Below are 47512 nucleotides of genomic sequence, written 5' to 3' on the forward strand. Positions count from 1 at the left end.
ACGGCACGGCGGCGCGCGGCAGCGGCAAGCTGTCGGACGGCGAGAACGCCTTCGCGTTCGACACCGGCACGGTGCGCCTGAACGTCGAGCAGAAGACGATCATGCAGGCCGCCTCGGCGAGCTGTGCGGCCAACCTGACGACGGTCCAGGTGACCGACGCCAACTCGTCGAACGACCTGACCGTCCAGCTGAACGAGCGCAACACCAACTCGATCACGGTGCTCAGCCAGAACCTGACCACCAACGGCCAGGGCCTGCGCCTCGACTACGCCCTGAACGACTGGTCGGACCGCGAGGACATCGACAAGGCGGTGGCGAGCATCGACTACGCCAAGGCGCACCTGCGCTCGGCGTCGCAGACGCTGTCCACCAACCTGAACATCGTCACCACCCGCGAGAGCTTCACCAAGGAGTTCAGCGACGTGCTGGTGGAAGGCGCCAACAAGCTGACCCTGGCCGACCAGAACGAGGAAGGCGCCAGCCTGCTGATGCTGCAGACCCGCCAGCAGCTCGGCACCATCGCCCTGTCGCTGGCCAACCAGTCGCAGCAGTCGATCCTGCGGCTGTTCTAAGCCGGCGCCGGGCGGCCACGCACCGACCGAAGGACCGGGCGCTCCCTCCGCGGAGCGCCCGTTTCCGTTCGCGCGGCCGGGCGGCCGGCGGCCGGTCAGCGCAGCGCCGCCTCGATCAGCGCCCGCGCGTCGTCGGCGAGGCGGGTGCGGCTCTCGGCGATGGTGTACATCATGTGGCCCCCGGGGTAGACGGGAACCGTCACCCGGTCGCGGGCCTCCTCCGGCAGTTCCAGGTGCGCCGCCACCCAGCGCGACGCCATGTAGGGGGTCACCAGGTCGGTGAGCCCGTGCGCCATCATCACCCGCAGGCCCGGCGTCAGGGCAAGCACGCTCTGCAGCGCGTCCGCCGCGCTCGGCGCGTCGTTGCGCGGCCATTCCCAGCCGCGCGACACCTCCCGGCTCAGCAGGCGGAACGGGGTGTCGGTGCGGAAATCCAGCTCGTCCTGCACGTAGCCGGCGAAGGCGGTGGCGTAGACCGGCAGCGTCCCCGTCAGGAACGGGTCCTCGTCGACCCGCGGCGAGGCGGGATCGGGATCCGGGCCGAGGAAGGTGCCGTCGTAGATGCTGGCGACCTGGCCGCGGTCGCGGGCGATCTCGCGGGCGAAGACGCCGATCGGCACCATGCCGCGCCGCCGCTCCACCAGCTCCGGCGGCAGGCCGATCAGGCCGGCGGTCGTCCGGAACAGCGCCGCCGCCCGGTCGAGCCGCGCGAAGTCCAGCCCGGCCAGCCCGGCGACGTAGTCGGTGAGCGCGAAGGTCTCGGCGCGGGCCGCCGCCTCGGCCGGCGTGCCCGGCGCCTTGCCCAGCGCGGCGGCGCTGGCCGCGAAGGACGGCAGATGCAGCGCCCAGCCCAGGAGGTCGGTCTCGTCGTCGTCGATGGTGCCGAAATCGACCACCGGCGAGATCATGATCAGCCCGTTGACGGCGATCCCCGGGCCGTCGAACAGGGCGCCGGCCATGCGGGCGATGCGGAAGCCGCCGTAGCTCTCGCCCACCAGGACCTTGGGCGATCCCCAGCGGCCGTTGCGGGCGAGCCAGAGCCGCACCACCTCGGCCAGGCTCTCGGCGTCGGCGTCGATGTTCCAGTAGCGCTTGGCCGCCCCCTCGTCGTCGCCGTGAGGGCGGCTGAAGCCGGTGCCGACGGGGTCGATGAAGACCAGGTCGGTGAAGCGCAGCCAGGTGTCGGGGTTGTCGACCACCGGGGCCGGCGGCCGCGTCAGGCGGCCGTCGGCGGAGAACCGCACCATGCGGGGGCCGAGCGCCCCCATGTGCAGGTAGGCCGAGGCCGCCCCCGGCCCGCCGTTGAAGACGAAGGCCACCGGCCGCCCGGCGGCTCCGGCCGACGCGGCCCCGGCGGGGCCGTCCAGCGTGTAGGTCGTGGTGAAGATGCGCGCCGCGGGGGCGTCCTTGCCCTCGTCGCCGAGGGGCAGGTATTCGGCGACCGCCGTGTAGGCCAGCTCGCCGTCCGGCAGCGACAGGGTGTGGCGGGTGAGCGTGCGCTGCGGATCGAAGGCGGGGCGCGGCGCCGGCTCCCGGGCGGTCTGCTCGCCGCGGTGGGCGTCGGCCGGGGGCGCCTCCTCGGCGCGCGGCCCGTACGGCGCCGCCGTCGCCAGGGCGAGGGCGAGCGCCGCCACCGGAAGGGCGGACGGTCGGCGGCGGATCGGCTGATGCGGCATGGGGCCTCCGGCGGGATGGCTGGGTCGGGCGGGCATTGTGGCCAATCCCCGCCCGCGGGGAAACCCGCCTCCGGAAAACCCAACGCGGCGGTGCCGGAAACGTCGCGCCTCAGGCGACGACGAAGCTGGCGGCCGTCAGGTCCTCCGGCCGGACGCCGACCAGCTCGACCGTGTTCTTCATCACGTAGCCGATCGCCGGCTCGCCGGTGTCGCCGAGGTCGATCAGCGCGTTGCCGGCCTCGCTGAGGGTCACCCGGCCCAGCAGGGCCGCCGCGTCGGTCAGCCCGGTGCCGTTGACGCCGGCGGCGATCTGCAGCCGGTCGGCGGCGGCGTCGAACTCGCAGACCCGGTCGGCGCCGCTCCCGCTGGCGAAGGCGAAGAGGTCGGCGCCGCCGCTGCCGCCATACAGGAGGTCGTTGCCGAAGCCGCCGCTCAGCGTGTCGTCGCCGAGGCCGCCGTAGAGCGTGTCGTCGCCGAGGCCGCCGTCCAGAAGGTCGGCGCCGCCGCCGCCCGCCAGCACGTCCCATCCGGTGCCGCCCAGCAGCGTGTCGGCCCCGGCCTCGCCGTACAGGTCATCGTCGTTGAAGCTGCCGTCCAGAAGGTCGGCGCCGGTCCCGCCGTGCAGCGTGTCGACCCCCATGCCGCCGTCCAGCGTGTCGGCGCCGGCCCCGCCGTCGAGCCGGTCGTCTCCCCAGTTGCCGAACAGCGAATCGTCGCCGAGTCCGCCGAACAGCGCGTCGTCGTTCTGGCCGCCGAACAGCGTGTCGGCGTCCTGCCCGCCGAACAGCGTGTCGGCGTCGGCGTTGCCGTAGAGCTGGTCGGCGCCGGTGTTGCCGTACAGCACGTCGCTTCCCTGCCAGCCCGACAGGCGGTCGTCGCCGGCGTTGCCGGTCAGCCCGTCGGCGCCGCGGCCGGCGTTGAAGGTCTCGCCGCGCTCCGCGCCGATCAGCGTGTCGGCGCCGTCGCCGGTGTGGACCGTGCCGACGGTCGTGCCGGCGCCCACCGCGAAGGCGCCGCCGCCGATCGAGCCGACGGCGCCGGCCGTCAGGTCGATCACGCTGTCGCCGGTGACGGCCGCGGCGTTCACGGTGCTGACGCCGTCGGTGTCGACCAGCGTGGCGCGCGCCGGATCGGCCGCCGCCAGGCGGGCGTAGTCGTCGGTGAAGACGTAGGTGCCGTCGGCGCCGGCCGAACCGCCCATGGCGTTGATCGACCAGCCGGCCAGGGACGCGCCCGTGGCCCCGTCGGCGCTGGCGATGCGCAGGGTCCAGGTGCCGGCGACGTCCTCGCCCCAGTGGCGGGTGCTGTTGAAGGTCCAGTCGAGGCTGGAGAGGGCGCCGGCCTGCAGCGGGTCGCCGGCGATGTTGACCTCCGGCGCCCGGTCGGCCAGCACGCTCTGCGTCCCGTCGGGCGACACCAGGGTGATCGTCAGGTCGTGCAGGTCGGTGTCGGTCAGCGCCACGTGCACCTGCACCTGCTCCACCCGCAGCGGCTGGGCGAAGGTGGCCGTCACCTCCAGGGTGCCGCCGGGAGCGAGCACGGCGGTGCCGGACTGGACCGTGCCCTGGACCTGCTCCAGGTTGGCGACCGTGCTCTGCCGCGTCCAGGTCTCGGCGAGACGGACGGCGGCGTGCGCGTCGATGCCGCCGAAGCCGTAGTCGTGGCTCACCAGGTGGCCGCCGCCGTTCCAGTCGACGGCGCCGTTGGTCGCCCAGCTCGCCGTGTCGGCGCTGTCGATCTGGCGGGCCGAGTAGGCGAGGATCTCCTGGACGTCCCGGTAGCCGAGTCCGGGGTTGGCCTCCAGCATGAGCGCCACCACGCCGGCCGAGATCGGCGCCGCCGCCGAGGTGCCGCCGAAATCGTCGGCGTAGTCGCCGTCGCTGTAGCCGGCCTTCCCCACGAGGTCGGTGGTCACCACCGAGCCGCGCGCCGCCGCGCTCGGTCCCGCCACCAGCAGGCTGGCCCCCGGCGTGCTGTACACCGCGTGGTGCCCGGTGTCGTCGGCGGCGGCGATCTGGATCGCCCAGGGCGACCCGTTGGCCCCGTCGTAGTTGGTGTTGAAGGTGGTGTCGGGGCCGGCGCCGCGGTCGTTGCCGCCGGCGAACAGGGTGATGGTGCCGAGCCCGTCGCGGCCGTCCGCCGCCAGGGTCCGCCCGATGTCCCACCAGCGCTGCTGCGTCGCCTGCTGGTCGAAGGCGGCGTACATCGGGCCCCAACTGTTGTTGTAGACGTCGGCACCGCCCTCCAGGACCTTGGCGGCGGCGGCGGCGTACCGGTCCACGGCGACGAACGCCACGGGCGAGCGCGCCGTCTCGTCGGACAGCATGAAGAAGGTCGAATCGTAGGCGACGCCGACGCCGCCCGTCCCGTTCTCCGCCGCGGCGATCAGCCCGGCCACGCTGGTGCCGTGCGCGCCGTCCGCCGCCGCCGCGTCGTGGCTGCCGGCGAGCACGTTCCACGACAGCTCCGGCCGGTAGTTGGCGACGAGGTCGGGGTGGGTCGGGTCGATCCCGCTGTCCTGGATCGCGACGACGATTCCCGCGCCCGTGTACTCCGGCCACACCGAGGTGACGCCGATGTCGTAGGCGTCCGTCGCATCGCCGCCGGTGAGCTGGCCGGTGTTGTGCAAGTGCCACTGCGTGGCGAACAGGGGGTCCGTCGGGAGATACGCCATGTCCGATCCTCATGCAATCTGCAGGCGACAGGACACGATCGCTAACGGCCGGCTGTCAATCGAAAGTGGCACCAGCCAACATGCCCCTTGATATTGCGAATGATTTGCATTATCGGTGTGAGGACCAGGACCGCAAACGTGAACGGGAGTGGGCCGACCATGTGCGAACGCTGCGCGAAACCCGCCAAGAAGACCCTGATCGCCCGGCGCGACCGGCTGCAACTCTGGCTCATCCCCCAGTGCTTCCACTGCACCATCGTCGGCACCTGCTTCAACCACGACGACATGACGAAGCTGAGCCGGCGCCTGGACCTGCGCGTCGCCCCCGACGCCCGCGCCTACGACGTGCACCGCCATTTCGTGCAGGCGGCGGGCGAGGCCGGGCCGGCGGCGAAGCTGATGCAGAAGCTGCTGGACGAGAAGCACGGCGGCACGGTGCGCCGCTTCGCCCGCGAGACCACCGAGGCCGGCCTGCTGGCCCGCTGGGAGGAGGCGGTGGCGGCGGGCAACGTCGCCGGCGCCCTGTGGGCGGTGATGACCCTGGCGGCGGTGCCCGAGGAGGTGCGCCAGCGCGCCTACGGCGACGTCCACATGATGTCGCACCTGATGGGCGGCGAGACCCGCCAGCGCCTGCGCACGGTCCAGGAGGCGGAGCGCCGCTGCGCCGAGCTGGAGGCCCGCCTGCTGCGCAGCGAACGGGCGGCGGCGGACAAGCTGGCGGAGAAGGACGAGCGCATCCGTCAGCTGGAGGTGGCGCTGGCGGAGCGGCGCCGCGCCACCACGGCGCGCAGCGCGACGGCGACGGCGACGGTGGGGCGCCGGACCGCGCGCACGGAGCGCGAGGTCGAGACGCTGCGCCGGCGGGTGGCCTCGGAACGGGCCCGCGCCCGCCATGCCGAGGCCGAGGCCGACCGGCTCCGCCGGCTGTTCGACGCGGTGCCGGGGCCGGCGCTCCGCCCGGCGCTGGCGGCCGCCGACCCGGACACCGGGTCCCGCGAGGAGGCGCCGTCCAACCTGGACGGCCGCGCCATCCTGTACGTCGGCGGCCGGCCGGGCCTGATGCCGCATCTGCGCGCCGCCGTCGAATCGCGCAACGGCTGCCTGCTGCACCACGACGGCGGCATCGAGCAGGCGTCGCGGTGCCTGGAAGGGCTGGTGGAACGGGCCGACGTGGTGGTCTGTCCGATCGACTGCGTCAGCCACGACGCCTGCCTGCGGGTCAAGGGCATCTGCCGCCGCCTGCGCAAGCCGTTCCTGCCGCTGCGCAGCGCCGGCGCCTCGACCTTTGCGCGGGCCCTCGGCGCCCTAGGTTCTCTGGACGAGCCGCGCCCCCTCTCCTGACGGAACCGCCGGACGACCCCATGGCCAAGCACGACACCAGCAATCCCTGCACCGGCGTCTGCACGTTCGACGCCGTCGGCCTGTGCCGCGGCTGCCGCCGCAGCCGCGCCGAGGTGCGCAGCTGGAAACGCATGGACGACGGAACCAAGGCGGCGATCAACCGCCGCTGCACGCTGGACCGCAAGATCGCCAAGCTGGAGGCGAAGCTGCTGAAGCTGCGCGGCAAGCGGGCCGGCCTCGCCGAGCCCGGGCCGCACCTCACCCGCCGGGAGGGCTGACGCGCTCCGCCGCCCGCTCGCGCCGCCCGACGGTGGCCGGCGCCCGCGGCGCCGCCGCCGGACGGGCGACGGCCTCCTCCCCGCCGGGGAACAGCGGCGAGACGCCGGCATCCTCGATCTCGTAGCCGCCGCTGCGCGGAAAGCGCAGCCCGGCACGGTCGATCGCCTCCTTGCGGCTGTCGGCGACCACCAGCCAGACCCGCACCCCCGCCCAGGGGATGCGGCGCCGATCCTCCCGGCCGGCCGGGGCCCGCGCCGCCTGGGCGATGCGCACCGCCCAGATCCGGCCGGGACGCGGCTCCTGCCGGTCGAAGACGAAGCAGCGTTCGACGGGACGGCGGCGGGCGTCGGCGAGCCGCCGCTCGGCCGCCTCGACGGCGCGCTCCGCCTCGGACAGCCGCGCCTCGGCGTCGCGCAGGTCCTGGTCGACGGCGGCGGCGCGGCGGCGGCGCTCGGAAAGCCGGCGGTCGAGGTCGCGCAGAGCCCATTCGTCGTTCTCGATGTCGCGCCGCACCGCCGCCATCCGCCGCTCGCCGCGCCGGTTGACCACCACCGCGACGCCCAGCAGCAGGACGGCGGCGTACATGAGCAGCGCCGTCACCGGCCGTCCCCGGTGGACGGCGGCGCGGCGGCGGCCCCGGCGGGCTCCGCGTGCAGGCTGCCCGGCAGGACGCCGCAGCCCTCCGGAAAGGCCCGGCGGACCGCGTCCATCGCCGCCTCCGGACCGGGAGCCCAGACCAGCGCGGCGTTCCGGCGCTCCCAGATCGCGCGGGAGAAGACGATGCGCCGGAGGTCGACCCGGGCGAGGTCCGGCACGGCGCGCAGTTCGCAACGGAACAGCCCGTCGCCGGGGCCCGGCGCGCCCAGCTCGTGCACCAGCTCGACGTTCTCGGCGATGGCGGCGCCGGTCGCGGCGTCGATCCGCACGCGCCGGGTCTCGAGCGCACCGCATTCGGCCTGCCGGCCCTGGACGACGCGCTCGGCGGCGGCGATGCGGCGGTCGACGGCGTCCAGCTCGTCGCGGCGCGCCTCGACGATCTGACGGAGCGCGCGGCGGCGGCGGGCCAGCGCCGCGCCGCGCGCCGTCGTCTGGATCAGCGACAGCCCGAGGACCGCCGCGCTGGTCACCAGCAGTCCGGTGGCGAAGATCTCCAGCGGCACCATCGCGGCCGCCTCAGGTCGGGCCGCCGCGACACCGCCGCGCGGCATCCCGCAGCAGGGCGATGAGACGGTCGAGGTCGTCGCGGCCGAGGGCGCCGCGGCCGACCGGCCGGCCGGCCGCGAGGCGCAGGCGCACCGCGCTCGCCTCCGCCAGCGCGGCGCGGCACGCCGCCGGATCCTCGCGCACCGCCAGCAACTCGTCCAGCGAGCGCCGGAGCAGCCGGCGCGCCCAGCGGGCGGCGTCGGCCGACTCCAGGACCCGGTCGAGCGGCTCGACGCGCGCCCGCGCGGCGACGAACTCCTGGGCCGGGTGCGCCTCGTCCGGCATGCGCGCCGCCAGGACCGCCCACCAGGCCCGGGCGTCGACGACGTGGATGGCGTCCGGCGGCGGCCCGTCCGTCGCGAGCGTCGCGTCGTCGCGCCGCAGCGCCGGCTCCAGCCAGCCGGTCCACAGGCGTTGGGCGTGCGACCGCCGCCGGCCGTTGAGCACCTCGAGCAGGATGTCGCCGAGATGGGTGGTCGCCGTCCGGTCGGCGCCGGGGCGGTCGGCGTAATGGTCGAACAGCTGCAGCGTGACGTGGCGGTCGAGGCGGCCGAGCAGGAAGCGCACCGCGCCGTAGCGTGCGTCGATCGTGCCGTGGTGCGCGTCCATGGGAACCCTCGCCGGTGGCCGCGGATTGAGACGGAAAGGTGCACGGCCCCGGCAGCGGACTTTACGGCAGTGCAGCGCGGGCGGGCAGCCACCATTGGCAAGGAGTGGCGACAGTTCGAAGCAGGCCGTGCCAAGTTGTGACAAAGTCCGAGCGGATTCGACAACGGACGGCCGGCGGCCGGTGGCGGCTCCCGCCGGATACGGTTTGTCGCAAATCGACGTTTGACGGGACGAACGCGGCGATGATTTTCTCGCCTCGCGGTGATGCATGAAGGGCTGCGGTGCATGGTGCTCGACGATCCCCTGTTCGGACCGGAGGACGAGGCCGACGAGGTCGTGTCGGTGGAGCCGTGGACCGTGCTGGTGGTCGACGACGACCCGCAGGTCCACGCCATGACCAGCGTCCTGCTGCGCGACTTCGCGTTCGACGGCCGCCCCTTCGCGGTGGTGAGCGCCCTGTCCGCCGCCGAGGCGGGACGGATCCTGGCGGCGCGCCCCGACATCCCGGTCGTCCTCCTCGACGTGGTCATGGAGACCAACGACGCCGGCCTGCGGCTCGTCCGCCACATCCGCGAGGAGCTGAACAACCACCGGCTGCGCATCATCCTGCGCACCGGCCAGCCCGGCCAGGCCCCCGAGCGCGACGTGGTCGTCACCTACGACATCAACGACTACAAGGCCAAGAGCGAGCTGACGGCGCAGAAGCTGTTCACCTCGCTGGTCAGCGCGCTGCGGGCGTGGCGCGACATCGTCGCCATCGAGCGCAACCGGCAGGGACTGCAGCGCATCCTCGACGCCTCGGCGCCGCTGCTGGCCACCCGCTCGATGCGCCTCATCGTCGAGGGCATGGTGGACCAGCTGCCGCGCGTCGTCGCCCACGACGGCGGTTCGGTGCTGGCCTGCCGCGAGGGGGCCGGCCCGCAAGGCCGGCAGCCGGTGGCGGTCGCCGGCTCCGGCCGCTTCGCGGCCCTGGTCGGCCAGCCGGCCGACGCCGGGCTCGGTGGCGACGGCGCGGCCGCGGTGGCCGCGGCCTTCGCCAGCGGCGCCAGCCTCTACGGCAGCGACCGCTGCGTGCTGGTGTTCCGCACCCTGGAGCACGGCGCCACCGTGTTCGTGATGGAACGGCCCGAGCCCTATTCCGAGGACGAGCACCGGCTGCTGCAGGTGTTCTGCGAGCGCATCGCCGTCGGCTTCGACCAGGCCTGCCTGCACGAGGACCTGCTGGCGCTCAACCGCACCCTGGAACAGCGGGTGGAGGAGCGCACCGCCGAGCTCGCCGCCAGCCGGGCGGCGCTGGCCGCCGCCAAGGAGCGCGCCGAGACGGCGCTGGCCCGCGAGATGGAGGCGCGCCAGCAACAGCGCCAGTTCGTCGCCATGGTGTCGCACGAGTTCCGCACGCCGCTGGCCGTCATCGACAGCGCCGCCCAGATGCTGGCGCTGCGGGCCCGCGAGGCCGCCCCCGACATGCTGGACCGTCTGTGCGTGGTGCGCACCAGCGTGCACCGCCTCACCGGCATCATCGAGACCTACCTGACCGACGAGCGCCTGCTGTCCGGCTCGCTCACCCTCGACCGCCGGGCGGTCGACCTCGGCGCCCTGCTGCGGGCGACGATCGAGCACCAGCGGGTGGCCCACCCGGACCACGCCTTCGCGCTGGACCTCGCCGAGCCGCCGCCGACCGTGGTCGCCGACGCCCATCTGCTGGACCTCGCGTTCGCCAACCTGATCGGCAACGCGGTCAAATACTCCGACCGCGATCCGCGGGTCGCGGTCCGCGGCCACCGCGACGGCGACGGCGTCGTCGTCGAGGTGCGCGACCACGGCTGCGGCATTCCCGCGAGCGAGTTGCCCCACGTCTTCACCCGCTTCTTCCGCGGCAGCAACACCGCCGGCATCGCCGGCACCGGCATCGGGCTGCACACCGTGAAGCAGATCGTCGAGCTGCACGGCGGCAGCGTCGAGGTGACCAGCACCGTGGACGTCGGCACGACCTTCCGCGTCCTGCTGCCGGCCTGCGCCGGGGAGGCGTGACCATGTCCGGGACGGCGCCGGAGTCCGGGACTTCACCGTGGAACGCGCCGGTGAACGGTGAGATAGTCCCGATGGGAACGGACCCGTTCCCGCCGCCGTCGCGCAGCGGCGCGGCACCACACGGCTCGAATGGACGGTCGACCATGCTTGCCCAGGAGTATGCCGCCTTCAAACGGGAGCTCGACAGCAAGGGGATCATCTTCTCCTTCAGCGGCTACCTCTCCGAAGGGATCCTCTTTTCCCTGGGTGAGGCGCTGCGCGAGAAGATGACCCTGGAGGACGCCGACGGCCCGACCGTGCGCCGCGTCTTCTCGGTGTTCGTCGAGCAGATGCAGAACATCATCCGCTACTCCGCGGAGAAGATCGTCGGCGGTGGCGGCGGCGTCGAGCTGAGCGCCGGCATGGCCACCATCGGCATGGAGAAAAAGACGTTCTTCATCGTCTGCGGCAACACGCTGCGCAACGCCGACGTGCCGGCGCTGAGGAAGCGGCTGGACTTCCTCAGGGACCTGGACAAGGACGCGATCAAGGCCCACTACCGCGAGCAGCTGCGCGAGGCCCCCGACGAGGGCAGCCGCGGCGCCACCATCGGCCTGATCGAGATCGTCCGCCGCGCCAGCGAGCCGATCGAATACGACTTCACCGAGCTGGACGACGAGAAGAGCTTTTTCTGTCTGAAAGTCCGGATTTGAGAGCGCAATGGAATCCTTACGCATCGAGGCCACGCGCCGGACGCCGCGGGTCGACTTCGACTTTTCCACCGGCGTGCTGCGCCTGTCCGGGGAATCCTACCCCGACGATTCGGCCTCGTTCTTCGGGCCGGTGCTGACGGCGCTGCGCGACTGGCTCGGCGCGTCCGACACGCCGGTCCGCTTCGAGGTCGAGCTGCTCTACTTCAACAGCTCCAGCGCCAAGGCGCTGATGAACATCTTCCAGTCCTTGGAGGAGGCGGCCGCCGCCGGCCGGCCGGTCGCCGTGCTGTGGCGCTGCGACGAGGACGACGACGCGATGCGGGAGTTCGCCGAGGACTTCTCCGAGGATCTCGAGCACGTCGCCTTCACCGTCGCCGAGCGCGGCACGGGCGGCGGCGAAGACGGCGGTCAAGACGGCGGTCAAGACGGCGGGGCGGCATGAACTTCAACCTGTTCGACGCCGAGGAACAGGTGATCGACCGGGCCGACCAGCTCAAGGACCGGCTGGCGGCGGCGGCTCCGGAGTGCTTGGACGATCTCGGCGCGCTGATCGACGCCTTCAAGCGCTCCTACCGCGACCAGCGCCGGCTGGTGCGGGTGAGCGACCGCCTGCAGGCCCAGCTCGCCGCCGCCAACGAGGAGCTGGAGCGCCGCCGCATCGAGGCGGAGACGGCGCTGATCCATCTGCGCGAGGCGCAGGACATCATCGTTCGCTCCGAACGCCTGGCCTCGCTGGGCGCCCTGGTCGCCGGCGTGGCGCACGAGATCAACACGCCGGTCGGCATCGCCGTCTCCTGCGCGTCCCATCTGTCCGACGCCACCGAACGGCTGAAGGACAGGGTGGCGCAAGGCCAGCTCGGGCGCGCCGACTTCGGCCGCTATCTCGCGACCGCCGGCGACACGACGGCGCTGATCCTCGCCAACTGCGAGCGCGCGGCGGCGCTGATCAACAGCTTCAAGCAGGTGGCCGTCGACCGCGCCAGCTCCGAGCGCCGCCGCTTCAAGCTCGGCGCCTACGTCCAGGAGGTGCTGACGAGCCTGCAGCCGGAACTCCGGCAGACCCACCACGCGGTGGCGGTGGAGTGCCCGCCCGGGCTGGAGGTCGACAGCTATCCCGGCGCCATCTCGCAGATCCTCACCAACTTGGTGATCAACGCCCTGCAGCACGCCTTCCGCGACGGCCGGCCCGGCACCATGACGGTCCGTGTCGCCGCCGACGACGCCGGCGTGGTCGAGCTGGTGTTCGCCGACGACGGCGGCGGCATCGCGCCGGAGGTGCTGCCGCACGTCTTCGAGCCCTTCTTCACCACCCGGCGTGGCGAGGGCGGCAGCGGCCTCGGCCTGCACATCGTCCACAACCTGGTGTCCGGGCCGCTGGGCGGCACCATCACGGTGGCCAGCGATCCCGGCCACGGCGCCACGTTCGCCCTGCGCTTCCCCGCCCGGGCCCCCCTGCCGCCCGACGAGAGCCCCTGACGCCGCTCGGAACGCCGCTTACGCCACGCGGACGGACGCCGAGAACACGTAGCCGACACCGTGCACCGACTTCAGCGGCGTGGTGTCGCCCAGCGCCGTCTCCATCTTGTGCCGCAGGCGGCCGACCACGGTGTCGATGGAACGGTCGTCGGGATTCCAGCGGCGGTTGTGGACGGCCATGGAGATCTGGTCGCGGGTGGCCGGCTGGCGGGCCTGTTCGGCCAGCAGGCTCATCAGCTTCATCTCGGTGCTGGTGAGCTGGATGGCGACCCCGCCGGGGCTGGTCAGGGTCCAGTCCGTGGCGTCGAGCAACCAGCGCGCCTCGTCGCCCGGCGCCGCCTCGGCCGGCGAGGCCGCCGGCGCCGCCGCGCTGTCGAGGCGGCGCAGCAGCGACTTGATCTGCGCCTCCACCTCGCGCATCTCCAGGGGCTTCACGAGATAGGCGTCGGCCCCGATCTCCAGCCCCACCACCCGGTCGATGGTCGAGCCGCGCGCGGTCACCATGACGATCCCGACGGTGCGCTCCTCGCGCAGGCGCGCGGCGATCTTGAACCCATCCTCGCCGGGCAGGTTGACGTCGAGCAGAATGATGCGGACCGGGCGGGACGCCAGGACGTCGTTCAGCTCACGACCGTTCTTCGCGCCGACGGCCTCGAACCCGCAGCCACGCAGGTACTCGACAAGGTCGCGCCGGAGCGACGCCTCATCCTCGACGACGGCAATCATCGGTGCTGACATCGGTCCACAAGCATCGATTGTTGTAGTGGAGATGACCCATTCGTCTGAGGCATTCATATATCCGTATGTCGGGCAACGCAAGGCAGTAACCGTTCGAACACGGGCCGATCGCCGCGCCGCGGGCGGGCCGCGCCGCCGCTTCGCTTGCGGTGTGAAGCAGGATGCAACCCGCGGACGGCGTCATGCCGGCGCCGCGAGCGCGTCCGCGCCCTGCCGCCGGGCGCCCGGCGCCTGCGGCACGAAGCCGATGAAGGTGAGGTCGTCGCGGCGCCGCTCGGCGCCGCGGTAGGCGTCGAGCGCCGCCAGCACCTCGGCCGCCACCGCCTCCATGGGGAGCCCGGCCGCCGACCGCAGCACCTCCTGGAGCCGGCGGCGGCCGAACAGCAGGCGTTTGGGGCCGCCGATGTGGTCGGTGACGCCGTCGGTGAACAGATAGACCCGCAGGTCGGGGCGCAGCGCCAGATCGTGGCGCCGGAACCGCACGCCGGCCCGCCGGTCGCGGCGGTAGCCGAGGCTGGCCCGCGTCCCGGCGACCAGATGGACCTCGCCGTCGGCGTGGTAGAGCAGCGGCAGGTTGGCGCCGGCGAAGGACAGCCGCCCGGCGGCCGGGTCGATGACGCAGACGGCCGCGTCGAGCCCGTCGTTGGAGGAGTCGGCGTCGTCCGCGCCGTCCTGGCGCAGGGCGGCCCGCACCATGGCGTCCATCCGCTCGAGGATCGCCGCGGGATCGCGGGTCCGATGGTCCTGGAGGACGCGGGTGAAGGAGGAGGAGGCGATGGCGGTCATGACGGCGCCCGGCACCCCGTGCCCGGTGCAGTCCATCAGCGCCACCACGCACAGGCCGTCGACCTCGCCGATCCAGTAGCAGTCGCCGCCGACCACGTCGAGGGGCTGCCAGACCACCGCCACGTCGTCGAGCAGGCCGCCGTGGGCGTCCGCCGGCGGCAGCAGCGAGCGCTGGATGCGGCGGGCGTAGCGGGTGCCCTCGGCGACCGAGGCGAGCGCCGCCTCCAGCGCCTCGGACTTGGCGGCCAGCGCCGCCTCGCGCAGGGCGACGGCGTCGACGAAGTGGCGGAAGGCGCGCCCCATGTCGGAGATCTCGTCGTCGCCCTCCACCGGCACCGGCACCGCGTCGCCGCGGGCGTTGGCCGTCATGCACTGCTGCAGACCGAGCAGCCGGGCGACGAGATGGCCGCGCACGTACAGCGCGAACAGCATCGCCGCCAGGATCGCCAGACCGCCGATGGCGAGCAGCCCGTGGAAGGCGGTCCGCACGAAGGCCCCGAAATCCTGCCGCTCGGCGGCGATGTCGGCCTGCAGGGCGGCGAACCGGCCGGCCACCGTGGCGACGAAGCGTCCGGCCAGGACGTTGTTGTGGGCCACCAGCCCCTGGGTGCGGGTGGCGATGTCGAGCTGGCGGCGGCGCAGGTCGAACACGTTGTCCGGCCCCTCCCCCAGCGCCGCGGCCGCGTCGGCGACGCCGCGCAGCCCGTGCGCGTAGACCGGCGGCAGCTCGTCGAGCGCCGCCCGGGCGTCGCCCAGCTGGATGCGCGTCTCCTCCTCGATCCGCGTCACCGCCGACGCGACCGGCACGACCCCGACGGGCAGCATGCCGTCGATGGCCTGGTTCAGAATGTTGGTGAAGGCGCGCAGGGCGTCGAGCCGGGCCACCGCGCGGTCGATGTCGTCGGCGTCGGCGGGGCTGGTCAGCACCTCGCTGATGCGCTCCTGCACCCGCCGCAGGTCCTTGGCGGTCCGTCCCAACGTGGCGATGGCGTCGTTCAGGGCGCGATCGGCGGCGTGCCGCTCGGCGACCAGCCCGGCCAGGCCGGTCAGGGCCTCCTCCATGGCCGGCCGGAAGCGGGCCAGCGGCTCGATCGCCTCGGGCGGCGCGCCGGAGGCCTGCAGGTCGGCGAAGTCGGCGTCGAGCTGGCTGAACAGGTCGCGGGTGTGCTGGACCTCGCGGTCCAGCTCCAGCGAATCGGTCGAGGCCACCAGCCGCGGCGCGCTGGCGGCGACGGTCTGGCTCTGCTGCGCCAGCCGGGCGAAGGCGACGAGGTGGCCGAGACGGGTGAGGGCGATGTGGTCGAAGCCGCGGCGGAATTCCACCGCGCCGTACACCGCGACGCTCACCGCGAGCACCGTCAGCACGACCAGCAGGCCGAAGCCGACGAACAGCCGGTGGGCCACGCCCAGGCGAAACCGCGCCACCTTCCCCTCCCCCGGTGCCGAACCGACGGGTCCGTCTTACACCGTCGGTGCACGGGCGGTCACGGCCAATTGGCGGCGCCGGCGGTCCGCCGCCGAATTGCCACACGCCGCGGCGGCCCGGCGGACCGGGCCTACACCGCCCGCCGCGCCAACGCCAGGGAGGCCCGCAGCGCCGCCGCCAGCACCTCCTTGGGCGAGCCGGGGAAACGGTGCTCCTCCACCCGCGGCTCGCCGCCGCGCCGCAGGACGGCGAGATAGACCAGGCCCGGAGGCTTGCCGCACTGGGCGTCCGGCCCGCCGACGCCGGTCACCGCCAGGGCGACGGAGGCGTCCGGCGCCCGCTCCAGCGCGCCCTGCGCCATGCGGCGGGCGACCTCGGCGTGGTAGGGGGTCAGCGCGCGCAGCAGCTCCGCCGGGACGCCGAGGGCGTCGGTCTTCATGGCGCTGCGGTAGGTGACGAAGGCGCCCGACACCACCTCCGAACTGCCGGGCGCGGCGGCGAGCGCCTGGCCGAGCAGGCCGGCGGTGCAGGATTCCGCCGTCACCAGCCGGTCGCCGGAGCGCTTGCTGGCCTCCACCAGCCCGGTGGCGAGGGCGTGGACGTCGGCCGGCAGCTGGAAGTACGCCTCGTCCGGCCGCAGGACGGCGGGCTGGAACAGGCGGGCGTCCAGGGCCTCCAGCGGGCCGAAGCGGTCGGCGGCGGGGTGGTCGAGGCGGATCGGGTTGACCCGCTTGAACCAGGTCCGCCCCAGCCGGCTCATCACGTTCTCGAAGACCAGCCGCGCCCGCTCGTCGCCGAGCAGGTCGAGGCGCCCCGCCAGGTCGCCGGCGGTCGCCGCGGGATCGGCGAACACGGCGTCGATGACGGCGAAGACCATGACGTCCCATTCCAGGTAGGTGGCGCCGAGCTGCGCCTCGTCGCCGGCGCTGATGCCCAGCCCGTCGGTGGGCGTCGCCCGCCAGGTGCGTTCCGGGACGCCGTAGGCGCGGGCCATCCACGGCACCTCCCACGATTTCAGCAGCGACTGCACCGGGGCGAGGTCGCCGACGTCGCCGTGCAGGGTCCAGAAGCCCGCCCCCAGCTCGGAGAAGTTGTCCGTGCTCGCGACCACGCCGCCGTAGCGGTGGGCCTGGTCGTAGAGGGTGACCATGCGCAGGCGCGCCCGCAGGTTGCCGCGGCGGATGCGCAGGGAGGTCGCGTCCTTGGCGGCGAGGTCGGGGTCGAGGCCGCCGATGGTGCCGACGAGGCCGCGGTACTGCTCGGAAAGGTCGAGGTGGTGGTGCTCGATCTCCAGCGCCCGGCAGGCCTCGACGCCGCGCTCGGTCTCCTCGGGCGCCTGCTCGATGGGCAGGGTGAAGCCGATCACCCGCCATCCCGCCCGCTTCAGGAGGGCCGCCGTCAGGGCGCTGTCGACCCCGCCCGACATGCCGAGCACCGCCGTCCCCACCCCGGCCTGCTGCCGGTAGTCGGTCAGGTCGCCGACCAGCCGCTCGCCGACCGTGGCGAGGTCGGCCTCCGCCAGGAACAGTCCGCGCGCGATCTGGTCGGCGAACCGCTGCTCCAGCCACGGCGACAGGGGGCCGAGCCGGCCCTGCCGGCTGAGGTCGAGGATGCTCTCCCGAAGGGTCATGGCCGTCCGCCTCCTGTTGTTCGTCCCACCGATCAACGGCGTGGCGGGAAAAACGGCACGCCCCTGCACCCCGGCGCGGCGCCCGAGGACGCTTGCCACCCGGCCCGCTCCGCACCACCCTGAGGGATGCCACAGGTTCCGGCGCCGTATGCCGAGGGATCCCTGAACGATGAGTCTGCGCCACGCCACCGTCCGTCAGCTCCAGATCTTCGTGGAAGCGGCGCGCACCCTGTCCTTCGCCCGCGTCGCCGACCGCCTCGGCCTGACGCCGGCGGCGATCTCCTTCCAGATCCGGCAGATCGAGGGGCTGAGCGGCTTCGCCCTGTTCGAACGGGTCGGCCGGCGGGTGGTGCTGACCGACGCCGGGCGCGAGCTGCTGGCCTGCGCGGAGGTGGTGCTGGAATCGCTGGAGGCGGCGGACCAGCGCATGGCGGCGCTGAAGGGCCTGAGCCACGGCCACGTGACGATCGGCCTGGTGACCACCGCCACCTATCTGGCGCCGCACCTGCTGAGCCGCTTCCAGGCGGAGCATCCCGCCGTCACCGTCACCCTGAAGGACGGCAACCGGCGCCGCATCCTCGAGGCGCTGACCGGCGGCGAGATCGACCTCGCCATCATGGGCCGCCCGCCCGAGGACGCCGAGCTCGCCGCCCACCCCTTCGCCCCGCACCCCTCGGTGATCATCGCCGCCCCGTCCAACCCGCTGGCGCGGCAGCGCGCCCTGCCGCTGGCGGCGCTCGCCGGCGAACGCTTCATCGTGCGCGAGGAGGGGTCGGGCACACGGGCGCTGATGGAGCGCCTGTTCCAGGGCGGCGACGTCGCCCCCGCCATCGCCATGACGTCGAGCAGCAACGAGACGATCAAGCAGGCGGTGATGGCCGGCCTGGGCGTCGCCCTGATCTCGCGCCACACCATCGGCCTGGAGCTGGCCTGCGGCCTGGTGGCCGAGCTGGCCGTCGAGGGGCTGCCGCTGATGCGCTCCTGGTACGTCGCCCACCGCCGCACCCTGCCGCTGCTGCCGGTCCAGGCGAACCTGCGCGATTTCCTGGTGGAGAAGGGGCGCGCCATCATCGAGGACCGGCTGGCGGCCGCCCCCCTTGCGGATCGGGCGGCCGCTCCTACATAGTCAACCAGTCCGTCAACAACAGAAAGGAGGTGATCCTGTGTCTCATTGCACCGAGCTGCGGTCGTCCGCCACCGCCACCAGGATCCCCGCCACCGCCGGGACCGGTGCCGTCTGACGAGGACGCGCGGCGGTCCGGACGGACCGCAGCAGGCAATGGAAGGGCCGCCCCCCGGGGCGGCCCTTCGTCGTTCCCGGGTCGGTGATGTTCGGTCGGGTCCGATGTCCGGCCGGGAGGCCGGGCGGGCGTCAGCGCGCCAGGCCGCGGGCGTCGTGCCGTTCGGTGGCCGGCGATCCGGCGCCGCCCGAGGAGCGGACGGCGGCGAGCACGTCGTTGAGCCGGCAGGCCATGTCCATCGCCGCGTCGAAGGCCGGATAGAGCTTCTCGGAATCGATGTCGTAGCAGAGGGCGCGGGCGTTGCTGAAAGCCGTCGCGCGATCGGCGGGGCGCTGCAGGTCTGTCATCGGAACCGTTCCTCCTTGCGGATCTCCCAGCGGCCCGGGGCGGCGCGGGATGTTCGTCAGTTCCGCAAAATGTAACGGCCCTCTATGGCAAGCGATAGCAAAATGCATTCTCCGATATGGCAAGGAAAACCTTGTCTATCGGGTCGCGCCCTGTGGCCCGCCGCCGTTACGGCAGGCGCCGGCCGGTGAACGGGTTCCAGCCCAGCCCCGCCAGGGCGGCCCACGCCGTCGCCCCCAGGTGCGGGCTGCGGTAATAGTGGAAGTCGTCGGTCGCGCTGTCCGGCCCGATCGCCAGGCCGGTGGTGATGCGCGGCTCACGGGTCGCCCAGAGATAGCCGCCGGGGCTGACCTCGCCGGCCAGCCCGTCGAGCAGCCGCGCCGCCGCGGCGGGACGGCCGAGCGCGCGATACACCAGCGCCGCCTGGGCGGTGCCTTCGACCCACAGCCCGTCGCGGTCGTCGTTGAAGTCGAACCCGCCGGCCACGCCGTGGGCGCGCTCGGCGTGGTCCAGCGCCGCCCGCCAGCGGCCGGGCGCGTCGCGCAGCAGCAGCGGCCAGAGCTGGGCGTCGAGCCCCGACAGGTCGCGGTTGACGGTCACGCCGTCCGGCGTCGTGCCGATCGGGAAATGCCCATCGCCGGCGCTCCACATGGCGTCCAGGAAGGCGCGCGCCTCGCGCTCCGGGCCGTCCCACGGCGCGGCACTCCCGGTGCGGCCCAGCCAGTCGAACAGGGCGGCGAGGTCGGTGTTGTGCTCGGTCGACTTCCAGGCGAGCGGCCGGGGCGCGTCGTCGAAGCCCTGGACGCCGCCGGCGAAGCCGCCCGGCCCCCGCGGATCGCGCGTGCGCTCGACCGCCCAGCCGGCCAGCCATGCCGCGCCGTCGCGCCAGCGTGCCTCGCCGGTCGCCTCGTGCAGGGTCAGCAGGGCCAGGCCGGCCCAGGCGACGTTGCCGGTGGCGCTGCCGACCTGGTAGGGGTCCTCCAGCCAGCGGTTCGCCGCCGCGTCCCACCAGCCCATGGGCGGAACCGGCCGCTCCGTCAGCGGCCCCGCCCGGTAGGCGTTGCGCAGGCGCCCGGCCGCGCCGCTGCGGTCGTCCGTGGCGGCGGCCAGCAGCGCCTCGCCGATGCGCCGGGCGCGGGCGGTGTCGCCGCAGGCGACCAGGGCGATGGCGGCGAGCGCGTTGTCGTAGGCGAAGGCGGCGTTGGCCAGCGCCGGCTCGGCCGGCGGCCCCTCCCCGACGTCGGCGTCGTAGCTGCGCAGGAGGATCGGACCGCGTCCCGGGTGCACATCCACGCGCCGGACCAGCGCCGCGCACGCCGTTGCCGCGAGCCCCTCGGCCGCATCCGCCGCTGCCGCCGGCGCGGCGCCACGGGAGGCGACGACCGCGGCGGCAGCCAGCAGGGCGAGGGCGTGACGGCGCCTCATGCCGCGTCGGCCTGGACCGCGGAACGGTCGCGCTGGGCCGGCAGCGTGATAGTCACGCGCAGGCCTCCGTGGTGCGCCAGCGCGGCGACGACGGCACCGCCATGGGACTCGATGGCCCGCCGCGCGATCGCCAGGCCGAGGCCGAAGCCGGCGCTCGACGACGTCGACTCCGGCCGGGCCGACTCCAACCGGAGGAACGGTTCGAAGATGCGGTCGAGCATGTCGACTGGCACGCCGGGACCATGGTCCTCCACCTCGACCCGCAGCCAGCGTTGCTCCGGACCGACGGTCGCGGTGACCTCGACCGCCGTCTCCGGCGCGGTGAACTTCACGGCGTTGCGGATGATGTTCTCGAAGGCACGGCACAACACCTCGCCAGCCACCGTGGCGACGAACCGCCCCTGCGACGCCATTCGCACGGAACGGCCGCACGCCTGCGCCTCGAACGCGGCGTCCTCGACGATGGCGCCGAGGAGTTCGATCAGGTCGACGCGTTCCCGAACGATCACGCCGCCGCCGACCTCCAGGCGGGCCAGCGTCAGCAGTTCGCCAACCATGCCGTCCAGCCGCTCCGCCTCCCGCTCGATGCGCTCCAGCATGTCGGGGGCCCTGGCAGGGGTCTGGCGCAGCAGACCGATGGCCGCTTGCATCCGGGTCAGCGGCGAGCGCAACTCGTGCGAGAGGTCGTGAAGCAGGCGCTGGCGCGTCTCGACGAGGCGCTGCAGCCGGTCGGCCATGCGGTCGACGTCGCGCCCGAGATCGACGATTTCGTCGCGCCGCGTGCCCATACGCGGGCCGACGCGCGTCGCGAAGTTGCCCAGCGCCACCGAATGGAGGGCCCAGCGCAGATGGTGCAGCGGCCGCGACAGGTACCAGGCGAGGAAGCTGCTGAACAGCAAGGAGATGACGGCGCCGGAGACGATCGGCACCGCGAGGGTGGGCGGCGGCGGCGGCCGGTCGATGGCGGCCACGCGGCTGAGCAGCGTGTAGAACTGGCCGTCCGCCGCCGCCACCGTGCGCCGCGTGGCGGCGTCCGGCAGCTCCTCGCCGGCGAGGAGCTGCCCCCGCTTGCCCAGCAGGGCGATGCGCGGGGCGACGGGATCACCGCTCCACTCGGCAATCAGTGCGGCCGCGGGGCCGACGCCGGTCGTCGCCAGCACCTGCTCGGCCGTCCGCAACATGAGGCCGGCCCACCCGCGCTCGCGGGAGGTCGCGGCGTCGGGGTGCCCCGAAACCTCCAGATAGGATATGCCGGCGGTGAGGGACAGTGTCATCGCCAGCCAGAAGGACAGGAACAGCTTCCAGAACAGCCGGCCCATGGCTACTCCAGCACAAGTTGATAGCCCATGCCGCGCACCGTCTGGATCCACGACCGACCGTCGCCGCGCGGGCCCAGCTTCTGCCGGATGCTGCTGATGTGCACGTCGATGCGCCGGTCGAACGGTGTCAGCGGGTGGCCGAGCGCCCGCTGCGACAACTCCTGCTTGCTGACCAGCCGGCCGGCGCTGCGGGCCAAGGTCATCAGCAGGTTGAACTCGGTGCCCGTCAGCTCCAGCGGAAGGCCGTCCAGGGTAGCGGCGCGGCTGCCCGGCCACAGCACCAGCGGCCCCGCCTGCACGGCGACGTTGGCCGACAACGATGCCGTCTCGGGCTGCGTGCGGCGCAGGATGGCGCGCAGACGAGCCACCAGCTCGCCCGGCGTGCAGGGCTTCGGCACGTAGTCGTCGGCACCGAGATCGAGTCCGGTGATGCGGTCGACGTTGTCGCCGCGCGCCGTCAGCATCAGGATCGGCACCCGACTGGCTTGGCGGATGCGGCGCAGCGCCTCGATGCCGCTGAAGCGCGGCATCATCACGTCCAGCACCACGATGTCATACGCCCCGCTCAGCGCCGCGGCGACGCCGTCCTCGCCGTTGTGAACCGCGTCGGCGTCGAACTGCTCCTGCACCAGATACTCCGCGAGCATGGCGGTGAGTTCGACGTCGTCGTCGACGAGCAATACCTTGGTCATGCCTCAAACATCACCGGCACCGTACCGTTGTCAACAAAGAAACACCCACCCGTTACGAGCGGCGCCGAAGTTTTTCATAACTTTACAGAGGCTTAACCGCGCTTAACATCGCCCTGCGCTATATCGGCGGCAGATGTTCCTCTTGACGGGATTTGCGCCGGCATGGTGCCCGTTCTTCGCCTTCGAATGATGGTCGCGGCCATGGCGCTGGTCCTGACGGCCTGTGCCGTGGGACCGGACTACCGACCACCACGCACGGCGGCCCCGGCGGCCTGGTCGGCCCCCCTGCCGCACGACGGCAGCACCACCGGGCTGATCGGCTGGTGGAACCGCTTCGACGACCCGGTGCTGACACGGCTTCTGCGCTCGGCCGAGGCCGGCAGTCCATCCCTGGCCGCCGCCTGGGCCAACATCCGCGCCGCCCGCGCCACTCTGGCGGACAGCCGGGCCGACGGGCTGCCGAACCTCTCGGGAGGCGGGACGGCCCAGCGGTCGAAGGAGGGGACGGGAACGGGGACCGGCGGCGGGGTGGCCAACTCGCTCTCCGGAACGCTCGACGCCTCCTGGGAGATCGATCTCTTCGGCAAGGTGCGCCGCAGCAACGAAGCGGCGCAGGCGCGGATCGCGGCGCGCACCGACGATTGGCACGACGCCCGCGTGTCGCTCGCGGCAGAGGTCGCCGACACCTACGTCCAGTTCCGCGCCTGCCGGCTGCTGGCCGACGCCTACGCCGACGAAGCGCGGTCGCAGACCGAAACGGCGCGGGCCACCGCCACCGCCGTGCGGGCGGGCCTGACCTCGGACATCGACGGCGCCCTGGAGCAGGCGAGCGCCGCCAGCCTGCGCTCCACCCTGGTCGAACAACGGGCGGCGTGCGACGTGCTCGTCAAGGCGCTGGTCGCCCTGACCGGCGAGCAGGAGCCAACGCTGCGCCATCTCTTCGACCAGGGCACCCCCGCCCTGCCGGCCCCGGCCGCATTCGCCGTGGACCACGTTCCCGCCGCCCTGCTGGCCCAGCGGCCCGATCTGGCGTCGCTGGAGCGGGAACTCGCCGCCGCCAGTGCCGAGATCGGTGCCGCCGAGGCCGACCGCTACCCGAGTCTGACCTTCTCCGGCGAGATCGGGCGGTCGGGGAGCGGCCTCGGCTCGCTGATGACCGGCTGGCTTCTCGGACCGGTGGTGTCTCTGCCCGTCTTCGACGCCGGCAAGCGGGCCGCTGCGGTGGACAGTGCCGAGGCCGCCTACGAGGCGCGGCTGGCGGCGTACCGGGACGGCGTGCGCACCGCGCTGAAGGAGGTGGAGCAGGCCCTGGTCCGCCTGGACGGCGCCACCCGGCGGACCGCCGATGCCGAAGCCGCCGCCCGGGGCTACCGGACCTACTTCGAGGCCGTCGACCGCAATTGGCGGGCCGGTGGCGCCAGTCTTCTGGACCGCGAAGAGGCGCGCCGCAGCGCGCTGGCGGCGGAGATCGAAACCATCACCCTCCGGCGCGACCAGATCCAATACTGGATCGCCCTCTACAAGGCGCTGGGCGGCGGCTGGCGGCCGGACACCCCGGCCCGCTCCCCCGGCCCGGCAACGGACATCCCCTCATGAACCGCATCCTTCCCATCGGCCTCGCCGCCGTCGTCGCAGCCGCGCTGGCCGCCGGAGCGGCGCTCCGGCCTGACGCGCCGCACGCCGAGACCGCCACGGACACGGCGGCGGCGTCCAGCGTGCTGACCGTCACCGCCACCACGCCGTCGGTGCTGGAGTGGCCGCAGACGCTGACCGCGAGCGGCCCCCTCGCCGCTTGGCAGGAAGCGGTGATCGGCGCCGAGGTCGGCAGCCTGCGCATCACCGATCTGTTCGCCGACGTCGGCACGGTGGTGACCCGGGGCCAGGAGTTGGCCCGCCTGTCCCGGGACTCCGCCCGGGCGGACGTCCGCAAGCAGGAGGCGACGGTGGCCGAGGCCAGGGCCAAGCTGGCCCAGGCCGAGGCCGACGCCCGGCGGGCCCGCAAGGTCAAGGGCAGCGGCGCCCTGTCGGAGCAGCAGGTCACCGAGTACCTGATCGCCGAGGACACCGCCAAGGCGAGCCTTGCCGCCGCCGAGGCGAACCTGGAGAGCAGCCGCATCACGCTGGGGCAGACCAGCATCCGGGCGGTGGACGACGGCGTCATCACCGCCCGGTCCGCTGCCCTGGGCACCGTTGTGTCGGCCGGGACCGAGCTGTTCCGCCTGCAACGCCAGGGCCGGGTGGAGTGGCGGGCCGAACTGGACGCCCGTCAGCTCGCCCGCGTCCGCCCGGGGCAAACGGCACGGGTGACCCTGCCCGACGGCCGCACCCTCACCGGCGCGGTGCGCCTGCCCGCCCCCAGCCTCGACGGCGACACCGGACGCGGCATCGTCTACGTCGCTCTGCCCGCCGGCAGCGGTGCGGTCGCCGGCGGCTACGCCAGCGGCACGATCGAGCTGGAGACCGCCCCGGCCCTCACCGTGCCGCAGTCGGCCGTCGTCCTGCGCGACGGCCGGGCCTACGTCTTCTCGATCGGTGCCGACGGGCGGGTCAGGCGGCACGGCGTGACCACCGGGCGCCACCGCGACGCCAGGGCCGAGATCCTGACCGGACTGCCGGCCGACCTCCCCATCGTCGAATCCGGCGGCGCCTTCCTCTCCGACGGCAGCGTGGTCACCGCCGCGCCCGCCACCACCGAGCCGACCGCCGCCGAGCCGACCGCCGCCGTGCCGGAGGACCGGTCATGAACCTCTCCACCTGGTCGATCCGCAACCCGGTGCCGGCGCTGCTCCTGTTCATCCTGCTGACCCTGCTCGGCCTGATCGGCTTCGCCCGGCTGGGCGTCCAGCAGTTCCCCGACATGGATCTGCCCACGGTCACCGTCAGCGCCACGCTGGAGGGAGCGGCGCCGGCGCAGCTCGAGACCGAGGTGGCGCGCAAGATCGAGGACAAGCTGGCCTCCCTCGGCCGGATCGAGCACATCACCACCACCATCACCGACGGGACCGTCACCATCAGCGTCTCCTTCGACATCGACAAGGACAGCGAGGAGGCGCTGAACGAGGTTCGCAACGCGGTGGACGGCGCCAAGGCCGACCTGCCCGCCAGCATGGCCAGCCCCAGCGTGTCCAAGGTGACCGCCGAGACGCGGGCGCTGCTGACCTACACCGTGCGCTCCGACCGGCTGGACGAGGAGGAGCTGTCCTGGTTCGTCGACAACGACATCACCAAGGCGGTGCTGTCGGCCAAGGGGGTCGCCGCGGTCACCCGCATCGGCGGCGTCGACCGCGAGGTCCACGTCGACCTCGACCCGACCCTGATGGCCGGGTTGGGGATCGCCGCGTCGGACGTCTCCGCCGCCGTGGAGGCGATGCAGAAGGACGATTCCGGCGGCCAGGGCGAGGTGGGGGGCAAGCGGCAGTCCATGCGCACCCTGGGGGCCGTCGCGACGGCGCGGGAGGTGGCCGCCATCGCCGTCCCGCTGGCCGACGGACGGCACGTCCGGCTCGACCAGGTGGCCCGGGTCAGCGACATCCACGCCGACCGGTCGACCCGGGCCTTTCTCGACGGCGTCCCGGTGATCGCCTTCCAGATCACCCGCTCCAAGGGCTTCTCCGATGTCGGCGTCGCCGAGGCGGCGCGGTCGGCCATCGCCGCCTTCGCCGCCACCCACCCCGAAGCGACCATCGCCGAGGCCAGCACCACCGTCACCCCCATCATCGAGAACTACGAGGGCTCCATGCACCTGCTGCTGGAGGGGGCGGCGCTGGCGGTGGTGGTGGTGTGGTGGTTCCTGCGGGACTGGCGGGCGACCGTCATCTCGGCGGTAGCGCTGCCGCTGTCCATCCTCCCCGCGTTCGCGGCGATGCAGCTCCTGGGCTTCAGCCTGAACACCATCTCGCTGTTGGCGCTGGCGCTGGTGGTCGGCATCCTGGTCGACGACGCCATCGTCGAGGTGGAGAACATCGCCCGTCACCTGCGCCAGGGCAAGTCGCCGCTGGCCGCCGCCATGGAGGCGGCCGACGAGATCGGCCTGGCGGTGATCGCCACCACCTTCACCCTGGTGGCGGTGTTCCTGCCCACCGCTTTCATGGACGGCATCCCCGGCAGGCTGTTCCGGCAGTTCGGCATCACCGCTGCGGTGGCGGTGCTGGCCTCGCTGCTGGTGGCGCGTCTGCTGACGCCGATGATGGCGGCCTATTTCATGGTGGTCCGCCCGCATCGCGCGGGCGACGGCTGGGTGATGCGGACCTATCTCGCCGGCGTGCGCACCTGCCTGCGCCACCCCGGGCGCACCGCGCTCGCCGCCCTCGCCTTCCTCGCGCTGTCCCTGTCGATGATCCCCCTGCTGCCGACCGGCTTCATGCCGGCCCAGGACGACGCCCAGACGCAGGTCACCCTGACCCTGCCGCCGGACGCCGCCCTGGACGACACGGCGGCCGTGACCGGGCGCGCCATGGCCCTGATCCGCGGCATGCCGGAGGTGACGGGCGTGTTCGCCTCGGTGGGCACCGCCACCTCCGGCCAGGGCATGGAGGCGACGACGACGACCAGCGCGCGCAGCGCCGCCCTGACGGTGCAGTTGCGCCCCCGCTCCGAACGCACGCTCCCGCAGGCGGCGGTGGAGGAACGGATGCGGGCCCTGCTGCGGCGGATTCCCGGCGCCCGGATCGAGGTCGGCCGCGGCAGCAACGGCGAGCAACTGCAGATCACCCTGGCCAGCGACGATCCGCTGGCGCTGGAACGGGCCGCGGCATCGGTGGAAGCGGACCTGCGCACCCTGAAAGGGATCGGCAGCGTGACCTCGGGAGCGGCGCTGCAGCGCCCGGAGATCCAGATCGCCCCCGACCACGCCCGCGCCGCCGCCCTCGGCGTGACTTCGGAGGATCTCGCCGAGACGGTGCGCATGGCGACCTACGGCGACTATTCCACGGACATTCCCAAGCTGAATCTGCCGCAGCGCCAGATCCCCATCCGCGTCCAGCTCGACCCGGCGGTGCGCGCCGACTTGGCACGCCTCGGCCAGCTCCGGGTGACCGGGGCGCGCGGATCGGTGGCCCTGGCGTCGGTGGCGGACGTCGGCTTCGGCAGCGGGCCGTCGCAGATCGACCGGCTCGACCGCTCGCGCAACGTCACCCTGACGGTCGAACTGGCCGGCCGCGCGCTCGGCGAGGTGATGCGCGAGGCCGAGGCGTTGCCGTCGCTGCGCGCCCTGCCGCCGTCGGTGCATCTGGTGCAGCAAGGCGAGTTGGAACGCATGAACGAGCTGTTCGGCAGCTTCGGCACGGCTGCCGGGATCGGCATCTTCTGCATCTACGCGGTGCTGGTGCTGCTGTTCCACGAGTTCCTGCAGCCGCTGACCATCCTGGCCGCACTGCCGCTGTCGGTCGGCGGTGCCCTCTTCGCGCTGCTGGTCATGGGGATGAGCTTCTCGATGCCGACGGTGATCGGCCTCCTGATGCTGATGGGGATCGTGACCAAGAACTCGATCCTCCTGGTGGAGTACGCGGTGATGGCGCGGCGCGACCAGGGCATGGGCCGCGTCGATGCCCTGATCGACGCCTGCCACAAGCGCGCCCGGCCGATCCTCATGACCACCATCGCCATGGGCGCCGGCATGCTGCCCATCGCGCTCGGCATGGGCGCCGACCCGAGCTTCCGCCAGCCCATGGCCGTCGTGGTCATCGGCGGTCTGCTGACCTCGACCGTGCTCAGCCTGCTGGTGATCCCGGTGATCTTCGTGCTGGTGGACGACCTTTCCCGCCGGATCGCCGGCCGGGTCCGCCGCGCCGCCATGGCGCAGGCCGGCGGGGTCGATCGGGCGGGGTGATCGCGCGGGGATACGACGCTTTCCAGCCGGCGGCGGTGCACGAGTATCGCCGTCGTCGCCTGCCGGCGCCGCCCACAACGAAAGGGGGGCGCCGAAGCGCCCCCCCACCGACCAGCGCCCGCACCCGCGCTCAGCTGCAGCCCGTCGTAGATCCGCAGGTGTCGCACTTCAGGCAGGTGCCGTTGCGGACCAGGGTCATGTTGCCGCACTCGCCGCAGGGGTCGCCCTCGTAGCCGCGGGCGCGCGCCTCGCGCACCCGCTCGATGCGGCTGTCCACCGCCTGCACCGAACCGACCGTGACCGTGGCGGTCGCCGTGACCTCCGCCGCCCGGGCGGTCGGCGCGGCGGGGCCGTCGGTGCCGGTGGCGAGCGCCACCGCCGCCACCGCCTTCTGGGCCTGGCCGCCGTCGAGCACCCGCAGGTTGGAGCGGACGTAGCCGGTCGACGCCACCCGGCGGACGATGTCCGAGGGCTGGATCGGCTGCTCGTCCGGCAGGTCTCCCTGGGCGTCGCCCGAGCCGACGGTGAAGGGCAGCAGGTCATCCGGCGTGGCGTGCGCCAGGTCGGTGCGGCCGAGGTAGGAGATCGCCAGCTCGCGGAACAGGTAGTCGATCACCGACGTCGCCATCTTGATGGCGTCGTTGCCCTGCACCGAGCCCGACGGCTCGAAGCGGGTGAAGGTGAAGGCCTCCACGAACTCCTCGAGCGGCACGCCGTACTGCAGGCCGATCGACACGGCGATGGCGAAGTTGTTCATCAGCGACCGGAAGGCGGCGCCCTCCTTGTGCATGTCGATGAAGATCTCGCCGAGCCGGCCGTCCTCGTACTCGCCGGTGCGCAGGTAGATCTTGTGGCCGCCGACCATCGCCTTCTGGGTGTAGCCCTTGCGGCGGTGCGGCAGCTTCTGGCGCTCGGCCATCTTCCGCTCGATGATCTTCTCGACCACCTTCTCCACCACCCGCTCGGTGACCAGCGGCACGCGGGCGGCGTTGGGGGCCTCGACGATGCGCTCGACCAGATCCTCCTCGTCCTCCTCGACGCCGTCGAGCAGCGAGGCCGACAGCGGCTGGCTGAGCTTGGAGCCGTCGCGGTAGAGCGCGTTCGCCTTCAGGCCGAGGCGCCACGACAGGAGGTAGGCGTCCTTGCACTCCTCCACCGTGGCGGCGTTGGGCATGTTGATGGTCTTGGAGATGGCGCCGGAGATGAAGGGCTGGGCGGCGGCCATCATGGTGATGTGGCTCTTCCACGACAGCGCCCGCTTGCCGATGCGCCCGCACGGGTTGGCGCAGTCGAACACCGCGAGGTGCTCTTCCTTCAGGTGCGGCGCGCCTTCCAAGGTCATGGCGCCGGCGCAGTGGGTGTTGGCCGCCTCGATCTCCTGGCGGGAGAAGCCGAGGCGCGGCAGCAGCTCGAAGCCGGGCTGGTCGAGCTCGGCCGCCGGGATGCCCAGCTTGGCCGTGATGACGTCGGCGCCGAGCGTCCACTTGTTGAAGGCGAACTTGATGTCGAAGGCGTTGGCCAGCGCCGCTTCCAGCTTCGCCAGGGTGGCGTCGTCGAAGCCCTTGGCCTTGAGCGTGTCGTGGTTGACGCCGGGGGCACCCTTCAGGGTGCCGTGGCCGACGGCGTAGCGGCCGATCGCCTCGATCTGCTCCGGCGTGTAGCCGAGCGTGGCCAGCGCCTCCGGCACCAGCCGGTTGACGATCTTGAAGTAGCCGCCGCCGGCCAGCTTCTTGAACTTCACCAGCGCGAAGTCGGGCTCGATGCCGGTGGTGTCGCAGTCCATCACCAGGCCGATGGTGCCGGTGGGGGCGATCACCGTGGACTGGGCGTTGCGGAAGCCGTGCTGCTCGCCCAGCTCCAGGGCGCGGTCCCAGGCGCGGGCGGCGGCCTCGGCCAGCTCCTCGTCGGGGCACTGGGTCGGGTCGAAGGGCACCGGGTTGACCGACAGCCCCTCGTAGCCGCCGGTCTCGCCGTGGGCGGCGCGGCGGTGGTTGCGGATCACCCGCAGCATGTTGTCGCGGTTCTCGGCGTAGCCGGCGAACGGCCCCAGCTCCTCCGCCATCTCGGCCGAAGTGGCGTAGGCGGTGCCGGTCATGACCGCGGAGATGGCGGCGCAGATGGCGCGGCCCTCGTCGCTGTCGTAGGACAGGCCCGACGCCATCAGCAGGCCGCCGAGGTTGGCGTAGCCGAGGCCGAGCGTGCGGAAGCGGTAGGACAGCTCGGCGATCTCACGGCTGGGGAACTGCGCCATCAGCACGGAGATCTCGAGGACGATGGTCCACAGGCGGCAGCCGTGCTCGAACGCCTCGACGTCGAAGGAGCCGTCGGGGCGGCGGAAGGTGAGCAGGTTCAGGGACGCCAGGTTGCAGGCCGTGTCGTCCAGGAACATGTACTCCGAGCACGGGTTCGAGGCGTTGATGCGCCCCGAGGCCGGGCAGGTGTGCCAGTCGTTGATGGTGGTGTCGAACTGCACGCCGGGGTCGGCGCACGACCAGGCGGCGTAGCCGATCTTGTCCCACAGGTCGCGGGCGCGCAGCGTCTTGGCCACCTTGCCGTCGGTGCGGCGGATGAGGTCCCAGGCGCCGTCCTCCAGCACCGCCTCGATGAAGGCGTCGGACACGCGCACCGAGTTGTTGGAGTTCTGGCCGGCCACCGTCAGGTAGGCCTCCGAATCCCAGTCGGTGTCGTAGGTGCGGAAGTCGATGTGGGTGTAGCCCTGGCTGGCGAACTGCATCACGCGCTGGACGTAGTTCTCCGGGATGCCGGCGTTGCGGGCGGCCTTGATCGCCAGCTTGAGCGCGCGGTTCTCCTTGGGGTCCAGGCCCTGGGCGCAGGCGGCCATCACCTTGTTGAGGTGCGCCTGGCAGGTCTTGGAGCCGGCGACCAGGGCGGCCACCTTCTGCTCCTCGACCACCTTCCAGTCGATGTAGGCCTCGATGTCGGGATGGTCGAGGTCGACGGTCACCATCTTGGCGGCGCGCCGGGTGGTGCCGCCCGACTTGATGGCGCCGGCGGCGCGGTCGCCGATCTTGAGGAAGCTCATCAGGCCCGACGACTTGCCGCCGCCCGACAGCCGCTCGCCCTCGCCGCGCAGCTTGGAGAAGTTGGAGCCGGTGCCCGAGCCGTACTTGAAGAGGCGCGCCTCGCGCACCCACAGGTCCATGATGCCGCCCTCGTTGACGAGGTCGTCGCCGACGGACTGGATGAAGCAGGCGTGCGGCTGCGGGTGCTCGTAGGCCGAGGCCGAGGAGGTGAGCAGGCCGGTCTTGAAGTCGACGTAATAGTGACCCTGGCTCGGCCCGTCGATGCCGTAGGCCCAGTGCAGGCCGGTGTTGAACCACTGCGGGCTGTTGGGCGCGGCCATCTGGGCGGCCAGCATGTAGCGCATCTCGTCGTAGAAGGCGCGGGCGTCGCCCTCCCCGTCGAAGTAGCCGCCCTTCCAGCCCCAATAGGTCCAGGTGCCGGCGAGCCGGTCGAACACCTGCTTGGCCGAGGTCTCGCCGACGAACCGCTCCTCCTTGGGCAGCTTGGCCAGCGCCTTCTCGTCCGCGGCCTTGCGCCACAGCCAGGAGGGGACGGTCTCCTCCTCCACCGCCTTGAGGGCGGCGGGCACGCCCGCCTTGCGGAAGTACTTCTGGGCCAGGATGTCGCTGGCGACCTGACTCCAGGCGTCCGGCACCTCGATGCCGGACTGCGAGAACACCACCGAGCCGTCGGGGTTGCGGATCTCGCTCGTGGCCCGGCGGAAGCCGAAGGCGGCGTAGGCGTCCTTGCCTTCGTGCGTGAAGCGTCTCTGGATCCGCATGAGTGTCGCGCTCCCTGTTCCCGTAAATCTGCCCGCGGACGCCGGCGGTCCACGGCCACGCTCTGGCTGGCCGCCGGACGCCACATCCTGTATTCTGGGGGCACCCTAACCACACGCTATCGGGCGATCAACCCGATTTGGTGTTTTGCACCGAGTTGCCCACAAGATATAGCGTCGCACCCTCAACGGCGCGGGCATGCCGGGAGTTCCGGCGGGGGTCCGATTTTTCTCCGGCCGGCGCCGGGCCTCGCGGGGAACGTTCCTCCACCTATAAGGACCGGACGCCTCCGAGGGGGCGTGCGCCTAGCGGCGGTTGTGTCTGGGGATATCCCTGCGAATCCCGCAACCGACCGTTCATGGGAAATTCCCGCAGCACTGTCCGCGAATCGCCGAGGCGCAACTTTGAGGACGAAAGTCCTTCATACATACGCATGCCTTGCGCCTTAAGGACGAAATGCCTAGAATGATCTTGCTTCGTTCCAGCTCGGCGCCTAGACTCGGCGGGTGACCAGGGCCGACGCGGCCCGTTTCGAGGGTGCACCCGTGCGCGCTCCCCTGCCCGCCCTTCTCCTGATCGCCCTGATCCCGGCGGCGCTCGCGCCGGCGCTGGCGCGCGAATCGGCCGCCCTGCCGGGACCGATTCCGGCCGAGGTGCTGGAGGTGGTGGACGGCGACACGCTGTCGGTGCGCGCCACCATCTGGCTGGGCCAGATGGTGGAGACTTTGGTGCGCCTGGAGGGCGTCGACACGCCGGAGCTGCGCGCCCGCTGCCCCCGGGAAAAGGAGATGGCGATCGAGGCGCGCGAGCTGACGCGCCGACTCGTCGCCGACGGCCCGGTGCGGCTGCTGGAGGTGCAGGCCGACAAGTACGGTGGCCGGGTGCGCGCCCGCGTCCTCAGCGCCGGCGGCACCGACCTCGCGCACGCCCTGCTGACCGCCGGCCTCGCCCGCCCCTACGGCGGCGAGAAGCGCCAGCCCTGGTGCGAGGGGGTGTAGTCACCGCCCGGCCAGCGACTCCCAGCCCCCTGCTTCGCCGCTGCGGAACAGCGCCTCGATCACCCGCAGGGTCGCCACCGCGTCCTCGAGCGGGTACTCCGGCGCCACGCCGTCGCGCAGCGCGCGGGCGAACGCCTCGGCCTGGAGGGCGTACTGGTCGGCCGCCTCCAGGTCCTCCGCCACCGCCGAGGCGTCGCCGCGCCGGCTGCCGTCGTCGACCAGGATGCGGCAGGGCTCGTCGGGCGGCGCGTTGAAGGGGATGCGCACCTCGATGCGGCCGGCGCTGCCGAGGAGCTGCACCCGCTGGTAGGGCACCATCCGCGTCGACACGGTGAAGGTGGCGTGGCCGCCGCCGGGAAAGGCCATCAGCGCCGAGGTCAGGACGTCGACACGGCAGGCCGGATCGCGCTCGACCAGCGCCGTGACGCGCGTCGGTTCGGCGCCGAACAGCCAGCGCGCCAGCATCACGGGGTAGCAGCCGATGTCGTAGAGCGCGCCGCCGCCGTGTTCTGCCCGGTTGCGGATGTCGGCGGGATCGGCGTTGTGGTAGCTGAAGCTGGCGGTCACCGCGAGGAGATCGCCGATCCGGCCGGCCCGGACGAGCGCGCGGGCGCGCAGCCATTGCGGGTGGTGGCGCACCATGAAGGCTTCCAGGATCACCCGGCCGGTGCGGTCGCGCACGGCGATCAGGCGCTCGGCCTCGGCGGCGGTCAGCGCCAGCGGCTTCTCGACCAGCACGTGCTTGCCCGCCTCGGCGGCGCGGATCGCCCAGGGGACGTGCTGGTCGTTGGGCAGCGGGATGTAGACCGCCTCCACCGCCGGATCGGCCAGCAGCGCCTCGTAGCTGCCGTGGGCGCGGGGGATGCCGAGCCGCGCCGCGACGGCGCCGGCGCGGGCGGCGTCGCGCGACGCGATGGCCGCCACCGTGGCCCGGTCGGTGCGCCGCAGCCCCGGAATGACCTTCTCCACGGCGATCTTCGCCGTGCCCAGAATGCCCCAGCGGACCGCGTCCATCGTTCCCCTCCCGTCGCGGTCAGGCGAGCCGTCGGCCGTCGTGCGGATCGAACAGCGAAACGCGGCTGCCGTCGAGCCGGATCGGCAGGGGCGCGTTGCGGTGGATGCGCTGGTCCGGCGCCATGCGGGCGGTGACCTCGCCCGCCTCGGTGGCCAGCAGCACGTAGAGGTCGGGGCCGGTCGGCTCGGCCATCAGCGGGTTGGCGGTGAAGGCCTCCGGCCCGCCGTCCTCGGCCACCCGGATGTGCTCGGGCCGGAAGCCCAGGGTGACCGGCCGCCCGTCGACGCCCGCGTCGGACAGCGCCAGCCCGGGCAGCGGGATGACGGCGCCGCCGCACACCAGGCGCAGGCGCCCGTCGGCCGGGGCGAGATGGCCGTCGAGGAAGTTCATGGTCGGCGCGCCGACGAAGGAGGCGACGAAGCGGTTGGCGGGACGGTCGTAGACCTCCTCGGGGCGGTCGCACTGCTGGATGCGGCCCTTGTCCATGACGACGATGCGCGTCGCCATGGTCATCGCCTCGATCTGGTCGTGGGTCACGTAGATCATGGTGCGCCCCAGCCGCTCGTGCAGGCGCTTCAACTCGATGCGCATGTCGGCGCGCAGCTTGGCGTCGAGGTTCGACAGCGGCTCGTCGAACAGGAAGACCTTGGGCTGGCGCACCAGGGCGCGGCCGATGGCGACCCGCTGCTGCTGGCCGCCCGACAGCTCCGCCGGCCGGCGGTCGAGCAGATGGCCGATGCGCAGCAGCTCGGCCACCTCCGCCACCGTGCGCTCGACCTCGGCGCGCGGGGTGCCGCGCATCTTCAGGCCGAAGCCGATGTTCCGGCGCACCGTCATGGTGGGGTAGAGGGCGTAGGACTGGAACACCATGGCGATGTCGCGGGCGTCCGGCTCCAGCGCGCTGACGTCGCGCCCGGCGATGCGGATGCGCCCGCCGGAGATCGGCTCCAGCCCGGCGATCATGTTGAGCAGGGTGGACTTGCCGCAGCCCGACGGCCCCAGCAGGACGAGGAACTCGCCGTGCTCCACCTCCAGGTCCAGGCCGTCGATGACGACGGTGGTGCCGAACGCCTTGCGGACCCCTTCGAGCGAGACGCCTTGCATGACCATGCTCCTCATCCCTTGACGGCGCCGGCGGCGATGCCGCGCACGAACAGGCGCCCGGAGAACAGGTAGACCAGGACGGTGGGCAGGGCGACCAGCATGGTCGCCGCCATGTTGACGTTGTATTCCTGCTCGCCGAACTGGGAGGCGACGAGGTTGTTGAGCGCCACCGTCACCGGCTGGCTGTCGCGGCCGCTGAAGGTCAGGCCGAGCAGGAAGTCGTTCCAGGTGTAGGTGAACTGCAGGATGACGGCGACCGCGAAGACCGGCAGCGACAGGGGCAGCATGACGTACCAGAAGGTCGCCAGGAACCCCGCCCCGTCGATGCGCGCCGCCTTCATCAGGTCGGGCGGCACCGACTGGAAGAAGTTGCGGAACAGCAGGGTCACGAAGGCCAGCCCCCACACCACGTGCACCAGCACCAGCCCCGGCACGGTGCCGAACAGGCCGAGCTCGCGGACCAGGATGATCATGGGATAGAGCGTCACCTGCGGCGGGATGAACAGGCCGATCAGCAGGGCCGCGAACAGCAGGTTGGCGTGGCGCAGCCGCCACAGGCTGAGCGCGAAGCCGGTGATGGCGCCGAGGCCGACCGACAGCACCAGCGAGGGGATGACGATCAGGAAGGAGTTGACGAACTGCCCCGACAGCCCGGCGGCACCGTTGCGCCCGTTCCACGCCTTGCCCCAGGCCTCCAGGGTCGGCGCCCGGGGCAGCGCGAACAGGCTGCCGTCGCGGATCTCCGCCATCGGCTTCAGCGAGGTGGAGAGCATCATCAGCAGCGGCGCCAGCACGGCCAGCGCGGCGCTGATCAGCAGGAGATAGAGGACGACCCGCTGGTAGCGCATCACCGGCCTCCCCGCGCCTTGCGCAGCTCGACGTAGAGGTAGGGGGCGATGACGGCGGCGATCGTGCACAGCATCATGAAGGCGCCGGCCGCACCCAGCCCCAGCTCCTGCCGGTTCAGGATGTGGTCGACGACGAAGCGGGCCGGCAGGTCCGACGCGAAGCCCGGCCCGCCGCCGGTCAGCGCCACCACCAGGTCGAACGCCTTCATCACCAGGGCCGACAGCAGGATCACCACGGTGAAGAACACCGGCCGCAGCATCGGCGTGATCACGTGCAGATAGACCCGCCAGGTGGGAATGCCGTCGACCCGCGCCGCCTTCCAGATGTTGGGATCGACGCCGCGCAGGCCGGCCAGGAACAGCGCCATGCACAGCCCGACCTGCTGCCAGACGCCGGCCATGGCGAGCGTGTAGACCGCCCGGTCCGGCCGGACGATCCAGTTGAAGACGAAGTCCGTCCAGCCGAGGTCGCGCACGGCGTCCTGGATGCCGTAGACCGGGTTGAGCAGCCACTGCCAGATCACGCCGGTGACGATGAAGGACATCGACAGCGGCAGCATGAAGACGGTGCGGAAGAAGCCCTCCGCCCGCACCCCGCGGTCGATCAGGATGGCCAGCGCGTAGCCCGCCAGGGTGCAGCCGGCGATGAACAGGGTGCCGTGGATCGCCAGGTTCTCCATCGCCGTCCACCAGCGGGCGCTGGCGAACAGCCGGCGGTACTGGTCGAAGCCGACGAAGTCGTAGACCGGCAGCAGCCGCGACTTGGTGAGGGAGATCACGAAGGTCCAGGCGATGAAGGCGTAGAAGCAGACCAGCGTGATCACCGTCGCCGGGACCAGCGCGATCCGCGCCGCCGCGGTCGGCGACAGGCGCCGGCGCGGCCGGACCGCGCGGTCGGTGCCGGCGGCGGGCAGGACCGCCGGGCTTTGTTCGGCATGGGACATCGGGCGCTCCTTCCCGGGCCGGGGCGTCGCCCCCGGCCCGGCCGGGTTCCGGGGGCGGACCGTCAGCGGGCGTCGCCGATGGACTGCACGAAGAGGGCGCGCCCCTCCTCCGGCGTCATCGACGGGTTGTTCCAGTACTGGGAGATGGCGTCGTCGATGGCGCCGGAGACCGAGCTGGAGACGCCGAACAGGCCGGTGCTGACGAGGTGCGTCTTCGGGTCCTTCAGCGTCTCCATCGCCCGCCGGGCGCAGGCGTCGAAGCCGCTGCCGTCGACGTCGTTGCGGATGGGGATGGAGCCCTTGCGCTGGTTGAAGGCGACCTGCACCTTGGGGTCGAGCAGCACCTTCGCCATCAGCGCCTGCGCCGCCTTGGCCTCGGCGTCGTCGGTGCGGGAGAAGGCGAAGGCGTCGACCGCCATGATGTAGGCGGTGTCCTTGGCCGGGGCGAGGGCGCAGCCGACCGCGGTGCCCGGCTCGATTCCCGCCGCCACCATCTCGCCCTTGACCCAGTCGCCTTGGAACTGGAAGGCGGCGGCGCCGCGCATCAGCATGGCGGTGGCCTCGTTCCAGCGCCGCCCCGGGCTGCCCTCGTCGACGAAGTCGCGCAGCGCCGCGAAGGTGCGGAAGGCTTCGAGCGTCGTCCCGGACTCCATGGCCGCGCGGTCGAGGTCGCCGTAGATCCGCGCGTAATGGTCGCGCCCGCCGATGCCCAGCAGCACGGTGTTGAACAGGATGCGCTCCTGCCAGGGCTGGCCGCCCAGCGCGATCGGCGTCACCCCCTTGCCCTTCAGCACCTTGGCCGCCTCGAGGAACTCCGGCCAGGTCCCGGGCACGGCGACGCCGGCGTCCTTCAGGACGGCCGTGTTGTAGAACATCCAGTTCTCGCCGTGGATGTTCACCGGGGCGGCGATGTAGCGCCCGTCGTACTTGGCGACCCGGGCGATCATCGGCGGCAGCAGGGCATCCCAGTCGCCGGCCTTGGCCGGGCCGTCGATGTCGCCGATCAGCCCCTGCTCGGCCAGCTCCTTGAGCTGCTCGCCGATGGAGAACTGGAAGATCGGCGGAGCGTCGCCGCCGATCATGCGGTTGACCGCCGCGGCGCGGGCGTTGGAGCAGCCGGCGATCGGCGTGTCCTTCCAGGTGCCGCCGGCCGCCGCGAAGGCGGCGCGCACCTCGGCCAGCGCCGCGGATTCGCCGCCCGACGTCCAGCAGTTCAGCACCTCGGCGGTCTGCGCCGAGACGGCCGGAGCCGCCAGCCCCGCCGCCACCGCCGACACGAGCCCCGCATAGCGCATCGCCCTGAGCATGGTCACCTCCCCGGTTCGACCCGTTGCCGCAAATCGTAACGTTGCGATTTTTGGCCAGTATGAATGTGTCCGGCCGATTGTCAACGCCATAATCGGCTTGTTCAACGGAAGTTCAGGCGATACAGTCCAAATCGTAACGTTACGAATTGGCGCGCCATGGGGGTGCCGCCGATCGGGAGGGTTTCAGGATGCTGCGGTTTCCCGAGGGCTTCGTGTGGGGCGTCTCGACGTCCGCCTACCAGATCGAGGGAGGGGCGCCGGACGACGGCCGGGGGCCCTGCATCTGGGACACCTACTGCGCCACGCCGGGCAAGGTGGCCGGCGGCGACACCGGCACGGTCGCCTGCGACCATTACCACCGCTACGGCGAGGACCTCGACCTGCTGCGCCGCCTCGGCGCCACGGTCTACCGCTTCTCGACCATGTGGTCGCGGGTGATGCCGGAGGGCACCGGGGCGGTGAACGAGACCGGCCTGGACTTCTACGACCGCATCGTCGACGGGCTGCTGGAGCGGGGCTTGCGCGCCTGGCCCTGCCTCTACCATTGGGAGCTGCCGCAGGCGCTGCAGGACCGCGGCGGCTGGACCAACCGCGACAGCGCCTCGTGGTTCGCCGACTTCGCCGCGGTGGTCGCCCGGCGCCTCGGCGACCGGGTCGAGAACTGGGTGACCTTCAACGAACCCAGCGTCTCCGCCTGGGTCGGCCACGAGGAGGGGCGACACGCCCCCGGCCTGACCGACCCGCGCGCGGCGGTGCGCGCCGCCCACCACATCAACCTCGCCCACGGCCGCGCCGTCGCCGTGCTGCGCGCGCTGACGCCGCGGGCCGGCGTCAGCTTCGTCCTGCCCGTGCACAAGGCGCGGCCGCTGCCGCAGTTCGCCGAACGGGACGCCCCCCTGGCCGCCCTGTTCGAGGACAAATGGAACGGCGTCTTCCTCGACCCGGTCTACGCCGGCCGCTACCCCGCCTCGCTGGAGGACCGCTTCGCCGAGCACGTCAAGGACGGCGACCTCGCGGAGATCAACCGGCCCATCGACTTCCTCGGCGTCAACCACTACTTCCCGAGCTACGTCACCGCCGCCGACGGCGGCGCCTGGCCGTTCCGCCACGCCGAGCCGCCGCGGTTCTTCCGCCGCACCGAGATGAACTGGGCGATCGACGGCCGCGCCTTCTACGAGGCGCTGATGATCCTCAAGGAGCGCTGCGGCAACCCGCCGGTCTACGTGACCGAGAACGGCGGCGCCTTCCTCGACCTCGTCGGGCCCGACGGCCGGGTCGACGACCAGGACCGCATCGCCTACTACCGCGACTACCTCGCCCATCTCTGGCGGGCGGTGGCGGAGGGCGCCGACGTCCGCGGCTTCATGCCGTGGTCGCTGCTCGACAACTTCGAATGGGCGCACGGCTACGGCAAGCGGTTCGGGCTGGTGCACGTGGACTACGCGACCCAGGCCCGCACGCCGAAGGCGTCGTTCGACTTCCTGCGCTCGGTCATCGCCGCCAACGCTTTGCCGGCGGAGTGATTTCGGCTATGCCGGGAGCCGACGGAGGCGGCGGAGGCATCGCGGTGACGGGACGGCGGCACGCCAATCTGCGCACGCTGGCGGACCATCTCGGCCTGTCGGTGACCACCGTGTCGCGCGCCCTCAAGGACGGGCCGGAGGTGCGGCCGGAAACCATCGCCCGGGTCAAGGAGGCGGCCGCCGCGCTGGGCTACGTGCCCAACGTCGGCGGCATCCACCTGCGCACCGGCCGCACCATGAAGGTGTGCTCGATCCTCTACGCGCCGGAGGTCGGCGACTACGGCGATCCCGGCTTCCTCGCCCAGGTGGAGAGTCTGTCGGCCGGGCTCGAAGCGTCCCAGTACAATCTCCTGGTGCTGGCCCAGACCGGCCGCCAGACGCCGCTCGACGCCGTGCGCAAGGTGGCGGAGCAGCGCCTCGCCGACGCCGTCGTCTTCTCCCGCACCACGCCGCTCGACGAGCGGGCCCGCTACTGCCTGGAACGCGGCTTTCCCTTCGTCAGCTTCGGCCGCACCGAGCTGCTGACGCCGCACGCCTACGTCGACCACGACGACGAGGGCGCCGTCGTCGACGCGGTCACCCGCCTGGCCGCGCAAGGGCACCGCCGCATCGCCCTGATCAACCCGGCGGGCCCGCTCACCTATCTCGGCTACCGCCTGCGCGGCTACCGGCGCGGGCTGGCCGAATCGGGCCTGCCCTGGGACCCGGCGCTCAGCGTCACCGCCGAGCTCTCGGTGCGGGCGACGCGGGAGGCGGCGCGCCGCCTGCTGGGCGCCGACCGCTCGGTCAGCGCCGTCATCTGCGCCAACCAGATGTCGGTGGTGGGCGTGCTGGAGGGGCTGATCGGCTGCGGCATCGACACGGTGCGCGACGGCGTGCCGGTGGTCGGCTTCGGCGGCATGCCCTTCCGCATGCTGTCGGAGCAGCGCGTCGTCTACTACTACCAGCCGCAGCGCCGGGTCGGCGAGACCCTGGCCCACCACACGCTGGCCCTGCTGGCGGGCGAGCCGCCGGACGCGCTGACGACGGTCCTGCCCTACGAGCGCACCGACGACCTGCGCCGCTTCCGCGACGACGACAGCCCGACAGGCGCGGCGGGGTGAGCGGGGGCACGGCGTTGGCAAGGGGTGGGCCACCTTGACAAGGCTTGCCAGATCTCCACGCTGAATGCGGCGACGGAGGGGTGTCGAATGCCCGCGATGAACATCAGCCTGCCCGCAGGGCTGGCCGCGTTCGTCGAGCAGGAGGTCGCGAGCGGAGGAAACGCCTCGCAGAGCGAGGTGGTGCGGGATGCGCTTCGTCTGCTCCACCGGGAAAAGGCGGTCGAGCAAGAGAAACAGGAGGTGCTCCGGCGCGCCGTCCTGGTCGGGACCGAAGACTGGCGGGCCGGTCGTCTCGACGACCGTCCCATCGACGAGACCTGAACGACATCGAGGAGTGATACCGTCGAGCGGAATGGCTGACACACCTCCTGCCCCCACCCTCCCCACGGCTCCGCCGCGGGTCCCCTCCCTCCCCTGCGAAGCGGGGGAGGGTCGGGGTGGGGGCAAACGTGTGTCAGGACTTCGGCTCGCCGGTATGACCCTTCTACTGGCAAGCCGGTGCTCTTTCTCCCGTTTCTTCTCACCCCAACCGACAAAAGGGCCGCCGCGGTTGCCCACGGCGGCCCTTCCGTAACCGGTGCCGGAGGAGGGTTACTCCTCGCCGGTCTGCTGACGGCGCTTCAAGGCGGCGCCGAGGATGTCGCCCAGCGAGGCGCCGGAGTCGGACGAGCCGTACTCGGCCATCGCCTGCTTCTCCTCCTCCATCTCGCGGACCTTGATGGACAGCGAGATGCGGCGCGAGCCGCGGTCGATCTGGGTGACCTTGGCGTCGACCTTCTCACCCACCGCGAAGCGCTCCGGACGCTGCTCCGAGCGCTCGCGCGACAGGTCGGACTTGCGGATGAAGCCGGTGAAGCCCTCGCCCACCGCCACCTCGATGCCACCGTCGGTGACCTGGGTCACCGTGCAGGTCACCACGTCGCCCTTCTTCATGCCGGCCGTGGCCGACTCGAAGGGATCGGAGGCGAGCTGCTTGATGCCGAGCGAGATGCGCTCCTTCTCGACGTCGACGTCCAGCACCTTGACCTTGACGCGGTCGCCCTTCTTGTACTCGGCGATCGCCTCCTCGCCCGACTTGTTCCAGTCGAGGTCGGACATGTGCACCATGCCGTCGATGTCGCCGGGCAGACCCACGAACAGACCGAACTCGGTGATGTTCTTGACCTCGCCTTCCAGCTCGGTGCCCGGGCCGTACTTGTCGAGGAAGGTCTCCCACGGGTTGTCGAGGCACTGCTTCAGGCCGAGGCTGATGCGGCGCTTCTGCGGATCGACGTCCAGCACCATGACCTCGACCTCCTGGGAAGTCGACACGATCTTGCCGGGATGGACGTTCTTCTTGGTCCACGACATCTCGGAGACGTGCACCAGGCCCTCGATCCCCGGCTCCAGCTCCACGAAGGCGCCGTAGTCGGTGATGTTGGTGACGCGGCCCTTGAAGCGGGCGCTGACCGGGTACTTGGCCTCCACGCCCTCCCACGGATCGGCCTCGAGCTGCTTCATGCCGAGGCTGATGCGCTGGGTCTCCGGGTTGAAGCGGATGACCTGGACCGTGACGGTCTGGCCGATCTGCAGCGCCTCGGAGGGGTGGTTGATGCGCCGCCAGGCGATGTCGGTGACGTGCAGCAGGCCGTCCACGCCGCCCAGGTCGACGAACGCACCGTAGTCGGTGATGTTCTTGACCACGCCCTGCAGCACCTGGCCTTCCTTGAGGTTGGCCACCAGCTCCGAGCGGGCCTCGGCACGGCTCTCCTCGAGCACGGCGCGGCGCGACACCACGATGTTGCCGCGCGAGCGGTCCATCTTCAGGATCTGGAAGGGCTGCGGGGTGCCCAGCAGCGGGGAGATGTCGCGCACCGGACGGATGTCCACCTGCGAGCCCGGCAGGAACGCCACGGCGCCGTTGAGGTCGACCGTGAAGCCGCCCTTGACGCGGCCGAAGATCACGCCGGTGACGCGCTGCTGGTCGTTGAACGCCTTCTCGAGCTGCGTCCACGCCTCTTCGCGCTTCGCCTTCTCGCGGGACAGCACGGCCTCGCCGTTCTTGTCCTCCATGCGCTCCAGGTACACCTCGACGGTGTCCCCGGCCTTCAGCTCAGCCGGCTGACCGGGCTGGGCAAACTCCTTCAGCGCGACCCGGCCCTCGGACTTCAGGCCGACGTCGATGGTGACCATGTCGTTTTCGACCGCAACGACACGCCCCTTGACGACGGTGCCCTCCAGGCTCTCGCTGGTGCCCAGCGACTCCTCCAGGAGAGCGGCGAAGCTTTCCTTGCCCTCTCCACCGGTCTTGGCCATAGCTTGTGCCATCGAAACTCCTAAGGTTGCAAAAAAGCGCCCCGGCGCTCCCACCCCCACGGCATCATGGAGCGTGGCCGCGACCGGACCGCCGCACCGGGCCCCACGCCCGGCGACTTGGGTTGACTGTTCCCCGGAAGGACCGACCCGGTCCGCGGTCTCGACGCCTCCCCCCGCCTCAGCGCCCGCCCCCGAGGCCGGTGGCCGAAGCGATGTAGGCGACGGCCGCGTCGAACGCCTCGTCGGCGCCCATCGCGGACGTATCAAGCACAAATGCGTCGCCAGCCGGCTTGAGCGGGGCCACCGCTCTCTGGCTGTCGCGCGCATCACGGGCCTTCATGTCCTCCAGGACGGCCTCTGGTATAGCCGGGATCCCGCGATCCTGCAACTCCTTGAGTCGCCTCCGGGCGCGCACCTCTACGGAAGCGGTAACATAGAGCTTGGCGGACGCGTCGGGGCAGACCACGGTGCCGATGTCGCGCCCGTCCAGCACCGCCCCGGCGGCGCCGCCCGGCGGCCGGGCGGCGAAGCCGCGCTGGAACTCGAGCAGCGCCTGGCGCACCTCGGGCACCGCCGCCACCTTGGAGGCCGCCTGGGCGGCCGCGTCGGAGCGCAGCTCGGGGTCGGCGAGGATGGCGTCGTCGGGCTTGAGCGCGCGCGCCGCGTGGGCGGCGAAGACGGGATCGGCGGGGTCCTTGTCGGCCCGCATCACCGCCACGCCGACGGCGCGGTAGAGCTGCCCGGTGTCGAGGTGGGCGAAGCCGTAGCGCGCGGCGATCCGCCGGGCCAGGGTGCCCTTGCCCGAGGCGGCGGGGCCGTCGATGGCGATGACGGCGGGGGCGACGACGGCGGAGCCGGCGGGGGCAATCACGGTGGAACGGCTCATGACGTCGCGTCCGCGATCTTCGCCCCCAGCCCGTTCATCAGGGTGACGAAGCCGGGGAAGCTGGTGTCGATGAAGGCACCGTCGTCGATCCCGACCGGCTCGGCCGAGGCCGTGCCGAAGACCAGGAAGCTCATGGCGATGCGGTGGTCCATGGAGGTGGCGACGGTGGCGCCGCCCCTGGGCGGGTTGGCGAGCCCGCCGCCGTGCACGGTGAGGCTGTCGTCGGCCCCCACCTCGACCCGCACGCCGCAGCGGGTCAGCCCCTCGGCGATCATGGCGAGGCGGTCGCTCTCCTTCACCCGCAGCTCCTTGAGGCCGAGCATGGTGGTGGTGCCCTCGGCGAAGGAGGCGGCGACGGCGAGGATCGGGTACTCGTCGATCATCGACGGCGCGCGCTCGGCCGGGACGACGACGCCCTGGAGCGCGCCGCCGCGCACCCGCAGGTCGGCGACCGGCTCGCCGGCCTGGTCGCGACGGTTCTCGAAGCCGATGTCGGCGCCCATCTCGACGAGCGTGTCGTAGAGGCCGGTGCGGCGCGGGTTCATGCCGACGTCGGTCAGCACCACCTCCGACCCGGGGCGCAGCAGCGCCGCCACGGCGGGGAAGGCGGCCGAGCTGGGGTCGGCCGGCACATGGATGGTGCGCCCGGTCAGCTCGGGCTGGCCGGTGACGGAGACGGCGAGCGCGCCGTCCTCCAGGCGCTCGGTGGTGACGGTGGCGCCGAAGTGGCGCAGCATCAGCTCGGTGTGGTCGCGCGACGGCTCGGTCTCGACGACCGTGGTGACGCCCGGCGTGTTGAGGCCGGCCAGCAGCACCGCCGATTTCACCTGGGCCGAGGGCACCGGCAGCCGGTACTCGATCGGCACCGCCCGGTCGGTGCCGATCACCGCCAGCGGCAGCCGCCCGCCGCTGCGGCCGACGAAGCTCGCCCCCATGCGCTCCAGCGGACCGATGATGCGGGCCATCGGCCGCTTGTTCAGCGAGGCGTCGCCGGTGAAGAAGGTGGTGATGGGGTGCGCCGCCACCAGGCCGATCAGCAGGCGCGCCGCGGTGCCGCTGTTGCCCATGTCGAGCACCTGCGCCGGTTCCCCCAGGCCGCCGACGCCGACGCCGCGGACCCGCCACGTCCCGTCGGCCCCGCGCTCGGCCTGCGCCCCCAGGGCCCGCATGGCGGCCGCGGTGTGCAGCACGTCCTCGCCCTCGAGCAGACCGTGGACGACCGTCTCGCCGACCGCCACCGCGCCGAGCATCAGCGAGCGGTGGGAGATCGACTTGTCGCCCGGGACGCGGACGGTGCCGCTCAGGGCGCCGGTGGACGAGGAGCGCAGCGGCGTCGCCTGCGGCATGGCAAGACCCTCGGATCTGGTGGTTCGACGTTCGGGCCGAGTTCCTAACACAGCCATGCCGGCGATGCGAGCGGTGGAACAGGAGGCCGGCCCCCGCCGTTTCTTCCGTTCGGGTCTCGGGCCCGCACCGCCCGGAAGGAGGCGGCCATGAAGACCACCACCCGACGCTTTCCGTGCCGCGGCGACGCGGAGCGGTTCCTCGCCGACGAGGGCTTCCGCTTCCTCGGCGCGCCCAGCCGCTGGCGCAAGGAGCGCGACGGCGGCGTCTGCTACGCCGACGTGGTGCTGCGCCACGGCACCGCCGTCGTCATCTTCACCGAGACGCGGGAAAGCGCGCACGACGCGGGATAGGCGGTCTCAGTCGCCGACCGCCGCCCCTTCGCGCCGGCTGTCGGCGCCGCCCAGCAGCCCCTGCGGCGTCACCAGGATCGCCTGGGTGCCCGACGTCATCTCCATGAGCGTCACCGCGTGGCCGCGCGCCTCCAGGTCCGGCGCCCAGGCCGCCGCCTCGGAGCCCGTCTCCAGCTCGGTCGCGCCGTTGCGGCTGCCGAAGTTGGGCAGGTCGACCGCCTGCTGCGGGTCGAGCCCCCAGTCGATCAGGCCGACCAGCGTCTTGGCGACGTAATTGATGATCTGGCTGCCGCCGGACGAGCCGAGCACGGCGTACAGCCGGCCCTCGGGGTCGAAGACGATGGTCGGGGCCATGGAGCTGCGCGGCCGCTTGCCCGGCTCCACCCGGTTGGCCACCGGCACCCCCTCGGCCACGGGGTCGAAGGCGAAGTCGGTGAGCTGGTTGTTGAGCAGCACGCCGCGCACCATCAGCCGCGCCCCGAAGGCGCTCTCGATCGAGGTGGTCATGGAGACGGCGTCGCCCCGCGCATCCACCACGGCGATGTGGGAGGTGCCGTGTTCGACGCCGTCGGAGGCGCCGTACAGGGCGCCTTCCCGCCACGGCGGCGATCCCGCCTCGGCCCGCCCCATGGAGGTCCGCGGATCGACCAGCGCCGCCCGCCCGGCGAGATAGCCGGGATCCGTCAGCCCCTTCACCGGCACCGGCACGTAGTCGGGATCGGCGAGATAGCGGGCGCGGTCGGCGAAGGCCAGCCGGCCGGCCTCGGCGAACCAGTGCGCGGCCTCCGCCGGATCGCCCTTCGCCGCCGCCAGGTCGCGGGACTCGAGGACGGCGAGGATCTGCAGCACCGCCACCCCGCCGGAGCTCGGCGGGCCCATCCCGCAGACGCGGTAGCCGCGGTAGGCGCCGCACACCGGCGGCCGGTCCTTGGCGCGGTAGGCGGCGAGATCGGCCGGGGTCAGGTCGCCGAGGTTGGCGGGGTGCGCCGCCACCGCGGCGGCGATGGCGGCGGCGATGTCGCCCTCGTAGAAGGCCCGCGCCCCGCCCTCGGCGACGGCGCGCAGGACGGCGGCGTAGTCCGGGTTGCGCACCGTGGCGCCGACCGGCAGCGGCGCCCCGTCTTCGCCGTAGTAGAGGGCGCGGGCCGCGGCATCGCCGCGCAGGTGGCGGTCCTGGGCCAGCAGCCCGTGCAGGCGCGGCGACACCGTGAACCCCTCCTCGGCCAGGCGGATGGCCGGGGCGAACAGGTCGCGCCAGGGCAGCCGGCCATGGCGGCGGTGGGCCAGCTCCAGCATGCGCAGCAGGCCGGGCACGCCGACCGAGCGGCCGCCGACCACGGCGTCGTAGAAGTCCATGGGCCGGCCGTCCGGGCCGAGGAAGCGCTCCGGCGTCGCCGCCATCGGCGCCGTCTCGCGCCCGTCGAGCGCGCTCAGCGTCCCCGCCGCGGCGTCCCAGTGCAGCAGGAAGGCGCCGCCGCCGAGCCCGGAGCTCTGCGGCTCCACCAGGCCCAGCACCATCTGCATGGCGATCGCCGCGTCGACGGCGCTGCCGCCGTCGCGCAGCACGCGGCGGCCGGTGGCGGCGGCCAGGGGGTTGGCGGCGGCCGCCATGAAGCGGCTGGCGGTGCCGACGGCGCGCTCGACGCGGCCGGTGCGGCCCTCGGGCGCCACGTCGCTGACGGCGTGCGCCGGCGGCGGCGCCAGCAGCGGCAGCACCAGGAGCAGCGCGGCCAGACCGGCGGCGGCCGGCCGGCGGCCGGGGCGGGCGGCGATGGTCATGGATGTCGTCCTTCCCTGTTCCTGCGGACACCCATCTTAGAGCCTATTCCAGTAGGGATCCGGTTTCGCCTGCTCTGTTGAACGTCCAGTGCATTGCGGCCCGGAGGTTTCAATGGGCAAGTTGGTTCAAGACGACGGCTGGCGGTTGCCGGGTGAGTTGTGGGAACGCATGGAGCCGCTGCTTCCGGAGCGCCCGGCGCACCCGCTGGGCTGCCATAACCCGCGGGT

General features: G+C 72.5%; 38 protein-coding genes. 16 read left to right on the forward strand and 22 right to left on the reverse strand.

Annotated elements, in window-relative coordinates; translation table 11 throughout:
- Positions 1-572, forward strand: a 572-nt coding sequence (locus ACSBPG_RS29645; protein WP_435540858.1) for a flagellin, incomplete at its 5' end; no start/stop codon positions are given.
- Positions 573-667: 95 nt separating this feature from the next.
- Here ACSBPG_RS29645 and ACSBPG_RS29650 read toward each other — a convergent pair.
- Both ACSBPG_RS29650 and ACSBPG_RS29655 read right to left on the reverse strand, forming a co-directional pair.
- Complete coding sequence (locus tag ACSBPG_RS29650; RefSeq protein WP_435540859.1) at positions 668-2248, reverse strand: S10 family peptidase; 1581 nt, start codon at positions 2246-2248, stop codon at positions 668-670.
- Between the two features lie 109 nt (positions 2249-2357).
- Entirely contained in the window at positions 2358-4922 is a 2565-nt protein-coding gene (locus ACSBPG_RS29655) for a S8 family serine peptidase (protein ID WP_435540860.1), read from the reverse strand.
- Between the two features lie 159 nt (positions 4923-5081).
- On the opposite strand from ACSBPG_RS29655, the gene ACSBPG_RS29660 reads away from it, so the two are divergent.
- Positions 5082-6263, forward strand: coding sequence for a DUF2325 domain-containing protein (locus tag ACSBPG_RS29660; RefSeq protein ID WP_435540861.1), 1182 nt, complete (start codon positions 5082-5084; stop codon positions 6261-6263).
- 20 nt (positions 6264-6283) lie between these two features.
- Entirely contained in the window at positions 6284-6541 is a 258-nt protein-coding gene (locus ACSBPG_RS29665) for a DUF1289 domain-containing protein (RefSeq protein WP_435540862.1), read from the forward strand.
- Here ACSBPG_RS29665 and ACSBPG_RS29670 read toward each other — a convergent pair.
- From ACSBPG_RS29670 to ACSBPG_RS29680, 3 genes are read right to left on the reverse strand one after another with little or no spacing between them, the layout of a single operon-like run.
- Complete coding sequence (locus ACSBPG_RS29670) at positions 6522-7142, reverse strand: hypothetical protein (RefSeq protein ID WP_435540863.1); 621 nt, start codon at positions 7140-7142, stop codon at positions 6522-6524. The two genes, ACSBPG_RS29665 and ACSBPG_RS29670, sit on opposite strands and share 20 nt — an antisense overlap.
- Positions 7139-7705, reverse strand: coding sequence for a hypothetical protein (locus tag ACSBPG_RS29675; protein WP_435540864.1), 567 nt, complete (start codon positions 7703-7705; stop codon positions 7139-7141). Before ACSBPG_RS29675 ends, ACSBPG_RS29670 begins: the two co-directional genes overlap by 4 nt.
- Positions 7706-7715: 10 nt before the next feature.
- On the reverse strand, positions 7716-8354 hold the full coding sequence (locus tag ACSBPG_RS29680) for a hypothetical protein (RefSeq protein WP_435540865.1): 639 nt from the start codon (positions 8352-8354) through the stop codon (positions 7716-7718).
- A gap of 285 nt (positions 8355-8639) precedes the next feature.
- Between ACSBPG_RS29680 and ACSBPG_RS29685 the strand changes: the two genes are divergently transcribed.
- The 4 genes from ACSBPG_RS29685 to ACSBPG_RS29700 all read left to right on the forward strand — a co-directional run bounded on the left by ACSBPG_RS29685 (position 8640) and on the right by ACSBPG_RS29700 (position 12553).
- Positions 8640-10385, forward strand: coding sequence for an ATP-binding response regulator (locus ACSBPG_RS29685; RefSeq protein ID WP_435540866.1), 1746 nt, complete (start codon positions 8640-8642; stop codon positions 10383-10385).
- Positions 10386-10528: 143 nt separating this feature from the next.
- Positions 10529-11077: a SiaB family protein kinase gene (locus tag ACSBPG_RS29690; protein ID WP_435540867.1), complete on the forward strand. Its 549-nt coding sequence runs from the start codon at positions 10529-10531 to the stop codon at positions 11075-11077.
- Positions 11078-11084: 7 nt separating this feature from the next.
- On the forward strand, positions 11085-11519 hold the full coding sequence (locus ACSBPG_RS29695; RefSeq protein WP_435540868.1) for a DUF1987 domain-containing protein: 435 nt from the start codon (positions 11085-11087) through the stop codon (positions 11517-11519).
- Entirely contained in the window at positions 11516-12553 is a 1038-nt protein-coding gene (locus ACSBPG_RS29700; protein WP_435540869.1) for a sensor histidine kinase, read from the forward strand. The genes ACSBPG_RS29695 and ACSBPG_RS29700 overlap by 4 nt, the downstream gene beginning before the upstream one ends.
- Positions 12554-12571: 18 nt before the next feature.
- On the opposite strand, the gene ACSBPG_RS29705 is transcribed toward ACSBPG_RS29700, so the two are convergent.
- The 3 genes from ACSBPG_RS29705 to nadE form a co-directional block, all read right to left on the reverse strand.
- A complete protein-coding gene (locus ACSBPG_RS29705) occupies positions 12572-13279 on the reverse strand; it encodes a response regulator transcription factor (RefSeq protein ID WP_435540870.1) in 708 nt (235 codons plus the stop codon).
- A gap of 192 nt (positions 13280-13471) precedes the next feature.
- On the reverse strand, positions 13472-15502 hold the full coding sequence (locus ACSBPG_RS29710; protein ID WP_435540871.1) for a SpoIIE family protein phosphatase: 2031 nt from the start codon (positions 15500-15502) through the stop codon (positions 13472-13474).
- 131 nt (positions 15503-15633) lie between these two features.
- Complete coding sequence (nadE, locus tag ACSBPG_RS29715; RefSeq protein WP_435540872.1) at positions 15634-17133, reverse strand: NAD(+) synthase; 1500 nt, start codon at positions 17131-17133, stop codon at positions 15634-15636.
- Positions 17134-17302: 169 nt separating this feature from the next.
- On the opposite strand from nadE, the gene ACSBPG_RS29720 reads away from it, so the two are divergent.
- A complete protein-coding gene (locus ACSBPG_RS29720) occupies positions 17303-18259 on the forward strand; it encodes a LysR family transcriptional regulator (RefSeq protein ID WP_435540873.1) in 957 nt (318 codons plus the stop codon).
- A gap of 246 nt (positions 18260-18505) precedes the next feature.
- On the opposite strand, the gene ACSBPG_RS29725 is transcribed toward ACSBPG_RS29720, so the two are convergent.
- From ACSBPG_RS29725 to ACSBPG_RS29740, 4 genes are all read right to left on the reverse strand, one after another.
- The gene (locus ACSBPG_RS29725; RefSeq protein WP_435540874.1) at positions 18506-18721 is read right to left on the reverse strand and encodes a hypothetical protein; all 216 of its coding nucleotides are present in this window, start codon (positions 18719-18721) and stop codon (positions 18506-18508) included.
- A gap of 166 nt (positions 18722-18887) precedes the next feature.
- Positions 18888-20144 carry a hypothetical protein gene (locus ACSBPG_RS29730; RefSeq protein ID WP_435540875.1) on the reverse strand — a complete coding sequence of 419 codons (1257 nt, stop codon included), beginning with the start codon at positions 20142-20144 and terminating at the stop codon, positions 18888-18890.
- Positions 20141-21463: an ATP-binding protein gene (locus ACSBPG_RS29735; protein ID WP_435540876.1), complete on the reverse strand. Its 1323-nt coding sequence runs from the start codon at positions 21461-21463 to the stop codon at positions 20141-20143. Before ACSBPG_RS29735 ends, ACSBPG_RS29730 begins: the two co-directional genes overlap by 4 nt.
- Positions 21464-21465: 2 nt before the next feature.
- On the reverse strand, positions 21466-22155 hold the full coding sequence (locus tag ACSBPG_RS29740) for a response regulator (protein ID WP_435540877.1): 690 nt from the start codon (positions 22153-22155) through the stop codon (positions 21466-21468).
- Between the two features lie 162 nt (positions 22156-22317).
- Here ACSBPG_RS29740 and ACSBPG_RS29745 point away from each other — a divergent pair, with 162 nt between their 5' ends.
- The 3 genes from ACSBPG_RS29745 to ACSBPG_RS29755 are packed head-to-tail and all read left to right on the forward strand — an operon-like array spanning position 22318 to position 27982.
- Positions 22318-23751: an efflux transporter outer membrane subunit gene (locus ACSBPG_RS29745; protein WP_435540878.1), complete on the forward strand. Its 1434-nt coding sequence runs from the start codon at positions 22318-22320 to the stop codon at positions 23749-23751.
- Positions 23748-24899 (forward strand): efflux RND transporter periplasmic adaptor subunit, encoded by a 1152-nt coding sequence (locus ACSBPG_RS29750; protein WP_435540879.1) that lies wholly within the window; start codon positions 23748-23750, stop codon positions 24897-24899. Before ACSBPG_RS29745 ends, ACSBPG_RS29750 begins: the two co-directional genes overlap by 4 nt.
- Positions 24896-27982, forward strand: a complete 3087-nt coding sequence (locus ACSBPG_RS29755; protein WP_435540880.1) for an efflux RND transporter permease subunit — start codon at positions 24896-24898, stop codon at positions 27980-27982. Before ACSBPG_RS29750 ends, ACSBPG_RS29755 begins: the two co-directional genes overlap by 4 nt.
- A gap of 130 nt (positions 27983-28112) precedes the next feature.
- Here ACSBPG_RS29755 and ACSBPG_RS29760 read toward each other — a convergent pair whose 3' ends face one another.
- Positions 28113-31787 carry a vitamin B12-dependent ribonucleotide reductase gene (locus ACSBPG_RS29760; RefSeq protein WP_435540881.1) on the reverse strand — a complete coding sequence of 1225 codons (3675 nt, stop codon included), beginning with the start codon at positions 31785-31787 and terminating at the stop codon, positions 28113-28115.
- Between the two features lie 543 nt (positions 31788-32330).
- On the opposite strand from ACSBPG_RS29760, the gene ACSBPG_RS29765 reads away from it, so the two are divergent.
- Positions 32331-32783 (forward strand): thermonuclease family protein, encoded by a 453-nt coding sequence (locus tag ACSBPG_RS29765; RefSeq protein ID WP_435540882.1) that lies wholly within the window; start codon positions 32331-32333, stop codon positions 32781-32783.
- Here the strand turns inward: ACSBPG_RS29765 and ACSBPG_RS29770 are convergent, their stop codons facing one another.
- The 5 genes from ACSBPG_RS29770 to ACSBPG_RS29790 all read right to left on the reverse strand — a co-directional run bounded on the left by ACSBPG_RS29770 (position 32784) and on the right by ACSBPG_RS29790 (position 38001).
- Positions 32784-33797, reverse strand: a complete 1014-nt coding sequence (locus ACSBPG_RS29770; protein WP_435540883.1) for a Gfo/Idh/MocA family protein — start codon at positions 33795-33797, stop codon at positions 32784-32786. It abuts the gene before it with no gap.
- A 19-nt stretch (positions 33798-33816) separates the two neighbouring features.
- Positions 33817-34908 carry an ABC transporter ATP-binding protein gene (locus ACSBPG_RS29775; RefSeq protein ID WP_435540884.1) on the reverse strand — a complete coding sequence of 364 codons (1092 nt, stop codon included), beginning with the start codon at positions 34906-34908 and terminating at the stop codon, positions 33817-33819.
- Positions 34909-34913: 5 nt separating this feature from the next.
- Positions 34914-35750, reverse strand: a complete 837-nt coding sequence (locus ACSBPG_RS29780; RefSeq protein ID WP_435540885.1) for a carbohydrate ABC transporter permease — start codon at positions 35748-35750, stop codon at positions 34914-34916.
- Positions 35750-36694: a carbohydrate ABC transporter permease gene (locus ACSBPG_RS29785; RefSeq protein WP_435540886.1), complete on the reverse strand. Its 945-nt coding sequence runs from the start codon at positions 36692-36694 to the stop codon at positions 35750-35752. Before ACSBPG_RS29785 ends, ACSBPG_RS29780 begins: the two co-directional genes overlap by 1 nt.
- Positions 36695-36756: 62 nt before the next feature.
- Positions 36757-38001 carry an ABC transporter substrate-binding protein gene (locus ACSBPG_RS29790; protein WP_435540887.1) on the reverse strand — a complete coding sequence of 415 codons (1245 nt, stop codon included), beginning with the start codon at positions 37999-38001 and terminating at the stop codon, positions 36757-36759.
- Positions 38002-38189: 188 nt separating this feature from the next.
- On the opposite strand from ACSBPG_RS29790, the gene ACSBPG_RS29795 reads away from it, so the two are divergent.
- The 3 genes from ACSBPG_RS29795 to ACSBPG_RS29805 all read left to right on the forward strand — a co-directional run bounded on the left by ACSBPG_RS29795 (position 38190) and on the right by ACSBPG_RS29805 (position 40948).
- On the forward strand, positions 38190-39524 hold the full coding sequence (locus ACSBPG_RS29795) for a GH1 family beta-glucosidase (RefSeq protein WP_435540888.1): 1335 nt from the start codon (positions 38190-38192) through the stop codon (positions 39522-39524).
- A 44-nt stretch (positions 39525-39568) separates the two neighbouring features.
- The gene (locus tag ACSBPG_RS29800) at positions 39569-40627 is read left to right on the forward strand and encodes a LacI family DNA-binding transcriptional regulator (protein ID WP_435540889.1); all 1059 of its coding nucleotides are present in this window, start codon (positions 39569-39571) and stop codon (positions 40625-40627) included.
- A gap of 87 nt (positions 40628-40714) precedes the next feature.
- A complete protein-coding gene (locus tag ACSBPG_RS29805; RefSeq protein ID WP_435540890.1) occupies positions 40715-40948 on the forward strand; it encodes a type II toxin-antitoxin system ParD family antitoxin in 234 nt (77 codons plus the stop codon).
- A gap of 270 nt (positions 40949-41218) precedes the next feature.
- On the opposite strand, the gene rpsA is transcribed toward ACSBPG_RS29805, so the two are convergent.
- The 3 genes from rpsA to aroA form a co-directional block, all read right to left on the reverse strand.
- Positions 41219-42934 (reverse strand): 30S ribosomal protein S1, encoded by a 1716-nt coding sequence (gene rpsA, locus ACSBPG_RS29810; protein WP_435540891.1) that lies wholly within the window; start codon positions 42932-42934, stop codon positions 41219-41221.
- A 166-nt stretch (positions 42935-43100) separates the two neighbouring features.
- On the reverse strand, positions 43101-43808 hold the full coding sequence (gene cmk / locus ACSBPG_RS29815; RefSeq protein WP_435540892.1) for a (d)CMP kinase: 708 nt from the start codon (positions 43806-43808) through the stop codon (positions 43101-43103).
- Positions 43805-45154 (reverse strand): 3-phosphoshikimate 1-carboxyvinyltransferase, encoded by a 1350-nt coding sequence (aroA, locus tag ACSBPG_RS29820; protein WP_435540893.1) that lies wholly within the window; start codon positions 45152-45154, stop codon positions 43805-43807. Before aroA ends, cmk begins: the two co-directional genes overlap by 4 nt.
- A 147-nt stretch (positions 45155-45301) precedes the next feature.
- On the opposite strand from aroA, the gene ACSBPG_RS29825 reads away from it, so the two are divergent.
- Positions 45302-45505, forward strand: coding sequence for a hypothetical protein (locus tag ACSBPG_RS29825; RefSeq protein WP_435540894.1), 204 nt, complete (start codon positions 45302-45304; stop codon positions 45503-45505).
- A 6-nt stretch (positions 45506-45511) separates the two neighbouring features.
- Here ACSBPG_RS29825 and ggt read toward each other — a convergent pair whose 3' ends face one another.
- The gene (gene ggt, locus ACSBPG_RS29830) at positions 45512-47284 is read right to left on the reverse strand and encodes a gamma-glutamyltransferase (protein WP_435540895.1); all 1773 of its coding nucleotides are present in this window, start codon (positions 47282-47284) and stop codon (positions 45512-45514) included.
- Positions 47285-47512: the final 228 nt, after the last annotated feature.

Source organism: Azospirillum sp. ST 5-10, assembly GCF_051225715.1.
Classification (GTDB): Bacteria; Pseudomonadota; Alphaproteobacteria; order Azospirillales; family Azospirillaceae; genus Azospirillum.

Bases quoted from the DNA above. Each gene is read 5' to 3' on its own strand.
- ACSBPG_RS29795 (WP_435540888.1), top strand. From the start codon at position 38,190: ATGCTGCGGTTTCCCGAGGGCTTCGTGTGGGGCGTCTCGACGTCCGCC.
- ACSBPG_RS29725 (WP_435540874.1), bottom strand. From the start codon at position 18,721: ATGACAGACCTGCAGCGCCCCGCCGATCGCGCGACGGCTTTCAGCAAC.
- ACSBPG_RS29760 (WP_435540881.1), bottom strand. From the start codon at position 31,787: ATGCGGATCCAGAGACGCTTCACGCACGAAGGCAAGGACGCCTACGCC.
- cmk (WP_435540892.1), bottom strand. From the start codon at position 43,808: ATGAGCCGTTCCACCGTGATTGCCCCCGCCGGCTCCGCCGTCGTCGCC.
- nadE (WP_435540872.1), bottom strand. From the start codon at position 17,133: ATGACCCTTCGGGAGAGCATCCTCGACCTCAGCCGGCAGGGCCGGCTC.
- ACSBPG_RS29770 (WP_435540883.1), bottom strand. From the start codon at position 33,797: ATGGACGCGGTCCGCTGGGGCATTCTGGGCACGGCGAAGATCGCCGTG.
- ACSBPG_RS29735 (WP_435540876.1), bottom strand. From the start codon at position 21,463: ATGGGCCGGCTGTTCTGGAAGCTGTTCCTGTCCTTCTGGCTGGCGATG.
- ACSBPG_RS29730 (WP_435540875.1), bottom strand. From the start codon at position 20,144: ATGAGGCGCCGTCACGCCCTCGCCCTGCTGGCTGCCGCCGCGGTCGTC.
- ACSBPG_RS29780 (WP_435540885.1), bottom strand. From the start codon at position 35,750: ATGCGCTACCAGCGGGTCGTCCTCTATCTCCTGCTGATCAGCGCCGCG.
- ACSBPG_RS29720 (WP_435540873.1), top strand. From the start codon at position 17,303: ATGAGTCTGCGCCACGCCACCGTCCGTCAGCTCCAGATCTTCGTGGAA.
- rpsA (WP_435540891.1), bottom strand. From the start codon at position 42,934: ATGGCACAAGCTATGGCCAAGACCGGTGGAGAGGGCAAGGAAAGCTTC.
- ACSBPG_RS29740 (WP_435540877.1), bottom strand. From the start codon at position 22,155: ATGACCAAGGTATTGCTCGTCGACGACGACGTCGAACTCACCGCCATG.
- ACSBPG_RS29785 (WP_435540886.1), bottom strand. From the start codon at position 36,694: ATGTCCCATGCCGAACAAAGCCCGGCGGTCCTGCCCGCCGCCGGCACC.
- ACSBPG_RS29660 (WP_435540861.1), top strand. From the start codon at position 5,082: ATGTGCGAACGCTGCGCGAAACCCGCCAAGAAGACCCTGATCGCCCGG.
- ACSBPG_RS29675 (WP_435540864.1), bottom strand. From the start codon at position 7,705: ATGGTGCCGCTGGAGATCTTCGCCACCGGACTGCTGGTGACCAGCGCG.
- ACSBPG_RS29755 (WP_435540880.1), top strand. From the start codon at position 24,896: ATGAACCTCTCCACCTGGTCGATCCGCAACCCGGTGCCGGCGCTGCTC.
- ACSBPG_RS29790 (WP_435540887.1), bottom strand. From the start codon at position 38,001: ATGCTCAGGGCGATGCGCTATGCGGGGCTCGTGTCGGCGGTGGCGGCG.
- ACSBPG_RS29650 (WP_435540859.1), bottom strand. From the start codon at position 2,248: ATGCCGCATCAGCCGATCCGCCGCCGACCGTCCGCCCTTCCGGTGGCG.
- ACSBPG_RS29690 (WP_435540867.1), top strand. From the start codon at position 10,529: ATGCTTGCCCAGGAGTATGCCGCCTTCAAACGGGAGCTCGACAGCAAG.
- ACSBPG_RS29665 (WP_435540862.1), top strand. From the start codon at position 6,284: ATGGCCAAGCACGACACCAGCAATCCCTGCACCGGCGTCTGCACGTTC.
- ACSBPG_RS29775 (WP_435540884.1), bottom strand. From the start codon at position 34,908: ATGGTCATGCAAGGCGTCTCGCTCGAAGGGGTCCGCAAGGCGTTCGGC.
- ACSBPG_RS29695 (WP_435540868.1), top strand. From the start codon at position 11,085: ATGGAATCCTTACGCATCGAGGCCACGCGCCGGACGCCGCGGGTCGAC.
- ACSBPG_RS29750 (WP_435540879.1), top strand. From the start codon at position 23,748: ATGAACCGCATCCTTCCCATCGGCCTCGCCGCCGTCGTCGCAGCCGCG.
- ACSBPG_RS29655 (WP_435540860.1), bottom strand. From the start codon at position 4,922: ATGGCGTATCTCCCGACGGACCCCCTGTTCGCCACGCAGTGGCACTTG.
- ACSBPG_RS29685 (WP_435540866.1), top strand. From the start codon at position 8,640: ATGGTGCTCGACGATCCCCTGTTCGGACCGGAGGACGAGGCCGACGAG.
- ACSBPG_RS29805 (WP_435540890.1), top strand. From the start codon at position 40,715: ATGCCCGCGATGAACATCAGCCTGCCCGCAGGGCTGGCCGCGTTCGTC.
- ACSBPG_RS29745 (WP_435540878.1), top strand. From the start codon at position 22,318: ATGGTGCCCGTTCTTCGCCTTCGAATGATGGTCGCGGCCATGGCGCTG.
- ACSBPG_RS29680 (WP_435540865.1), bottom strand. From the start codon at position 8,354: ATGGACGCGCACCACGGCACGATCGACGCACGCTACGGCGCGGTGCGC.
- ggt (WP_435540895.1), bottom strand. From the start codon at position 47,284: ATGACCATCGCCGCCCGCCCCGGCCGCCGGCCGGCCGCCGCCGGTCTG.
- ACSBPG_RS29825 (WP_435540894.1), top strand. From the start codon at position 45,302: ATGAAGACCACCACCCGACGCTTTCCGTGCCGCGGCGACGCGGAGCGG.
- ACSBPG_RS29705 (WP_435540870.1), bottom strand. From the start codon at position 13,279: ATGATTGCCGTCGTCGAGGATGAGGCGTCGCTCCGGCGCGACCTTGTC.
- aroA (WP_435540893.1), bottom strand. From the start codon at position 45,154: ATGCCGCAGGCGACGCCGCTGCGCTCCTCGTCCACCGGCGCCCTGAGC.
- ACSBPG_RS29700 (WP_435540869.1), top strand. From the start codon at position 11,516: ATGAACTTCAACCTGTTCGACGCCGAGGAACAGGTGATCGACCGGGCC.